This window comes from Ensifer sp. ENS11 (assembly GCF_014851895.1).
Taxonomy (GTDB): Bacteria; Pseudomonadota; Alphaproteobacteria; order Rhizobiales; family Rhizobiaceae; genus Ensifer; species Ensifer canadensis.
The window spans coordinates 449517-505893 of sequence record NZ_JACVAN010000001.1; the positions used below are offsets into that span (position 1 = coordinate 449517).

The following is a 56377-nucleotide window of genomic DNA, read 5'->3' on the forward strand; positions in this document are numbered from 1 at the left end:
AAAGCCTTCGACCCGCACGCGCGTCTCCTTTGACGTCGGCATGCGCCAGCTCGGCGGCGAAACCCTGTTTCTCTCGGGCACCGAAATGCAGCTCGGCCGCGCCGAGACCATCGGCGACACTGCCAAGGTGCTGTCACGCTACGTCGATGCGATCATGATCCGCACCACCGATCATCGCCGTCTTCTCGAGCTTGCCGAGCACGCCACGGTGCCCGTCATCAACGGCCTGACCGACGACACCCATCCCTGCCAGATCATGGCCGATATCATGACCTTCGAGGAGCATCGCGGCCCGGTGAAGGGCAAGACCATCGCCTGGACCGGCGACGGAAACAACGTGCTTCACTCGCTGATCGAGGGCTCGGCCCGTTTCGGCTACCGCATGAACATGGCGGTGCCGCTCGGTTCCGAGCCGCACGACAAGATCCTCAACTGGGCGCGCAACAATGGCGGCGAGATCCTGCTTTGCCATGAGGCCGAGCAGGCCGTTGCCGGCGCGCATTGCGTCGTTACCGACACCTGGATTTCCATGAACCAGGAGCATCGCGCTCGCGGCCACAACGTCTTCCAGCCCTTCCAGGTCAACGACGCGCTGATGAGGCACGCCTCGCCGGACGCACTGTTCATGCACTGCCTGCCGGCGCATCGCGGCGAGGAAGTGACCGACGAGGTCATCGACGGGCCGCAGTCGGTGGTATTCGACGAGGCGGAAAACAGGCTGCACGCACAGAAGTCGATCATCGCCTGGTGCATGGGGCTCGTCTGATCGGCGCGTCTGCCTATTGAAATTTCCCGCATGCGACACGATTTAGGCCGAATGCGGGACGTTCCGGGGTGGAAACAACGGACGTTACCTGACGACAGGCAGCGCATGATCGGCCGGCAAAACGGCACATGCCTGCTAGACAAATCCGTTTATGGCGGGATCGAATAGGATAACGGGCAGGCTGCACCGGAGGATGTTTATGTTCTCTGCGCGGCCCTCTCCCAAGCATGTCGCGGAAAAGTGCGCAGCGGTTTTGCGATAACGATATGCACAAGAACAAAAACTTGAAGCGCAGTCAGCGAATCCTGGCGATCGCGACGCGCTTTAGTGACGTAAGGAGCAGCAGATGACTGAGATGGCACCAGGACTTGGCGAATTCGACTTTGCCGGTGACGATCATGTCGTGCCCTTCCAGGTGGAGGGCCTCGATGTGCGTGGCCGCGCCGTTCAGCTCGGCCCGATGCTCGATGCGATCCTCGAGCGCCACAACTATCCGCTTCCGGTCGCGCGGCTGGTTGCCGAGACCGTGGTGCTGACCGTGCTGCTCGGAACGTCGCTGAAGTTCGACGGCAAGCTTATCGTCCAGACGAAGAGCGACGGCCCGGTCGATCTTGTCGTCGCCGATTTTGCCACGCCCGATCGGGTGCGCGCCTATGCCCGTTTCAACGAGGAAGCGCTGGAGGAAGCTCTGAAGGACGGACGCACCCAGTCGCATGAGCTGCTGGGCAAGGGCGTTCTCGCCTTCACCATCGATCAGGGTGCCCATACCCAGCGCTATCAGGGCATCGTTGCGCTCGATGGCGCCACGCTCGAGGAGATTGCCGGCGTCTACTTCCGCCAGTCGGAGCAGATCCCGACCAAGGTGCGCCTCGGCGTTGCCGAACTGCTCGACCGCGACGAGAACGGCAAGCCGCGCCATCGCTGGCGCGCCGGCGGCATGGTCGCGCAGTTCCTGCCGGATGCGCCGGAGCGCATGCGCCAACCGGATCTTTCGGGGGGTGACGGCGACGACAACGAGGATCTCTTCGACGAGGACGATCTCTGGGCGGAAGCCAAGGTCATGGTCGAGACGATCGATGCCGACGAACTGACCGACCCGATGGTCGGCACGGAACGTCTGCTCTATCGGCTGTTCCACGAGCGCGGCGTTCGCGTCTACGAGCCGCAGGCGGTCTATGATCGCTGCAGCTGTTCGCGCGAAAAGATCCGCTCGGTGCTCACCGGACTGCACGCCGACGATATCGAGAGCACCATCGAGGACGGCTTGATCAAGGTGACGTGCGAGTTCTGCTCGACCACCTATCGCTTCGAGGCAAGCGAGGTCCGCCAGCAGTAGGATGCCTCAATTCAGGGTTCGAACGAGCCCTGGTGAATCAAGCGAGAAGGCGGGGATTGCCACGTTGAAGTGTTCTCCGCCTTCCGATTCCATGCTGTAGTGGCCGAACATGACGCCGGACGGCGTATCGAGCGGGCATCCGGAGGAATATTCGTAGGTATCGCCGGGGTTCAGCAACGGTTGCTCTCCGATGACACCGGGCCCGCTGACTTCGTCCACCTGGCCGTTCTCGTCGGTAATATGCCAGTAGCGTGTCATCAGCCGAACCGACTCGGCCGAATGGTTGGCGATGACGATGCGGTAGCCCCAGACATAGCGGCTGTCATCCGGATCAGATTGCTCTTCCAGATAATAAGGCTCCACCGTAACTTCTATGTCGCGAGTGAGCGCGCGATACATGAGCAACACCTTGTTTCAAGTCTTTCAGGGTATTCTACAGCAAGATGGTTTCGTCAAGAATAACGGCAGGATTGCATGCGTCGGCGGCAAGTCTGCGGAAAGGCGAGGCCGATGCTTGATGGCGCGGTGAGAAAACATCTGGATCCGATACTGGATCGGCTCGGTGCAGCACTTGCCCGCGGGGGTGTCGGTGCCAATGCGGTCACGATCACCGGCCTCGCGCTCGGCCTCGTTGCCGCTGTCCTCATTGCCGGACAATACTACCTTGCCGCCGCCATTGTTATCGTCGTTAGCCGGCTTTGCGATGGACTTGATGGTGCGGTGGCACGCGCCACGCGCAAAACCGATTTCGGTGGTTTCCTCGACATCGTGCTCGACTTCGCCTTCTACGGTGCCATCCCGCTCGGCTTCATCGGCGCCGATCCGCAGGCCAACGGTCTTGTCGGCGGTCTGCTGCTCTTCTCGTTCTACGTCAACGGATCGAGTTTTCTCGCCTATGCCATTATGGCCGAAAAGCGAGCGATGACGACGGATGTGCGGGGGGCAAAATCGCTCTACTTCACCACCGGGCTTGCCGAGGCGACGGAGACGATCGCCGCCTTCCTGGCCTTCTGCCTGTTCCCGACGTGGTTTCCGCTGCTGGCGGCGCTGTTTGCGGTCGTCTGCCTCTACACCGCGCTATCGCGCATTGTGCTCGCGCGAACGCGTTTTCGCGACGTCGAGTAGCGGCCGCCGCCGATCTCGGGGCGGCCGTCTTGTTCGTGGGTATCAGGCCTTGACGGTCTTCAGCGCGCGGGCGAAGTCCTCGACGATGTCGTCGCTGTCCTCGATACCGGCGGAGAAACGAACGGTGCCGGCGGAAATGCCGAGCTCGTCGCGAGCTTCGTCCGTCAGGTTCTTGTGCGTCGTCGTCGCCGGATGGGTGATCAGGCTTTTGGAATCGCCAAGATTGTTGGAGATGCGGGCGATCTGCAGTGCGTTCTGCAGTGCGAAGGCCGCATCCTTGCCGCCCTTGAGTTCGAAGGCGACAAGGGTCGAACCGCCGGTCATCTGCTTGGCGATGATGTCGGCCTGCGGATGGTCCGCGCGGCCGGGGTAGATCACCTTGGCGATCTGCGGCTGCTCGGCGAGGAAGTCGGCGACGCGACGGGCGTTTTCGGTCTGCTGCTTGACGCGCAGCGGCAGCGTCTCGATGCCCTTCAGCAACGTCCAGGCGTTGAACGGCGACATCGCCGGGCCGGTGTGGCGGAAGTAGTCATGCAGATGCTCGTTGATCCAGTCCTTGTCGGACAGAACCACGCCACCGAGGCACCGGCCCTGGCCGTCGATATGCTTGGTGGCGGAATAGACGACGATATGCGCGCCGAGTTCCAGCGGCTTCTGGAACAGCGGCGTGGCGAAGACGTTGTCGACCACGACCTTGGCGCCGATCTGGTTGGCGAGCCGAGAAACGCCTGAAATGTCGATCACTTCCAGCGTCGGGTTGGTCGGGCTTTCCAGGAAGAAGACCTTGGTGTTCTTCTGGATCGCCTTTTCCCAGTTCGCGAGATCGCGTCCGTCGACCAGCGTGCATTCGATGCCGTATTTCGGGGCCAGCGTCTCGACCACCCAGCGGCAGGAGCCGAAGAGGGCGCGGGCGGCAACGATGTGGTCGCCGGCCTTCAGCTGGCATAAAATGGCGGCAGTGACGGCAGCCATGCCTGATGCCGTGGCGCGCGCGTCTTCGGCGCCTTCCAGCATGCACATGCGCTTTTCAAACATGTCGTTGGTAGGGCTGCCGTAACGGGCATAGATGAAGCCTTCGGTCTCGCCCTTGAAGCGTGCTTCCGCCGCCTCGGATGTCTCGTAGACGAAGCCCTGGGTGAGGAAGATCGCCTCGGACGTCTCGCCGTGCTGGGAGCGGGTCGTTCCGCCGTGGACGAGTTGGGTTGCCGGGCGCCAGTTTTTGCTCATGTGACGATCACCTTCAAAAACAAAAAAACCGGCCGCGTGAAGGGCCGGTTTGAAACCCGGCCTTTTTAGCTACTTGTTTAACGTGGCTGCAAGCCGACCGGCCAAATCACCACGGGATAAAGCTCCAATACTGCTTGGGTGCGCTTGCGTCAATTCCTGGAGTTTGGTTTTGTCTCGCAACTGAAAAGAGGATCGAAATGGGCCGCGAGACTGGGATTTTGGCCGACCGCGCGATCGCCGCGCTGTTTGCGACCGGACGCTTGAAAAGCGAAAAGGCGCTGGATACCGATCAGATCCAGCCGGCAAGCCTCGACCTGCGCCTCGGCGCCAAGGCATTTCGCGTGCGCGCGAGCTTCATGCCGGGGCCGGCGCATCTCGTTGCCGACAAGCTCGACCGGCTGAAACTGCATGTCGTCGATCTCTCCGACGGCGCCGTGCTGGAAACCGGCTGCGTTTATATCGTGCCGCTGATGGAAAGCCTCGATCTGCCGGAGACCATGTCGGCTTCGGCAAATCCGAAGAGCTCGACCGGTCGCCTCGACATCTTCACCCGCGTCATCACCGATCGCGCCCAGGAGTTCGACAAGATCCCGGCTGGATATCGCGGACCGCTTTACCTCGAAATCAGCCCGCGCACCTTCCCGATCGTCGTGCGGCGCGGTTCGCGCCTGTCGCAGATCCGCTTCCGCACCGGCCAGTCGCTGCTCTCCGAGCAGGAACTGCTGGCGCTGCATGAAAGCGATATGCTGGTTGCGAGCGACAAGCCCAATGTCAGCGGCGGCGGGATCGCGCTCTCGATCGATCTCAAGGGTACGGGCCCGGACGGACTGATCGGCTACCGCGGCAAGCATCACACCGCGGTCGTCGATGTCGACAAGAAGGCGCAGCATGCCGTGTTCGACTTCTGGGAGCCGCTCTATAGCCGTGGCCGCGACGAGCTGATCCTCGATCCCGACGAATTCTACATCCTCGTTTCGCGCGAAGCTGTGCATGTTCCGCCGCTCTACGCTGCCGAGATGACGCCGTTCGATCCATTGGTCGGTGAATTCCGCGTGCATTATGCCGGCTTCTTCGATCCGGGCTTCGGCCATGCCTCTGCCGGCGGCAGCGGCAGCCGAGCGGTGCTCGAAGTCCGCAGCCACGAGGTTCCCTTCATCCTCGAGCATGGCCAGATCGTCGGCCGGCTGGTCTATGAACATATGCTGGAACGCCCGGAGGGACTTTACGGCCTCGGTCTTGGCTCCAACTATCAGGCTCAGGGTCTCAAGCTCTCCAAGCATTTCCACGCGGAGTAACAGAAAAAGTGCCGTTGCGCGGCAACGCGGCGCAACGGTCCTTGACAGATGCATGCGGTTGAGGAAGTTTCCGAAGCGCTGCGGGTGTAGTTCAGTGGTAGAACGCCAGCTTCCCAAGCTTGATGTCGTCGGTTCGATCCCGATCACCCGCTCCACTTTTTTCTTCAATGTCAGCCCATCGCGCTTTGAGCCGGCACTCCTGCGTGCGACGGCCCGAACCGTCGGACGCCGAAGCCAGTAGCCAGCCCGGTTCCATCCGGCTAATCTTGTCATCACCCATGAATCATCTGCGGCCGCGCTGGCCGTGCGGTACCACCAAGAGACGCGCTGGCCATTGCCCATGAAAATCCACCGACTGCTGGCTCTGTGCGTGTATCTGATGGCCGGTTCGCTTGCCGCCCAGCCCAGGGATCTGCCCAATCTGTTCGATGCGCGCGAGCGCATTGCCAAGCCGGATCTGACCGGCCTTGCGCGCCTACGGTTCCTGACCACGGTGGATTTCCCGCCGTTCAACTTCATCGACCAATCGGGCAAGCTTTCGGGCTTCCATGTCGACCTGGTGCGCGAGATCTGCCGCGAACTCGATATCGAAGCCAAATGCCAGATCCAGGCGGTCACCTATGCCGAGCTGCTCCCGGCGCTGGAAGAGGGACAGGGCGAGGCGGTCGCCGCCGGCATCTCCGTCAGTCCGGAACTGCGTCAGCGCTTCGGCTTCTCCAGGCCGTTCATACGGCTTCCTGCGCGCTTCGCCGTCAACACCAAGGCAGCCGGCGCCGTCTCCGATCCGTCGGGCCTGAAGGGCAAGGCGGTGGGCGTCGTTTCCGGCACCACGCATGAGGTGATGTTCAGGGCCTTTTTCCCCAAGCTTGAAGCCAGGATCTTTCCCGATCGCGATGCCATGCTCGCCGCTCTGCAGAAGGGCGAGGTCGCAGCCGTCTTTTCCGACGGCATGCAGCTTTCCTTCTGGGTGTCCGGCAGCGCTGCCGCCGGATGCTGCGCGCTTGTCGACGGCGCCTATTTCTCGCAACGCTTTCTTGGCGAGGGCCTGACGATCATGAACCGCAAGGCCGAGCCGGCGCTGACGCAGGCGATCGATCACGCCTTGCTGGCGCTTTCGCGCAGTGGGCGGCTCGACGAGATCTACCTGCGCTATTTCCCGAACGGAATTTACTAGGAGCGTTTCAGCGGCTCCTCTGAGACAGAAACGCTCTGCAGTTTATGTCGCCAAACCGCCGCACACTTTGCGCGGACATGCTCCAAATCAACTGCGACGGAAGGGCAGGAGTAACGACCACAAAAGCTTGGTCGGCTCGCTGCGGCCATAGGCGGTCAACCCCGTTTCGATCGCATCGTCGCCCCGTCGCGGCCGATCCGTATAGGTCGAGAACAGCCGGTCCCAGATCGCCAGGTTGAAGCCGTAGTTCGAATCCGTTTCCGAGCGCTCGGTCGAGTGGTGGATGCGGTGCATGTCGGGCGTGACGATCAGCGGCCGCAGCGCCCGGTCGAGGCGGGGTGGCAGCCGCAGATTGGCATGGTTGAACATGGCAGCGGCATTCAGCACGATCTCGAACATCAGCACGGCGACGGCAGGTGCGCCGAGCGCGACGACGACGGCAATCTTCCAGATCATCGAGACGACGATCTCCAGCGGATGAAAGCGCAGCGCCGTGGTCAGGTCGACGCCCGGGTCGGCGTGATGAACCCGGTGCATTCGCCATAGGGCGGGGACCTTGTGAAAGGCGACATGTTCCAGCCAGACGGCGAAGTCGAGCAAGACGAAGGCGATTGCGCCGGCCACGAGCGGAGGAACGCCCAATGCCGGCAGCAGGCCGTATCCCCGCGCTTCAGCCCAGAGTGCCGCGCCCGTGGCAGCGGCCGGGAAGATCAGCCGCAGCGAAAGCGAGGACAGAACCAGGATAGAGAGGTTGGTAAACCAGCGGCGCGCCTTCAGCGCCTTTTGCAGTTCCGGCCGCTCCAGCCTCGGGTGCAGAAGCTCGAGCGCCGCCATGGCGGCAAAGACCGAGAGAAAGGCCAAAAGGCGCCACATGGGTTCGGTCACGCCGAAAAGCTGCATCCCTCAGGCCTCGCTGCCGTTTTTCGGTGAAGCGATATCACGCTTCGGCAGGAGAGCGCCAAGACACGTTGACGTGAACCGGCCGGATCGGCCCGCCGTTACCTGCGGAAGCGGGCGAGCGCGCCGCGTTCGATTGCAGCGCAGGTAAGCTTGTCGAGGCCGAGGCGATCACGCAGCAACTGCAAAAGGCGGATCTCCTCGTTGCGGATGCGCTGGTCGGCGGCCGCAATCTCGACGGCGAGCGCATAAGCCGTCTCGTAAAGCCTCTCCGGCAGCGCCTCGCGAACGATCTCAAGCACGATGTCGAGGCCTTCAGGGGCGGCAAGCTGGGCTGAGCATTCGTGGCCGACGAGCACAAGCTGGTCCTCGTCGAAGCCTTCGAAGGCGGGAAGAAACTGCACGAGCCTGCCGATGCGCGCGAACTCGTCGTCGCTCATCTCCCGGTCGACCGCCGACATCATCACCATGACATAGACAAGGGCTTCGTGCTGGCTGAGGTTGGGTGGCATGGAGGCTTTCCGCAAAGTGTCTGCTGCAGCGACGTCTGCGCGTCTAATAAGACGCGCGGCGCTGTAGGAAGAACTGGTGTGTTCCGCCGTTCCTTACAAGTCCGGTGCCGCTTCGTCCATCGTTGCAGCGGCGCTCGGATCGTCGAACGGCATCGGCGTTTGGCGAAAATCGCGCGGGTCATCGCCGTAGAAGCCAAGCCTTGACTTGCGTGCCGCTTCGGCCTGCTCTTCAAGCACCGAGCCCGGCAACGGTGTCGCCCAGCCATTGGCAACCAGCCAGGCGGCAGGATCCTGGCCGCCGACGGTGCACCGGGCGGTGACGGTCTCGCCCGTTCCGTCTCCGGGGATGTCGCAGTTGACCGCACGGGCACGCAGGAAGTTGCGGAAGGCGGTCCGGGCGACCATGCCGCAGGGCCAGCTTTTGCCGGCGCTTTCGCAGGTCCGTTCCGCCGCTTCCGGCTCGATGCCGTCGAGTTGCAGTGTTATCTTGCCGAAGCGGATGAGCCCGGCGGCGAGCGCCATCGGCTGTTGGAGGACCGTCGGCGCCTTCGGCTTGTCCCTGTCGGTATCCGACAGCGGCGTTCGCGGTTCTATGCGTTCGAGTGGCTTCGTCGTGACTTCGTCGGGCAGACCAAACTGTTGCGGTTCGATGGCGCGGGCAGTGGTCTCGGTCGAGTGGGAGCTGCTTTCGCTCTGGCCACCATCAGGCACCGTGTCGTTCTGTTCAGGGGCCGTCATGTCGAACGGCACGTCTTCGGCGCCGACCTCAGGCTGCGTTTCCCCCATGTCGGGCGTTTCGAGCACGAAGTCCGGCGTGGCGCCACTTTCCCGGTCGCGGATCGTCGTGGCGCCGGCATAGAGGATGCCGGTATAGAGCGCTATGGCGGCAATCCCGCCTGCCAGGGTGACCAGTTGCTGCCGCATCAGGAAAGATGTCCTATTGGCTGGCCCAGATGATCCGGGCAATCCATTCGACTTCGCTCATCTCGAAACTCCGGTTGGGATGTTCCGGATTGAGCGATAGCAGTTCGATATTGCGTGGAGTATGCCGCACCAGGATTTTCGCCATAACCTCGCCTTCGCGGGTCTTGACCACGACACGGTCGCCGCGCCGGACCTGCGCGCCCGGGTCGACGATCAGAACGTCGCCGTCGCGATAGAGCGGCAGCATGCTTTCGCCCTGGATCTCGAGCGCATAGATGCCGGCGCGTCGCTCGGCCGCCGCCGGGAAATCGACGACGTCCCAGCCCTGGCCGGCCGGAAACCCGCCATCGTCGAAGAAGCCGCCAGCGCCAGCCTGGGCAAAACCGATCAGCGGTATGGCGGGTTTATACGGCTCGGTTCGGGCGGCGTCAGGGCGCATCAGCGCCATGAACTGGTCGATGGTCGCACCGGTCGCATCCAGCACCTTGGCGATCGATTCCGTCGACGGCCAGCGCTCGCGGCCATCGGCGGACTGGCGCTTGGATTTGTTGAAGGACGTCGGGTCGAGCCCGGCGCGGCGCGCAAGCCCGGACGGCGAGAGCTGGTGGCGCTCGGCCAACGCATCGATGGCGTGCCAGATGGTGTCGTGTGACAGCATGAATGTCTGTTCCGCGGCAGGGCGGCGACGGCCGCACGTCCTTATTCGACAGTAGATTAACCAAGCCGGCCAGGGTGGTAAAGAACAGGGAGGAAAATAATCCTTGGTCGTTCCGATTGAAATAGAGTGGCCCGCTTCTATAGTCCTTGTCGTTGCTTGAGTTTAGCCGGCGAGGGGGCTCATTTGTTGGCGGTGCTGAAATCCGAACGTCTGCTGTTCGCCGCCTTGGTTGCCGCGATTGCCGGTTTTGTGCTGGAGCACCCCTTGCTCGAAATGGGGCAGGTAGCTTCGCTCGTTGGGGCGGCCGCATTGGTGGGTGCGATCGTGCTGGCGTCGATGCGGGTCGCCCATCACGCCGAAGTCCTCGCGGCCAAGGTCGGCGACCCCTATGGCACGATGATCCTGACGCTGTCCGCCGTGCTGGTGGAAGTGATCATTCTGGCGATCATGATGACCGGCGAGAGTTCGCCGACGCTGGTGCGCGACACGATCTATTCCGCCGTGATGCTCGATATCAACGGCATTCTCGGTCTTGCCGCGCTGCTTGGCGGGCTGAAACACGGAGAGCAACCCTACAACGACAATTCCGCGCGCACCTACAGCGTCATGATCCTGACGGCGATGGGCATTTCGATGGTCGTGCCCGAATTCGTGCCGGCCGCGAGGTGGCACTTCTATTCCGCCTTCACCATCGGCGCGATGATCATGCTCTACACGCTGTTCCTGCGCATGCAGGTGGGGGTGCACAGCTACTTCTTCAGCTACAGCTACCCCCGGGCGAGGAGCGACGGGATTGATGATGCCGGTGAACCCGACGAGCCGGTGCTGCCGTCGATCGTGATCCTGCTCATTGGCGTGGTGCTGATCGGCGCGCTTGCCGAAATCATGTCGGGGCTGCTGACCTCAGGCCTCAAGGGGAGCGGCGCGCCGCCGGCCGTCGCCGCCATCGTCGTCGCCGCAATCTCGGCGTCGCCCGAGATCATGACGGCGATGCGTGCAGCACTTGCCAATCGCATGCAGGCGGTCGTCAACATCGCGCTCGGAGCATCGCTGTCGACCGTGATCCTGACCGTGCCGGTGATGGAGGCGATTGCGCTTTACACCGGCCAGCCTTTCATCATGGCGATGTCGCCGGTGCAGACGGTGATGGTGGCGATCACGCTGATCGTTGCAGCGATCAATCTCAACGACGGTCAAACCAATGCCATCGAGGGCATGACGCATTTCGTGCTGTTTTCCACCTTCGTCATGCTTTCGGCTATCGGTTTGTAGTCCTCAAGCGACCGCGTTTTCCCTGGTCTTGCGGGCGACGACATCCTCAAAGGCTGCCTGCAATGTCGCGCGCACGCGCGGCGGACCATCGAGGGCCAGTCCGAGATGCTCGTAGCGAAGCTCGTCCATGAAGCGGTTCCAGAGCTCAGGCCCGCCGGTTTCCATCAGTTCGGCCCGGATGCTGAGCTCTTCGCTGACGGGCAGGTAGCGCCGCCCCCAGGCGCCGAGATGCGCCATGATCGGCACCAGCGCGATGGTCATTTCTGTGAGGCTGTAGATGGCCTTCTGCTTGTGCGTCGGGTCATCCGTCTTGGTCAGCATTCCCTGCTCGACAAGCATCTTCAGCCGATCAGCAAGAATGTTCGACGAGATGCCCTCCTGCGATCGCAGCAGTTCGCGGAAGTGCCTTTTGCCCCCGAAGATCATGTCGCGGACGATCAGCAGGCTCCATTTGTCGCCAAAGACCTCGAGCGAGAGATTGATCGGGCAGCCGGAGCGATGATCGTCTTTCATTGGGGTCCTTTCAAAACTGCTTGCATTATTGCATCAGTGGAATTATCTTGCAACTGCTTTCAAAATGAAATCAGTTATCTGGCTGCGCGCGGAAGCGCTGGTGCGTCTGCGCAAATGGATCGAAGAGGAGAAGATCATGAGTGCCAATTCCGTGGAACATGCGAGCTTCACCATCGAACGGGTTTTCAAGGCGACGCCCGAACAGGTCTTTCGCGCCTTCGCCGATCCGGCGGCGCACGACCGTTGGTTCGTCAAGGCGGACGGGTGGCCGGTCGCCGAATATAGCCACGACTTCCGCGTCGGCGGGCGCGAGAGCGGCCGCTTCAGCAAGGACGGCAAGACCTTCTATCACAACGACACTGTTTACCTCGATATCGTCGAGAACCGGCGCATCATCTCGGCCTATACGATGGCTGAGAACGAGCGGCGGATTTCCGCTTCGGTGGCAACCGTCGATATCCAGCCGCACGGCGCCGGCACGCGTATCGTCTTCACCGAGCAGGCGGCCTTTCTTGATGGGCTCGACCAGGTCGCCTATCGGCGTGAGGGCTGGGAAGAGTTGATCGCCGCGCTTGGCACCGAACTCGGCGAGACGGCGGAAGCCGCCTGATCTGCCATCGCTGCGGATCTGCGGCATTAAAGCATCGTTGCCAGCGCGCTGCCGGCGATGCCGAAGGAGAACACCGCGAGACAGACGGCGGCAATGCGGCGCGGCAGATTGGACATGTGCGCGCCGCGCGACAGCCGGATGAGCATGGCGCCGGCGCCGATCCAGAACGAGCCGGCGACAACGACGAGCAGCGAAAACCCTGTGATCCACGGTATCGTCGCCACCAGTCCGGTCTGCGGCAAAAGCACCAGGGCTACGATCAGGGCCTTGGGATTGAGAAGCGTCGTAACGAACACCCGTTGGGTGGTGATCTCGGGCGAAGCCCGGTTGTCGTCACCGGTGGTCCACAGTGCATAGGCGAGGAAAAGGACCCAGAAGGCAGCCACGATCCGGAGCGCGAGCCCGATCTGCGGATGCGCCGCGAGAAATGGCGCAAGCAGCGCCACGGCTGGAATGATCACCGCGAGATAACCGCCGAGTTCGCCTAGGAGCAGCTGCGCCGAGCGCCGAAAACCGACCGCGGCGCCGGAGAGCCAGAGCAAGGTGTTCGTCGGGCCCGGCGTCGCCAAGAGGACGAGGGCGGAAAGGGTGAAGGCGAGCGGTTGCATCATCGAGGATCCGGTTTCGCGGCGATATTGCGGTCATGTACAGCATCGCGCATCAATCTGGATACGCTCCTGTTGCCGCCGCACTGAGACTTTCTGCATAACTCCCGGGACCGACCCCGACCTGGTTGCTTCATGCGTAGCGAAGAGGCCGGTCCGGGGCCTTGATCTCCATCAAGCGAAAGTACGAACACACTCCAAGATTTCGCCACAGCGCAGGCTGCCGCCACCTCTTCCGCCTTGAGCGGCGGCGCGCTATCAGACGGGCGCTGCCGCCTTTTCTCCCGGCTGCCATCGGGGCTTTCCATGAACAAGACAGTGCTTTCCGGCATCGTGATGACGACGTTTTCCTATTTGCTGTTCTCGCTGCAGGATGCGTCGGTCAAATGGCTGGTGGTCGGCTATTCGGTCTGGCAGATCCTGTTTACCCGCAGCATCACCATTCTCCTCCTGTGTCTGGTGATCGGCCGGGGCAGGCTCGTGCGCCGCGCGATCTCGTCGCCCGTCGTCAAGCCGCTGTTCGTGCGCAACCTGTTGCTGCTGGCCGCCTGGCTTTCCTATTTCAATGCGGCCCGCGATCTCGCCCTTGCCGAAATGACCACGCTTTATTACGCCGCGCCGATCGTGGTGACGCTGCTGGCCGTCCCGATCCTCAAGGAAGACGTGCCACCAATCCGCTGGTTCGCGGTGCTGCTCGGCTTCATCGGCGTGCTGATCGCCTGCGATCCGCTTGGAACGGGCATGAGGCTCTCGCTGCCGGTTTTCCTGGCGCTGATGGCCGCCGTGTTCTGGGCGATCGGTACGGTGATGCTGCGCAAGACCGCGCTCCAGGAGACGACACTGACGCAGATGACGATCTCCAACGTCTTCTTCATCGCAATGACCGGGCTTGCCGTCGGCTTCTACTGGACGCCGCCGGCGCTGTTCGATCTCGCGCTGATGGCGGGCACGGGGGTGATCGCCGGCATCGCGCAATATGCGCTGTTCGAGGGCATGCGCCGGGCGCCGATCTCGGTGATCGCACCGTTCGAATATACCTCACTCGTCTGGGCCTTCGGCCTCGGCTTCCTGATCTGGGGCGATATTCCGGCGAGCAACGTCTTTGCCGGCGCCGGCCTTATCTTCGTCGCCGGACTGACGATCATTGTCGGCGAGCGCTTGGCCCATCGGCGGGTGGTTGCCGAGGTTTAGCCCGCCTCAAGCAGCGGTAGCTCGATTGTCCAGCTGGCATGATGCCATCGGCCCGGTCTGCTCCAGCATTGCTACACCGAATTCGGCCACCTCGCCAAAGTCCTGACGTCGCTTTACTGGGCCGATCCGGCCAATCGCGCCGATGCGCCGGTGCTTTGGTAGCGCCCGACGGCAGCAGTGACTGCGCAGAAGATTGCCGGCGCGCGGCAACGTTCTCTCCTCCGCGCTCCTCGGGCTTGACGCAAGGACCGATCGGTTAGCGCCGCGAACGGGTCTGGATCCTCGGGTCAAGCCCGAGGATGACGGGTGGAGGGCCGGCTGAAGACAAATGCTACCGAAGTGATGCTCAAAGTGCGTTCAGTGCCCCATGTCGCGGTGCCGGAACGCTTCATTTTCCCCGACGGGAAGACGTTTCTCTGCGCCAGCGTTCGCGACGCGGACAGGCACCAAGGGAAGCCTGCCAGAGTAGAAGACGCACCTATTCTCGGATCAAAAGGAAATCGGCTCGTCCTCCGACAGTCATCCTCGGGCTTGACCCGAGGATCCATGCGCCCGAGCAATAACGCAAGGGTGTATTGCGAGGATCATTGGTCCTCTCTTATCCCGGTTGTTTTCCCGCATCACCAATGCATCTCGCCACTCCGATCTGGACTTGACCAGAACGAGCAGCGGCCATCACTATTCGCGCGCATGGCGGGCTATGTCTACATCGTGACCAATCAGAAGAAAGGGACGCTCTACATCGGCGTAACATCCGATCTTGCGCGCCGGATCTATGAGCATCGCGAAGGCTTGATGCCCGGGTTCACTTCAAAATACGGGTGCGCCCGGTTGGTTTGGTACGAAGAGCACCTTCAGATCGGCTCTGCAATCCAGCGTGAGAAATCTCTGAAGCGCTGGTATCGCCAATGGAAACTCGACCTGATCGAGCGCATGAATCCGGACTGGCGCGATCTCTATGAGGAATTGTGGTGACAAATTGGCGAGGGTCGCTTCTGCGGCACCTTATGTCGCGATGTAGCCAACTCATCTGAGATTTCCAACAAACGAAAACAGGCTCCGTGAGGAGCCTGTCTGCATGTTCGGTGGGATCTTTTACGCCGCCTGCCTCTTCTCGCCGTAGGGGTCGAAGCGGCCGTAGAAGGTTTCGCCGCGTTCGGCCATTTCCTTCAGCAGTGCCGTCGGCTTGAAGTGGCTGCCATAGTCCTTGGCAAGCTTCTCGCACATCTTGACGAAGGCCTTGGCGCCCATGCCGTCGATGTAGGAGAGAGTGCCGCCGGTGTAGGGCGCAAAGCCGAAGCCGAGGATCGAGCCGACGTCGGCTTCGCGCGGATCGGTGACGATGCCTTCTTCCATGGTGCGGGCCGCTTCGAGCGCGATCGTTGCCAGGAAGCGCTGCTTCAGCACCTCGACGTCGATCTTGTCGGCATTCTCTTGCGGATAGAGCGTCTTCAGCTCCGGCCACAGGTACTTCTTCGCGGGCTTTGCCGGATATTCGTAGAAGCCCTTGCCGTTCTTGCGGCCGCGACGGTCGAGGTCGTCGACCATCTTGTTGATCAGCGCCATGTGCTTGGGATCGACGGCCTTTTCGCCGAGATCGGCGACGGTGGCTTTCAGGATCTTCTGGCTGAGGTCGATTGCCACTTCGTCATTGAGCGACAGCGGGCCAACCGGCATGCCGGCCATCTTGGCGGCATTTTCGATCATCGCCGGCGGCACGCCCTCGATCAGCATGTCATAGGCTTCGTGGATGTAGCGGAAGACGCAGCGGTTGACGTAGAAGCCGCGCGTGTCGTTGACGACGATCGGCGTCTTCCTGATCGCGGCGACATAGTCGAGCGCGACGGCGAGCGCCTTGTCGCCGGTCTCCTTGCCGAGGATCACTTCCGTCAGCATCATCTTCTCGACCGGCGAGAAGAAGTGGATGCCGATGAACTGGCCGGCACGCTTCGAGTTCTTCGCAAGGCCGGTGATCGGCAGCGTCGAGGTGTTGGAGGCAAAGATCGTGTCTTCGCCGATCACCGCTTCCACCTTCTCGATCACGTCCTTCTTGACCTGGCGGTCTTCGAACACGGCTTCGACGACGAGCCCGACATCCTTCAGGTCGTTGTAGTCTGCGGAGGGCGTGATGCGCGCAAGCAGCGCTTCGCCTTCTTCCTTGGTCAGGCGGCCCTTGCCGACCGAATCCTTGACCAGGCCCTCCGAATGGGCCTTGCCCTTGGTCGCCGCTTCCATGTCGCGGTCGATCAGCGTGACGGCGATGCCGGCGGCGGCCGTCACATAGGCGATCGAGGCGCCCATGAAGCCGGCGCCGACGACGCCGACATGCTTGAACTCGGACTTCGGCACGCCGGCCGGGCGGCGGGCACCCTTGCCGAGTTCCTGCATCGAGACGAACAGCGAGCGGATCATCGAGAAGGCTTCGGTCGTCTGAAGGATCTCGGTGAAGTAGCGCTGTTCGATCTTCAGAGCCGTGTCGAAGGGGACCTGCAGGCCCTCATAGACGCATTTGAGGATCGCGATCGCGCCTGGGTAGTTGCCTTGCGTCTCGCGGCGCAGGATACCGGAGGCAGCCGGCCAGAGCTGGGCCGAGGCCGGGGTCCAGATGCCGCCGCCGGGTACCTTGTAGCCCTTTTCGTCCCAGGGCTGGACCGGCTTCAGGCCGTTCTTGATCATCGCCTTGGCAGCCTCGACCAGCTTGTCGGCGTCGACGACTTCATGCACCAGGCCAAGCGCCTTGGCGCGCGCCGCGGTCAGCGACGAGCCGGTGGTCATCATCTGCAGCGCGTCCTGCGCGTTGGTCAGGCGCGGCACGCGCTGGGTGCCGCCGGCGCCGGGGAAGATACCGACCTTGACTTCAGGCAGGGCGATCTTGACCGACTTGGAGTTCGAGGCGACGCGGCCGTGGCAGGCGAGCGAAAGCTCGAAGGCGCCGCCCATGCAGGTGCCGTTGATCGCCGACACCCACGGCTTGCCGGAGGTTTCGAGCTTGCGGAACAAGCCGGTCATGCGGCCGACGAGGTCGAAAAGCTTCTGGGCGGCGTTATCAGGGTCCTTCTTCTTTTCTTCCTGCTGGAAGGTGAACATCGACTTGATCATCGAGAGGTCAGCGCCGCCGGAGAACGACGACTTGCCCGACGTGAAGACGACGCCCTTGACGGCGGCATCGGCCGTCGTCTCGTCGACGATGGCGTTCAGCTCTTCCATCACCTCCTGGGTGAAGACGTTCATCGACTTCTCAGGCATGTCCCAGGTGACCAGGGCAATGCCGTCGGCATCGGTCTCGATCTTGAAATTGGTATACTTCGTCATGGTTCTCCCCCTCAGTAGAGAATGGGTTCGATGCGCAGCGAGATATTCGATCCGCCGCTGTAACGTTGTTTGGTGGTGTTGGTGGCGATCAGCCTGCCGTCGCGCTCGACGCTGATGGTGAAGCCGGCATCGGCGGCCTTGTCGAGTTCGGGCTTCGGCACCTGCAGCACGAAGGGCACACGGTTTGCCTTGCCGTCGCTCGAAACGGACGTTTCGGCGATCAGCTTGGCGGCCACATCCATCACGCCCTGCTCCTCGAGCCGGATGGTGACGGTGCCTGCCGGAACCGGGCCGTTGGCGACATTGGAGATCGCACCGGTCAGCGTGAAGCTGTCGCCGCCTTCGTCTTCGGAGACGCAAGCTGAGACTGCAAGCAGCCCCAGCCCCATCAGCCCGAGAAGCGTGCGGCGCGTGGCTACCATCGTCAGACCCTTTCGATGATCGTTGCGGTGCCCATGCCGGCGCCGATGCACAACGTCACCAGCGCGGTGTTGAGATCGCGCCGTTCCAGCTCGTCGAGCACCGTGCCGAGGATCATCGCACCGGTAGCGCCGAGCGGATGGCCCATGGCGATCGCGCCGCCGTTGACGTTGATCTTGTCGTGCGGAATGTCGAAGGCCTGCATGTAGCGCAGCACGACCGCGGCAAACGCCTCGTTGAGCTCGAAGAGGTCGATGTCGGAGAGCTTCATGTCGGCGCGCTTAAGCAACTTCTCGGTCACGTCGACCGGGCCGGTCAGCATCAGCGCCGGGTCGGAGCCGATATTGGCGAAGGCGCGGATGCGGGCGCGGGGTTTGAGGCCCATGCTTTCGCCGCCGGCCTTGGAGCCGAGCAGCACGGCCGCGGCGCCATCGACGATGCCCGACGAGTTGCCGGCATGGTGCACGTAGTTGATCTTCTCGATTTCCGGATGCGCCTGGATGCCGACGGCTTCAAAGCCGCCCATCTCGCCCGGCATCTGGAACGACGGGTTGAGCGAGGCGAGCGCCTGCATGTCGGTGCCGGGACGCATATGCTCGTCGCGGTCGAGAATGGTCAGCCCGTTCTGGTCCTTCACCGGCACGACCGACTTCTTGAAGTAACCCTTTTCCCAGGAATGCGCTGCGCGCTTCTGGCTTTCGACGGCGTAGGCATCGACGTCGTCGCGGCTGAAGCCGTACTTGGTGGCGATCAGGTCGGCCGAGACGCCCTGCGGCATGAAATAGGCCGGCAGGTTGACGGACGGGTCCATGAACCAGGAGCCGCCGGACATGCCGAGGCCGACGCGCGACATGCTCTCGACGCCGCCTGCAATGACGATGTCGTCGGCGCCCTGGGCGATCTTCGCCGCGCCGAAGTTGACGGCATCGAGACCCGACGCGCAGAAGCGCGAGATCTGCATGCCGGGCGCGCGGGTGGAATAGCCTGCTTCGAAGGCGGCTGCCTTCGGGATAACCGCGCCGGCATCCATCACCGGATCGACGCAGCCCATGATGATGTCGTCGACGGTTGACGTATCGAGCCCGTTGCGATCGCGCACGGCCTCCAGCATCTTGGCCGCAAGGCGAACGGACGGCACTTCGTGCAGCGAGCCGTCCTTCTTGCCACGGCCGCGCGGCGTGCGCACGTGGTCGTAAACGAAGACTTTCGTCATGTCTCATCTCCCTTTCGGCAGCACCTGATGGTGCCGCCCGTCAAACACTTACAGCGCGGCGCGTCAGACGCGCTAAGGACGCTGTAACACTTTAAACTTGCTGCATAATTTTACGCCTAGATCGGATCCGATTTAAGGAATCATGCAGTAGAAATCGGAACGCGGCGAAATCAGAACGCCGCCGCGTCGAGCGCCATCAGCGTGTCGGCGCCAGTCTCGATGCGGGCCTTGCGCAGCGCCGTTTCCGGCAGAATTCTCTCCATGAAGAACGTCGCGGTAATCAGCTTGTTCTTCAGATAGTCCGCGCGTGCCGTTTCGCCAGAGGCCAGTTTTTCCTCGGCGGTCTTGGCGATCTTCGCCCACATGTAGCCGAGCACGACCAGACCGAAGAGGTGCATGTAGTCGGTCGAGCCGGCGCCGGCATTGTCGGGCTTGGCCATGGCGTTCTGCATGAACCACATGGTGGACGCCTGCAGGTCGTTGAGGCCTTTCTTCAGCGCCTTGGTGTAGGTGGAAAGCTTCTCGTTACCGCGGTTTTCCTCGCAGAAATCGCCGATTTCCTTGAACAGCGCCATGACGGCACGGCCGCCGTTGAGGCCGAGCTTGCGGCCGACGAGGTCGAGCGCCTGGATGCCGTTGGCACCTTCGTAGATCATCGCGATGCGGGCATCGCGGACATACTGGCTCATGCCGTGTTCTTCGATGTAGCCGTGACCGCCGAACATCTGCTGCGCCATGACCGCGTGGTCGAAGCCCTTGTCGGTCAGGACGCCCTTGAGGATCGGCGTCATCAGGCCGAGGATGTCGTCGGCCGTCTGGCGGTCGGCGTCATTGTCGGAGCGGTGGGCGATATCGGATTTGAGAGCAGTCCAAAGGGTAAAGGCGCGTCCGGCCTCGTTGAAGGCGCGGATCGTCATCAGCGTGCGGCGCACATCCGGATGCACGATGATCGGGTCGGCCTTTTTGTCCGGCGCCTTCGGGCCGGAAAGCGAGCGGCCCTGGATGCGGTCGCGGGCATAGTTGGCGGCGTTCTGGTAGGCGATTTCGGCGACCGACAGGCCCTGCAGGCCGACACCGAGACGGGCTTCGTTCATCATCACGAACATGGCGTTGAGGCCTTTGTTCTCCGTGCCGATGAGGTAGCCTTCCGCCTCGTCATAGTTCATGACGCAGGTCGAGTTGCCGTGAATCCCCATCTTGTGCTCGATGGCGCCGCAGGAGACGCCATTGCGCTCGCCCGGCTCGCCGTCGGCGGAGAGCTTGAACTTCGGCACGATGAACAGGGAAATGCCCTTCACGCCATCCGGCGCGCCCTCGATGCGGGCAAGCACCAAATGGATGATGTTCTGCGACATGTCGTGTTCGCCGGCGGAGATGAAGATCTTCTGGCCGGAAATCTTGTAGGCGCCGTTGCCATCGGGCACGGCCTTGCTGCGCAGGAGGCCGAGGTCGGTGCCGCAATGCGGCTCCGTCAGGTTCATCGTGCCGGTCCAGGTGCCGTCCACCATCTTCGGCAGATAGGCCCGCTTCTGCTCATCCGAGCCATGGACGAGGATCGCAGCGATCGCGCCCTGGGTCAGGCCGGGATACATCGTCAGCGCCATGTTGGCCGAGGACATATATTCGCCGACGGCGGTGTGCAGCGTGTAGGGCAGGCCCTGGCCGCCGAATTCCTCTGGCACCGAAAGCCCGAGCCAGCCGCCTTCGCGGTAGAGATCAAAAGCCTGCTTGAAGCCCTTGGGCACGCTGACCGAGCCGTCGTCGTGCCGCTTGCAGCCTTCCTGGTCGCCGGAAAGATTGACCGGAAACAGCACTTCTTCCGCAAGCTTGGCGGCTTCGCCGACGATTGCTTCGATCATGTCGGGCGTCGCATCGGCAAAGCCGGGAAGGTTGTTGTATCGCTCGATGCCGAGCACGTCGTTCAGAATGAAGAGAGTATCGTCGACCGGTGCCTTGTAGGTGGGCATTCTTTCCTCGCCTTTTTCGCTTTCGGATCGCCGCCTCCAAGCGGCCGACGTCCGGTTGCAACATGCCGAATGCGCCGCCATCTGAGGGCGGTCTCGCATCGTTGGCAGGATGCTACAAAATTTTGACGTTTGCGTAAACGTCAAAAATACCGCCCGATCGAAGTTTCGCTTGCGGATAAAAGGCGCGGTGAAATCGCCGCCGCACAACACTCTCCATCAGCTAGCACTGTCAAATCGTTAAAAAATCCGCGCCGGTTAACGGCTTGTTTACCACGTTTAATGAAAGGTGCGTGTTGAGATGGTCAAAGCTGCAACCGGTCCGGTCCTCGCATTGTTGTAGCTTTGCCCACGTCGCAAGTGCCGCAGGGGTGAAGGAAGCCGTTTCCTTCCGTGGCGACTTTCGAGATGGCCGACGGACAGGGGCGAAGAGCACAATGAATGGATCGCGATCAAATCCTCAGCGCGCTGGTAGCCAGAGCTATGGCGAGCGGCCCTCTCTGGACGCCCTGAACCGCACGATTGAAGGGCTTGAAGCCCGGATCGAAGGCCTGATGAACGGAGCGGGACGCGAGCCGCCGGCCCGTCCAGTCGAGCGCGAGCGTGTCGCCCCCCGCGATATCCCATCCCCGCGTGATGCCGTCTCCGAAATCATGCAGCGCCAGCGGGCGCTTAGCACGTCGCGCGAGCGGCCACCCTTGAGAGACCGTTTGCCGCAACGCGAGCCGGATCGCCTGGCCCAGCGCGAGCCCGAGCGTTACGTCGACGATATACGGCCCCAGCCGGTACGTGCGCCCGTCGCCCGGCCGGCGGCGGCCGTCAACGATATCGCCGAGGCACTCGTCGGATTGCGCCAGGACCTCAAGCGCGACATCACCGAAGGCGTCACCCGCGAGATGAACTCCCTGCGCGCCGAAATTCGCGGCATCAAGGTGCAGGCCCAGGACCACAGCTTCGCCGAGGACGTGCGCGGCGACATGCAGCGCCTTGCCGACAGCATCCAGCAGCTCGGCCGCCAGGCGTCGCCTGCCCAGGCGGATGCGCTGCGCAGCGACTTTGACGATCTGCGGGCGATGATCGACGGCTTGGCGCGCGAAGACAGCGTTCGCCGCATGGAAAGCCGCTGGAACGGCGTCGAGGATCGGTTGATCGCCTTTGACCAGAACCGCGACGACGAGCTGGTGGCGCTGGCCTACCGTCTCGACGAGATCAAGTCGCAGATCGGGGCGCTGGGCAACAGCTCTGCGGTCGACGTGCTTGAAGACAAGATGATTGCGGTCGCCCAGGCGATCGAGATGCTCGGCCGCCAGATACAGCCGGACGACCGGCGCCTCGTGTCGCAGTTCGCTGACCTCGACGCGCGGCTTGACGAAATCAGCCGGGCGATTGCCGCCAACAGCCGCAGTGCCAGCGGCCTCGAGGGCGGGTTCGCCAATCGCCTGGAGACCAGGCTCGGCGACCTCTCGCGGCAGATCGACGGATTGTCCCGCCCTGTTGATTCCGGTCTCGGTGCCCGCCTCGAAGCCTTGGCCGCACGGGTTGAGGATCTCGCCGGCGAGAAGGCTGCGGCCGGACTGGAAGAACGCCTCGACCAGCTTTCCATGCTGATGGAGCGCAGCCACCGAAATGTCCAACCGGACCTGACGAACTACCTCAACGACATCTCCCGCAAGATCGAAGCGCTCGATCAAGGCAGCGTCAACGATGCTCTGGCCGAGCGGCTCGACTATCTCGCCCGCCGCATCGACGACCTCGACACGCTCAGCGCACACCCCGTCGCCGATCCGCGTTTCGACCGTCTTGAAGATCGCCTCGCTGGCATAGCGCAGCGGCTGGAAGAAACCTATGCGGCGCCGTTCGACGACCGCGCCGCGCTGCACAACCTCGAAGCGCAGATCGCCAACCTGTCGACCCTGGTCAGCCAGCCCCGCAGTGAGGCGGGTGCCGCCATGCCGGTGGAATTCGAGAGCCGCATGAATGCGCTCGAAGACTATTTCGCCACCAGCGACGAGTACATCGTCGAGGCCGCGCGGCAGGCGGCCGAGGCGGTGATGGAGGCATATTCCAGGAAGGGCATGCCTCAGTCGGCCGGTGGCGGCGATCTCGCGGCGATCTCGGCGCTGGCGGAAGACCTGCGCACGCTCGAAGATCTGAGCCGCTCCAGCGACGAGCGCACGGCGCGCACCTTTGAAGCCCTGCATGAAACCCTCGTTCACATCGCCGACAAGCTCGAGCGTATCGAGGGCCGCGAGCCCGCCATGGCCGCGGCGCATTACGAGGCGCCGGTGGCGCGCGAAATTGCTGCGATGCCCAAGGCAGCTCAACCGGAATTCAACGACCCGTTCAGCGGCGCCGATCTCGATGACCGCTATCAGGATCTGCAGCGCAACGTCCGCGCGCTCCAGGCGGAAGACGACGGCGTCATTGCCGCCGCCACCGCATCTGCGCATGCGACTGCGTTCGCCGGTGACGAAGGTCAGGTTTCGACCATCGAGCCCGATGGCGCGCGCGAACAGCCGGCTACCGCCCGCACGGGCCTGCTTGCTGGCCTGACCCGGCGCTTTTCCGGGAAGCGTGCCGAGCCCGCACAGGAGCTGGCACGACAACTGGTCGAGCCCGCCCCCTCCATCGACCCATCCGAAATGCTGGCACCCGAAGAGGCCAATCAGCTGCTCGAGCCGGGCTCTGGTGTTCCCGACGTCAAGAAGATTCTCGAGCGTGTTCGCGCCGGCCAGATGAACCGCGGCGGCAAACAGGCGGCAGACGGCGACAAGGCGGACTTTATCGCCGCCGCCCGCCGGGCAGCGCAGTTGGCGGTCGAGGAAGCCGATACGCTCAACAGGACCAAGGACGGTGGCGTTGCCAGCGGCGTTGGTGGTGCCTTTGCCCGCCATCGCCGCCCGATCTTGATGGCTGTCGGCGCCGTGCTGCTTGCGATCATGTCCTATCCGCTCGTCGGCGCCATGCTGAAGGGCAGCGATGCGCCCGTTGCCGAACCGGTGGCGATCATCGAACAGCAGTTGGCGCCCGTCGCTGAACAGCCGGCGATCGCCAACGCAACCAAGGTCGCGGGCGACCAGGCACCGGCGGCAGCCGCCGTAGCGACCGAAACACCGGTCGAAGCGCTGCAGCCCATTCCCGAAGCGCCGCTCGATTCCGTCGAGCAGCCGTCAAGCGCCGTTGAGACGCCAGCCGCCGCGACGCCACCGGCCGACACATCCGCATCGACGAAGGCGGTAAACGAAACGCAGGCGCCGTTGCTCCAGCCCGTGCCGGAAGCCAAGGGGCCGGTCGCCGCTTCGACGTTCCAGGCCGCCCCAGTCGATGCCGCGCAGGCCGGAACCTTTGCGCCGGTCGCAAAGGCTGCCGAAGTCGTCCTGCCCGATGGTTTCGGCCCGGTTGCGCTGGTGACGGCCGCCAAGGGTGGCGATCCCCTGGCTTTCTACGAGATCGGTGCGCGCTACACAGAAGGCCGCGGCGTCAATGAAGATCTGGCGGAAGCCGCCAAATGGTATCAGCGCGCCGCCGACGCCGGCGTCGTGCCGGCCGAATACCGGCTCGCCAGCATGTATGAGAAAGGCTCGGGTCTGACGCGCGACGCTGCCAAGGCCAAGGTTCTCTACCTGAAGGCCGCCGAGCAGGGCAATGCCAGCGCCATGCACAATCTCGCGGTCATGCTGGCCAGCGGCCGCGATGGCTCGCCGGATTTCGCCGAGGCGACGAAATGGTTTGCCAAGGCAGCCGAGCTCGGCATCCGCGACAGCCAGTTCAATCTGGCTGTCCTCTATGCCCGCGGCAACGGCGTGCCGCAGGATCTTGAAGCATCCTACAAGTGGTTTTCCGCCGCCGCCCGCGAGGGCGACATGGATGCTGCGGCCAAGCGCGACGACGTGGCCAAGGCGATGAAGCCCGAGCAACTTTCGAGCGCCAAGGCCAAGGCCGACGCATGGAAGCCGCAGGCGGTCGACGCCAAGGCGAACACGGTCGACGTGCCGGATGCCTGGGTAGGACCGGCCAACAAGACCGCCTCGATCGACATGAGCAAGGCCATTCGCAACATCCAGGCGATCCTCAACAATAACGGCTTCGACGCCGGCAAGCCGGACGGCCAGATGGGCAAGAAGACGGTTGCCGCGATCAAGGCCTTCCAGACATCCGTCGGCCAGGAGCCGACCGGTGAAATCACCGACCAGCTGGTGAAGGAATTGCTCAAGCGCAATTCCTGATCCGGCAGGGTCTGCCGCCGCAATAAAGCCGCAGAACCGGGTGACACGGTTCGCGGAGCCGAAGCTGTACGCCATGTGGCTGAAAAGGTTGACAGCTCCGGCCCAGGAGCGCATGACGGAAGCCTATGCCACCTCGCCCTCGGGAGGGGTGTCGGCTTTCAGAGATAATCCCCCCTCCGTGGTGAATTACTTGCCACTGTGACGTTTTTTGCCCGCACCGCGGGCCGTTGGCATATTGAGGTCCGGCGTGACGATTTATCTGCCCATCGCAGAGTTGTCGGTGAACATACTCATCATCCTCGGCATGGGTGCGGCCGTCGGCTTTCTATCGGGCATGTTCGGCGTCGGTGGCGGGTTCCTGATCACGCCTCTCCTGATCTTCTACAACATTCCCCCCGTGGTTGCCGTTGCGACCGGCGCCAACCAGGTCGTGGCCTCCTCGATCTCGGGTGCCATCACCCACTTCCGGCGCGGCACGATCGACATCAAGCTCGGCACGGTGCTTCTGTGCGGCGGCCTTGCCGGGGCAACGGTCGGCGTCTGGCTGTTCTCGCTCTTGCGCCGCGTCGGTCAGCTCGATCTGGTCATCTCGCTGCTCTATGTCGTGCTTTTGGGCTCGGTCGGCAGCCTGATGCTGTGGGAGAGCGTGCGCGCCATGCGCAAGGCGGCCAAGAACCAGGCGACGCCGCTGCGCCGTCCCGGGCAGCACAACTGGGTTCACCGGCTGCCGCTGAAGATGCGATTCAAGAAATCGAAGATCTATCTGAGCGTCATTCCCGTCGCTGCCCTCGGCTTCTGCATCGGTGTCCTGACGTCGGTCATGGGTGTCGGCGGTGGCTTCATCATGGTCCCGGCGATGATCTACCTCCTGCGCATCCCGACCAATGTGGTTGTCGGCACCTCGCTGTTCCAGATCATCTTCGTCTCCGCCTACACGGTCATCGTCCAGGCCTCGACCAACTATACCGTCGACATCGTGCTCGCCTTCGTGCTGATGATTGCCGGCGTCGTCGGTGCGCAATACGGCGTCCGGGTCGGCCAGAAGCTGCGCGGCGAGCAGCTGCGCGCGCTGTTGGCGCTGCTGGTGCTTGCCGTCGGCATTCGTCTGGCAATCGAACTCGTCATTCCGCCGAAGGACATCTATTCGGTCGTGTCAGCGGGGTTCGGCTTCTGATGCGCCGCCTCATCAATATCGCCCTCGCAGCCCTGACGCTCTCCTTCGCCGCTCCGGCCAGTGCCCAGCTGCAGGACGAGAACGCCAACGACTTCACCGAGAAGCTGGAGATCGGCATCTCGACCGACGAGATCGCCATCACCTCGGATTTCCGCGGCGCGGATCTGACGATCTTCGGCGCGGTCGACGGTTTCAATCCCAATCTCCTGGCGCAGGGCAAATACAACATCATCGTTTCGCTCGAGGGGCCGAAGGATAATGCGACGGTGCGCAAGAAGGAACGCGTCTTCGGAATCTGGGTAAACACCAGCTCCATGACCTTCGAGCTGGTGCCGGAATCCTATTCGCTGTCGAGCACGCGTGACATCGAGACGATCGCCCCACCGGGTGAAATGGGCAACATGGGCATCGGGGTCGACCACATGCGGCTTGTGCCCCTCGGCTTCGTCGGCGACGGCAGCAATCTCGGCGAGTTCCGCAATGCCTTCCGCCGCATCCGCGAGACGAGCGGCGTCTATGAGCGCGATCCCGGTGGTGTGCAGTTCATCAGCTCCAGCCTGTTCAAGGCGTCGGTGCGCCTGCCTGCCAACGTGCCGAACGGGGTGCATGTTGTGCGCGCCTATCTCTTCCGCGACGGCACCTTCGTCGCCGCCAAGGCGCTGCCGCTGCGCGTGGTCAAGACGGGTTTGGAGCAGGTGATCACCGAGACGGCGCATGGGCAGCCGCTGTTCTACGGCGTTTTTGCCGTGCTGCTCGCTGTCATCACCGGCTGGGGCGCGAGCCTGCTCTTCCGCAAGGAATAGTCCTCGGCGGCAATCGGCCGACGTTCCCTTTTGGGCGCCGGACGGGTAAAGAAGGCCTACTGAATAGTTCCTTAAATCGGAATCGATTTAAGGAGAAAACGATGCAGCAGTTTAAAGCGTTGCAGCGGCCTTAGCGCGTCATTCTTGTCGCGCGGCGCTGCAAGGCAGAAACAGAGGAAACTCCATGAAAGCGATTTTCGTCCAGTTGCAGTGCGCTCCCGGCAAGACCTACGAGGTTGCCGACGAGATCTACCGCAAGGAGATCGTTTCGGAAATGTATTCGACGAGCGGCGACTACGACCTCCTGCTCAAGATCTACATCGAAGAAGGCCAGGACATCGGCAAGTTCATCAACGACAACATTGCCACGGTTGCGGGCATCTCCCGCTCGCTGACGACGCTGACCTTCAACGCGTTCTGAGCTAGCGGGCGGCCCCGCTTTACCCGGCAGGCCTCACGCTCGACGGTGAGGCACGCCTCTCGCGCTGTACGAAAACAATCCGCGATCATTGCACAGCCCGTCGGCGGAGCACCCACGGCTGTTCGATTTTTCCGAAGGTCAAAACTGCTTGCAATTTGATATCAGTTTGATATCGTCAAACTGCTTCAATTATGCAACCAGTTTTGAAAGAGCGGAAAAATGGAAAACTCATCGTCTGGAATCTGGTGACGCTCGACGGTTACTTCGAAGGCGCGAAGAAATGGGATCTCGATTTCCACAACAGTGCCTGGGGTCCTGAACTAGACGAACTCAGCCGTGAGTTTGGACAAAAGACCGAGGCGCTGGTCTTCGGTCGCGTGACCTACGAAGGCATGGCCGCCTATTGGTCGACGACCGAGGAGGAGGGCGAGGTCAAGACCTATATGAACGCTCTGCCAAAGATCGTCGCATCGCGAACGATGGATAGGGCAGAATGGAACAACAGCCGTGTCGTCAGCGATATCGCCGGCGAACTGCGGCGGATGAAGCAGGAAGCCGCGAAAGACCTCTATATTTTCGGCAGTGCCGAACTGGTCGATTCATTGCTGCCGGAAAATCTGATCGACGAGATCATGCTGTGCGTCGTTCCGCTCCGGCTTGGCAAAGGCACGCCGTTCTTCAAGAGTGCCGAAAACGCGATGTCGATGGCGCTTCTGGAAGCGCGACCGCTTTCTACCGGCAGCGTGATCCTGCGTTACGCGCCGCAACCTGTTGCGGCCTGAAACACCGAACGTCGCCGGCGTGAAGTCCGGTGCGCCTCAGGCGATCAGGTTTGTGAAGCGGACCGAGTAGATCCGATCGCGACCAAGCATGTGGGCGACCAGCTTGGCGCGATCGAAGAGGCCGGTCATTGCCCGGTGGCGCAGATCGAGGCCGCCGGTGGTGACGCCGAAGGCCGGCATCAGCAGCCGTTTCCCATCGGTAGCAAAGCAGGCGCGGCGCACCGATTTCTCGCGCCGGACGACCGTCGCTGCCGGGTGCAGGTGGCCGGCAACTTCCCCCGATGCCTCGCCCCTCGATGGTTCATGACGAAAGGTGAGGCCGGCGTGTCGGAATTCGTCCAGCGATATGCCGGGCAGACCCGAGGCGCCATCGGGGTCGTGATTGCCATTGATCCAGACCCATTCCCGTCCCATCGCCATCGCGGCGATCATGTGGCGGAAGGTATCGGGCATCGCCGCGGATCCGACCCGGTCATGGAAATTGTCGCCGAGGCTGATGACCAATCTGGGGTCATGGCGGGTTATCGCCGCTTCGAGCACGCGCAAGGTGGCAAGGGTGTCGTAGGGCGGCAGCATCATGCCGCGCCGGGCAAAGGCCGATCCCTTCTCGAGATGCAGATCGGAAACGACAAGCGTTCTCGTCTCCGGCAGATAGAGGCTGCCGAGCGGATCGCAGACCGCTTCGACGCCGTGGACGATGGCGCGCGCGGAAGCCGCCGTGCCGTCTGTCGGAGCCGATAGTGCGTGAGCGAGCCTGTGCATGCGTCTCTTCACCGTCCTTGTCGTGTTCGCATGAACACGGGGCTATTCTATAGCGGCTCGCCGCCCATCGCTTCGTTGATCAGGTCGTCTGCGGCTTCGGAAAGCAGGAAATCCTGCGCCTCGCCCTGGATCGCCTCCTTGCCGATCTCCAGCATGACGGGAACGGCAAGCGGCGAGATCCGGTCGAGCCGGCGATGGGTGATGTGGCCCTTGATTCGCTTCAGCATATCCCCAAGACGGCCGATGTCCAAAAGCCCGGTTGCCGCATCGTTGCGCGTGGCCTCCAGCAGCAGGTGGTCCGGCTCGTGCGCGCGCAATACGTCGTAAATGAGGTCGGCCGATACGGTCACCTGGCGGCCGGTCTTTTCCTTGCCAGGGTGTCGCTGGTCGATCAGCCCGGCAATGACCGCGCAGTTGCGAAAGGTCCGCTTCAGCAGAAAGGATTCGTTCAGCCAGGCCTCAAGGTCGTCGCCAAGCATGTCCTCGTCGAAGAGATCGGCGAGCGCCTTGCGGCGCAGTTGGAATGTCGCGCCGAGATCGTCCAGCGCCCAGACCGCCAGCGAGTAGTCGGTGGCGACGAAACCGAGCGGTTTCAGGCCGGCACGGTCGAGCCGGCGGGTGAGCAGCATGCCAAGCGTCTGGTGTGCAAGCCGCCCCTCGAAGGCGTAGATCACCATGTAGTGCCGGCTGCCGCGTGGAAAGGTCTCGATCAAAAGTTCGTCCTCGCGCGGCAGCATCGATACGTCCTTCTGCAGCGACAGCCAGTCACGGACCTGTTCGGGCAGTGCCGCCCGCCGGGCCGGGTCGGCCAGCATCTTGCGCACCTGTTCGGCGAGGTAGGTCGACAGCGGAAACTTGCCGCCGGCATAGCTTGGTACCTTCGGGTCGAAGGAAAGCGCCTGGCTGACGAGGCATTCGCTTTCGCGGATGCCTTCGAAACGCAGCACCTTGCCGGAAAACAGGAAGGTGTCGCCCTGCGACAGCATTTCGAGGAAATATTCCTCGACCTTGCCGAGCGACATGCCGCCGCGGCCGAGCGAACCGCGCTGGTTGCGCTTGACCATGCGCACGTTCAGCATCGGCGATTCGACGATGGTGCCGACATTGAGGCGGTATTGCTGCGCGACCAGCGGATTGGAAACACGAAAGAGCCCCTCCTTGGTCTTGCGGATGCGGGCATAGCGCTCGTAGGTCTTCAGCGCATAACCGCCGGTCGCGACGAAATCGACGACGCGCTCGAAGGTTTCCCAGGTGAGCGACGCATAGGGCGACGCGCTGGTGATTTCCTCGTAGAGCGACAGGGGACCGAACGGTGCGGCACAAGCCATGCCGAGCACATGCTGGGCAAGCACGTCGAGCGCGCCCTTGCCGACCGGCGGCGTATCCTGCGCACCGATGTAATTGGCGTCGAGCGCCGCCTGGCACTCCATCACCTCGAAGCGGTTGGCCGGCACCAGGATCGCCTTCGAAGGCTCGTCCATGCGGTGGTTGGCGCGGCCGATGCGCTGAGCGAGCCGGCTTGCCCCCTTGGGCGCGCCGACATGCACGACGAGGTCGACATCGCCCCAGTCGATACCGAGGTCGAGCGTCGAGGTGGCGACGACGGCGCGCAGCCGGTTCTCCGACATAGCCGCCTCGACCTTGCGCCGCTGTGCGACATCGAGCGAGCCATGGTGAAGTGCGATCGGCAGGTTGTCGTCATTGATGGTCCAGAGTTCCTGGAACAGCAGCTCCGCCTGGCTGCGGGTGTTGACGAAGAGCAGGGTGGTGCCGTGCTCCTTGATCGCGGCGTAGACGTCGGCGATGGCGTAGCGTGCCGAATGTCCAGCCCAGGGGACGTGTTCGTCGGTGCGCAGGATGGAGATATCAGGCTTGGCCCCACCCTTAACGGTCACGAGGCCGGCATGGTCGCTTCGATCGGGTGACTGCGGCGCCAGCCAGCGCTGCAGGTCCATCGGGTCGGCGACCGTCGCCGACAGCCCGATCGTCTGCAGCCTGGGCGCCAGTCTGCGCAGCCGGGCAAGGCCGAGCGACAGCAGGTGCCCGCGCTTCGAGGTGACCAGCGAATGCAATTCGTCGAAGACGACGTAGCGCAAATCCCGGAAAAAGCGCTCTGCCTCGCCGTTGGCAAGCAGCAGCGCCAATTGCTCCGGCGTCGTCAGCAGGATGTCGGGCGGGTTGAGCTTCTGGCGCTGGCGCTTTCCCTGCGGCGTGTCGCCGGTGCGGTTTTCAACGCGAAGCGGCAGGCCCATTTCGTCGACCGGCTTCATCAGATTGCGCTCGATGTCGACGGCAAGGGCTTTCAACGGCGAGAGGTAGAGCGTGTGAATGCCGGTAAAGGCGGAGCCCGGAGGGATTTTTCCGCGCCGGGTGAGATCGACGAGAGAGGGGAGAAAGCCGGCGAGCGTCTTGCCGGCCCCGGTCGGCGCGATCAGCAGCGTGCATTCGCCGGCCTCCGCCCGCGCCAGAAGTTCCAGCTGGTGGGCGCGCGGCTGCCAGCCCTTCTCGCCGAACCAGCGAAGGAAGGGGGCGGGCAAGGCCAACGCGTCGCCTTGCGGGCGCGGGGAATCGATCCTGTTCACGGAGAACAAAGGTAGATCAAATCCGGCAAAAGAGAAGCCCGCGGCCTCGGCGATCCCAGGGCGATTGACTCTTCGGTAAATCGTGGATAAAGAATATCCACGATATGGAGGCGGCGAATGAAACTCGGGGACGGTGTCGAGCAGGCGATCCACAGCATGACGATGCTGAGCTGTCTTCAGCCCGGCAGCACGCTGTCGGCGGCAGCGCTCGCCGAATTTCACGGGGTTTCAACCAGCTATCTCCTGAAGCATCTCCAGGCCATGTCCGGGGCAGGGCTGCTCGAAGCGGTTCCCGGCCCGAAGGGTGGCTACCGGCTCGCCCGCCTGCCGGAAAAGATCAGCCTGCTCGATATCGTGCTTGCGGTCGAAGGGCCGGAGCCGGCGTTTCGTTGCAACGAAATCCGGTTGCGCGGCCCCCATCCCTATGCCTGCAAGCCGAAGGCGGCGTGCACGATCAACGTCGCGATGCTGAAAGCCGAGCAGGCCTACCGCGCCGAGCTTCGGCGCGTGACCATTGGTGACATCATCGCCGATCTCAACGCCATAGATGACGGCAGCATCTCGGCGCGGACCAACACATTCCTGGCGGTCAACGAACGCAAGTCGACCGCCGGCGCCTGAAACAACGATCCCAACCACCTGAAGGAGAAGACATGCATCCGCGTTTGAACTTCGTCAAAGCCGCTCCCGACGCTTACAAGGCTGCGGCAGCCTTCGACAGCTACATCATCAAGGAATCCGAACTGGAGCCGCGCCTGATCCACCTGATCAAGTTGCGTGCCTCGCAGATCAACGGCTGCGCCTATTGCATCGATATGCATGTGAAGGAGGCGCGTCATACCGGCATGAGCGAGCAATGGATCCACCTGATCTGCGCCTGGCGCGAATCGCCGATCTATGATGCCCGCGAACGCGCGGTGCTCGCCTGGACCGAAGCGCTCACCAACCTTGCCCAGACCGGTGCGCCCGACGCGGACTTCGAGCCGCTGAGAGAGCATTTTGACGAAGCCGAGATCACCAAGATCACCATGGCCATCGGCGTCATCAATGTCTGGAATCGCGTCGCCGTCGGCCTGCGTTCGCAGCATCCGGTCGATGCGCCGGCAAAGGCCGCCTGATACCTTCGAGGCGGGCCGAAAGCACAGCCCCGAAGTCTATTCGGGGCTATCGGCAAGTGATGTTCTACAGGGCGATGTAACGATCGGCGCGGTGGTTGATGGCCACGAACAGGTTCAGGACCACAGCGCCGAGCACCGACCAGGCAACCACTGCGGGGGACGTCACGCCGAAGGCGGCGACCAGCACGACCATGTCGATGGCAAGCTGCACCAGCCCGGCGCGAACGCCGAAACGCTCCTGCAGGTAGATGCCGAGAATGCCGACGCCACCGAGGCTCGCGCGGTGGCGATAGAGCGCCAGCAGGCCATAGCCGAGAAGCAGGCCGCCGATCAGCGCCGCCCAGGCCGGGTGGATATCGCCGATGTGGAACAGGCGCGACTGGATGTCAGTCAGGAACGAGGTCACGCCGATGGCGATGAAGGTCTTGACCGTGAAGGCCGGCCCAAGCCTCTTCAGCGAGAGATAGAAGAACGGCAGGTTGAGCAGGAAGAACGCGAGGCCGAAGTTCACGCCGGTCGCGTAATGCAGCAGGAAGGCGACGCCGGCGGTGCTGCCGGTGAGCAACCCGGCGCTTGCCAGGAAATACAGGCCGAGCGCGGCGATCAGGCTGCCGGAGAAGATGCCCTGCAGGTCCTCGATCGGCGTGTGCCGGGTCGGGCTGGTGTTCCAAAGACCGAAAACGCTGCTGCTCAGAGCCATGGCAAAAACCTCGATTGCGATGCGCCAAGCAATGCTGCAACGCACAAAAACAATCAAGAAAAATATGTCAGCAATGCTGACGTAATTTTGCGAACCAGCCCTGCGTTTTATGCAGGCTTGCGGGCCAAAAACAGGATGCCCGAGATCGGCTGGCCAGCATCCATGCGGATGATCGTGCGCTCGACAGCCACCATTTCCAAGCCGTGGGATTGGAGAAGCTCGCGGATATAAGCCTCGCTATGGGCGTAGCGCAGCGACGGGCGCAGGACGAAACCATCGTCCGTGCCGGCATCCTCCACCGAGAAGGCAAACAGGCCTCCATCGGAAAGCAGCTTGCCGACGATCTCGGCGACGCCATCGAGGCTGCCGAGATACATCAGCACGTCCGCGGCACTGACGAGATCGGCGCGGGCTGCCGCGAAATTCCCGAAGACATCAGATTGTTCCGGAGGCAGCGATAGGTCGGCCCGCGCCAGCCGGTCATAGACGGCTTTCGTCTCTGCCTTCGACAGCATGTTGGCGGAAATGTCGAAGCCTTCGAGAAATGCCGCCCGCTCGCGGATGCGCTCGCCGAAGAGCCCGGTGCCGCAACCGAGGTCGACGACATGCTCGAAATGCCCGCCGGCCGTTGACGTCTCGATCAGCGCAGCGAGCTTTTCCGGCACGCTGTAATCGAGCTTCTCGACGAGCGCCTGGTCGAACCGGTCGGCGTAGTCATCGAAAAGCCGCTCGACATAAAGGCTCGGCGGTTGTTCCGGCATCTCGGTCGCGCCGAGCAGCGCCAGCTTCAGCCCCGCGCCAAAAATGTCTTTCGGATTGAGGCGCAAGGTTTTGCGCAGCGCGTCGATCGCCGCCTCTTTCCGGCCCGATTTTTCCTCATAGTCCGCCAGCCGGAACCAGCCGGCAGCCCATTCCGGGACACGCTCGAGCGCCTGGGCCATGAGATCGGCCGCGCTCTCGGGCTCGCCGGCCTCGGCAAGCATTTTTGCGTAGTCGGCGCGGCGATCGGCGATCAGGTCGCCGGAGGAGAGCTGGTTGAGCGTCATCAATGTGAGATGTTGGTTGCGATCAGCGCTTCTGACGCCGGACCGGGCAAAACACAAGCGGAATCTGAAAACCGGGCATAATACCAACCTGCGCTGATATTGACCTATTGCGTGGGACCGTCTGCGGTCATCCGGCGAGGAGCATACCGCAAGAGCGATGCCTTGGCATCGGTCGAGGATTGCGACGCTGCCGCTGGCCGACAGACGGCCCACCCGAAGGGCCGGGCGCTTTTGGCCTCCGGATAGCGTCGATAATCCTCACCGGACCACTTGGTCCGGTTCCGGTTTTCTCCTTGCCGGAAACCAAAATCGCTCCGGCGCAATAGGTCAATATCAGCGCAGGTTGGTATAAGCCCGCCTTTTCCGGTGACTTGCGAGGGTGCGAATGGCAGCTTATGTGAAGGGAAACAGGAGTATTTCGCCGATGTCGGACGGAGTGAACAAATTCTTGGGGGATTCGCCGCTGCGCGTCCTCGTCAAGCTCGTCGTGGTGTCGATCCTGGTCGGGTTCGTCATGACCGTTTTCGGCTGGTATCCCGCCGACATCTATTTCGGCATCCGCAACTTCCTGCTCGACCTCTGGCACACGGGCTTCTCCGCCCTTGGCCGGATCGGCGACTATCTGCTGCTGGGCGCTGCGATCGTCATTCCCGCCTTCGTCATCCTGCGTGTCATGAGCTACCGGCGTTGAGCATGAAGGATCAGCTTTTCCTCATCGAGCGCCGCGGCTTTCTGCGCGCCGGTGCCGTGCTTTCGCTTGGCGCTCTCGCCGGCTGCACCACATCCAACGTGCTGTCGCCGGCAACTGGCACCGGCAGCGACCAGACCGCGGCGAGCCTCGGCTATGTCAACGTCCTGCGCAAGAACAAGGGCCTGTCGCCGCTGGTGGCGGACAAGGCGGCTTCCGCTGCGGCCATGAGCCAGGCGGCGAGAATGGCCAAGGTCGGCAAGATGCAGCACCTGATCGGCTGGAACGACAGTTTCTACGACAGGATGAAGAGCCAGGGCGTGGTCCTTCCGGCTGCCGAGAACATCGCTGTCGGCCAGGACGACGCCGAACGCGCCTATGACGCCTGGTACAAATCGCCGAAGCATCTGGAAAACATGCTTGGCAACTATCGTGGTCTCGGCGTGGCCGTGGCGCAAAACGCCGCTTCGGGCAACCGGCCCTATTGGGCCATGGTGCTGGCGGGCTGATCGCTCGTTTCTCTGTCACCGCGTTCGAGGCCGCCCCTCATCCCCCGGACCTTCTCCCCGCGGGCGGGGAGAAGGGACGACGCTCTACCGTTTTGCCTTCCATCGGGACGTTGCGTTTTCCCGCGGGCTTGCCGGCAGCTCCAATCTTGCCTGCAAACCTACGAGGCATTCGACATCTGTCGCCCGTGTGCGTCCTCTCTCCCCGCAAGCGGAGAGAGAGTTAGGGTGAGGGGCCATCGTGGCGCTGAGGTATCGACTGCTGTCACCAACCGCAGTCTCTTGCGCCCGCCTATGATCTTTCCCTAAAACGGTCGTCACGCACTCATTCCCCTGGACCGTTCGATGACCGCCATTTCTCCCGCCGCGCAGACCGAAACCGCCGGCCCCTTTGAGGTCACCCACCGGCTGATCCTGGCGATTGCGCTGCCGATGACGCTGGGCTTTCTGACCACGCCGTTGCTCGGCCTCGTCGATACCGCGGTGGTCGGCCGCATGGGCCAGGCGACGCTGCTGGCCGGACTTGCTGTCGGGGCGATAATCTTCGACCTGATCTTCACCACCTTCAATTTCCTGCGCGCCGCCACGACGGGCCTTGTCGCGCAGGCCTATGGTCGGGGTGACCGGCGCGAACAGCAGGCCGTGTTCTGGCGCTCGCTGGTGATCGCGCTTGCGGCCGGTGTTACGGTTGTCGCCCTGTCGCCGCTTTTGCTCGCCGGTGGTCTCTGGCTGATGGACCCACCGGCAGAAGTGGAAGCTGTTACGCGCACCTATTTCCTCTGTCGCATCCTCTCGTCCCCGGCGGCACTTGCCAATTATGCTATCCTCGGCTTTGTGCTCGGGCGCGGCCAGGGCACGACCGGGCTGTTGCTGCAGGCTTTGATCAACGGGGTCAACATTGTGCTGTCGATCCTACTCGGATTGATCCTGGGCTGGGGTGTCGCCGGTGTCGCGATCGCAACCGTGACCGGCGAGGTCATCGGCGCTCTGGTCGGCTTTGCCATCGTCTATGGCCGCTTCGACAGGACGGACGCGCCGAGCTGGGCGATGATCTTCGACCGCGAACGGCTCCGGCCGCTGTTCGGGCTCAACCGCGACATCATGATCCGGTCCTTCGTTCTCGTCGCGGCCTTCGCGCTGATAACGCGGATCGGCACAGCTTTCGGCCCGGTGACGCTGGCGGCGAACGCGGTGCTGATGACCATTTTTCTCGTTGCCGGCTATTATCTCGACGGGCTTGCCAATGCGGCCGAGCAACTGATCGGCCGTTCGATCGGTGCCCATTACCGTCCGGCTTTCGATCGGGCACTGAAGCTGACGATGGCATGGTCGCTCGGTCTCGCCGCCTTGACGACGATGGCGCTCCTGCTTTTCGGCCGCGGGATGGTCGATCTCTTGACCACGGCGCAAGACGTTCGCATGGTCGCTTACGAATATCTGCCCTGGGCGGCCCTGACGGCGATGACCGGCGCGCTCGCCTTCCTGATGGATGGGGTCTTCATCGGCGCTACCTGGTCGCGCGACATGCGCAACATGATGCTGGCAGCCCTGGTCGGATACATAGCCGCCCTGGGGATCCTTGTCCCCGCCTTCGGCAATCACGGCCTATGGGCGGGGCTCAACCTGTTCCTGCTGATGCGTGGCCTGTTCCTGCTCGCCAGAATTCCGGCAAAGGCCGGTCAGACCTTTCGTTCGGTCCAGTAGTCGAGGCGGCTGTCACGAAGGTCGCGGATCGATGTCAGGCCCTGGCGATCGCAGAGCTCGGAAAGCCCGCGCACGATCCGGCCGGGCAGCGCCGGACCTTCATAGACCATGCAGGAATAGAGCTGGACCAGGTCGGCGCCGGCGCGGATCTTCTCTGCAGCCGTTTCGGCCGAACTGACGCCGCCGACACCGATGATCGGCAGGGCCGGGCCGACGCGCTTGCGCATCCGGGCAAGAACGGCCGTCGATTTCTCGAACAGCGGCTTGCCGGAAAGGCCGCCGGCTTCCTTCGCCTGGGCCTGGTCTTTGAGGCCATCGCGCGAAAGCGTCGTGTTCGAGACGATCAGCCCGTCGAGATCTTGGGCGAGCACTTCGGCCGCGATGTCATCCAGGCCTTCCTCGGTCAGATCGGGAGCGATCTTGAGGAAGACCGGCACGCGCCTGTTGCTGCGCGAGGCTTCCTCGTCGCGCGCAGCAAGCACGGCCGAAAGCAGCGTCGCCAAACTTTCGCGCGCCTGCAGGTCGCGAAGACCGGGCGTGTTCGGCGAGGAGATGTTGGCGGTGAAATATCTGGCGACGGAGTAGAAGGTGTGGATGCCGCTGACATAGTCGCCGATGCGATCGGCACTGTCCTTGTTGGCGCCGATATTGACGCCGATCAGCGCGTCGCGCGAGCAGGCCTTGAGGCGGGCCAGGGCTGCGCCGTGGCCCTCATTGTTGAAGCCGAGGCGATTGATCACCGCTTCGTCTTCCACCAGGCGGAAGATGCGCGGCTTGTCGTTGCCCGATTGCGGACGCGGCGTCACCGTTCCGATTTCGGTAAAGCCGAAGCCGATCTTCAAAAGCGCTTCCGGCACCTCGGCATTCTTGTCGTATCCAGCTGCCATGCCGAGCGGATTGGGGAAGGCAATACCGGCAACGGTCTGGGCAAGCCGCTTGTCCTGTCTGGACGGACAGCTCGGCACGAGGCCGGTCTTCAGTGCCTTGATCGACAGTCCGTGGGCTGCCTCCGGATCGAAGAGGAAAAGGCCGCGGCGGGCAAGATTGGCAAAGGGATTGGTCATGCCTCGAGTTCCGGGAAGACGTGAAGGCCATCGGCGCCGAGCGGCAGCGGCTTTTCCCACAGGACGGCCGAAAGGAACAGCGGTGCGTAGAGATGCGGGAAAAGGGCACCGCCGCGTGACGGCTCATAGACCAGCTCTTCGCCGAGCGCATCGCCATCGATCGCCACCAGCAGCAGGCCTTCCTGCCCTTCGAAGTGGCGGGCGGCGGTTTCGATCGCCTGCTCGCCGGTCGAAAAGTGGATGAAGCCGTCCGCGAGGTCGATGGGCGCGCCATCAAAACGGCCGGTGCGTTTGGCTTCCTGCCATAGTGCGGCCGGAACGATCTTGTATATGATTGAGCTCATGATGCCCGCTTGTCCGTCGTGATATCCTGTCGTGGCCTTGCCGCAAATATCGGCGATTGTCCATTGCTGAAGATCTTTCACCGGCGGATTTCCGCCCGTATGTCCGCAACGGAGAGGAAATCATGAGAAGAGCAATTGCAGTCATGCTTATAGGCGGCAGCCTCGGCCTTGCCGCAGGCGCACGCGCCCAGGAACCGGCGCCCGGTCGCTACGCCATGCAGAAGTCGGACACCGGCATTGCCCGGCTCGACACCCAGACCGGCGAGGTCTCGCTCTGCCAGGAGAAAGACGGTCAGCTCGTTTGCCGCATGGCTGCCGATGAGCGCACGGCTTTCGAATTGGAGATCGATCTCCTTACCAAGCGGGTGGAAGCGTTGGAAAAGGCCGCTAAATCCGGTGGGGCCGTCGCAAAACCGGACCTTCCGACCGACGAAGAGATTGACCGGACAATGGGCATCATGGAAAGAATGATGCGCAAGTTCATGGATATCGTGAAGGATCTTGAAGGCAGCAGCGACGGAACGTCGCCGCAGAAGACCTGACGGGTCGGACGGACTGTGCGGCTACAACCGGCGTGGGGACGCGGGCTGCAGCCGAAGCTCTTGGGAGGGAGCGACATGACGCCGGACATGACCATCATCATCGCAGACGACCACCCGCTCTTTCGCGGCGCCATGCGGCAGGCATTGAGCGGCATGGCCGGCGCGCCTGCCATCGTCGAAGCCGGCGACTTCGCTGCCGCGCGCAAGGCCGCCGCCGATTGTCCCGACGCAGACCTGATGCTGCTCGACCTCACCATGCCCGGCGTCAGCGGCCTGTCGGGCCTGATCGCCCTTCGCGCCGAATTTCCAAGCCTGCCGGTCATGGTGGTTTCCGCACATGACGACCCGGCGACGATCCACCGGGCGCTCGATCTCGGCGCCTCCGGCTTCCTGTCGAAATCGGCGGGGATCGAGGAAATCCGCGATGGCATCGAGAAAGTCATGGCCGGCGAAGTCTTCGTGCCGGCCGGCTACGAGCAGGGGCAGGAATACGAGCCGGAGGTCGCCGATCTCCTGCAGCGGCTGCAAACCTTGACGCCGCAGCAATCGCGCGTTCTGAGCATGCTCGGCGAGGGCCTGCTCAACAAACAGATCGCCTATGAGCTCGGGGTTTCCGAGGCGACCATCAAGGCGCATGTCTCGGCGATCCTGTTGAAGCTCAACGTCGACAGCCGCACGCAGGCCGTCATCCAGCTTTCGAAGATCGGTACTGTGGCGGCGGCCTAGAGCATCCCGCGCAAAAGTGGGCACCCGGTTTTGCGATCGCGACATGCGACGGAACCAGCGCTTTGAGTTCGAAAAGCGTTCCTAAAAGAACGCAGCGCGCTTTATGCGCGACACCGCATTAGCGACTATTCCGCAGCCGTCTTTGCCGCCGTCGAGAGCTGGGTCAGCCATGCCCGCATGGCGGCTGGCCGCACCGGCTTGTTCTGCAGGCCGACGCCGTCGCGCTCCGCCGCGCCGCGCACTTCCGGCGACCGGTCGGCGGTGACGAGCAAAGCCGGTATGTTGTCGCCGAACAGCGCCCGGATGCGCGCGATCGCCTCGATGCCGGTGCCGTCGTCGAGATGGTAGTCGGCGATGATGGCGTGCGGACGCTCCTGCGTGGACGTCGACATCTCGGTGCAGGCGTTAAGCGATTCCGCCGTCGTGACGACGCAGCCCCAGCCCGATAGCAGCACCCGCATGCCTTCGATGATGCGCGGCTCGTTGTCGATGCAGAGCACGCGCAGGCCGTTGAGCGCCTCGCTGGCCTTGGTCGTCGGCACGGGCGGGACGGCGACCCGTTCTCCCGCCGTTGGATCGAGCGGCACCGTGACCTTGAAACCGGTGCCCTTGCCGGGCTTGGACTGCAGGCTGACGGGATGGTTAAGCACCCGCGAAATCCGGTCGACGATCGAAAGCCCGAGGCCGAGCCCGGATGCGGTGCGGGCGCCCTCGTCGAGGCGCGCAAACTCCTTGAAGACGGTGCGGAACTTCGATGACGGGATGCCGATGCCGGAATCCAGCACTTCGATCGTCGCCATCTTGCCGCGCCGGCGCACGCCGACGAGCACCTTGCCTCGGAGCGTGTATTTGACGGCGTTCGAGACCAGGTTCTGCACGACGCGCCGGAGCAGGTTCGGATCCGTGCGCACCACCAGCGACGTCGGCATCACCACCAGCTCGAGGTCTTTCGCCCGTGCCATCGGCGCGAAATCCGTCTCGACCCGGCGCAAGAGGTCGTTGAGCGGGACCGACTGCAGGCGCGCCTTCATCGCGCCGGTGTCCAAGCGGGATATGTCAAGAACGGCACCAAGAATGGCTTCTACCGATTCCAGCGAGGAATCGATGTTTTCCACCAGCGTGCTGTTGTCCGATTCCCCGAGGCGTTCGACCAGCGAGGAGGAGTAGAGCCGGGCGGCGTTGAGCGGCTGCAGGATGTCGTGGCCGGCGGCGGCAAAGAAGCGCGTCTTGCCGATATTGGCCTCTTCGGCGGCGGCGCGAGCCTCGGCGAGTTCGTGGTTCACCCGGGTCAGTTCGCCGGTGCGCTCGGCCACCCGAAGCTCGAGCGTCTCGTTTGCCTGCTTCAGCGCCATGTCGGCGGCGACCCGCTGGGTGATGTCGGTGTAGGTCGTGACGATACCCTTGTCGGGCATTGCGTTGGTGCGCACTTCAATGATCTGCTGGCCGTTTCCAAGCTCCATCAGGAATGGCTTGTCGAGCGTCAGGAAGTTGGCGATCAGCCGCTTCTCGTCCTCCTTGCGGATATCGCCCCGCTTGGTGAGGATCGCGACGATGTCGGCAAGCGGGAAACCCACCTGGCCGGCGGCTTCCGGCAGGTCGAGCAGCTGGCGGAAACGCCGGTTCCAGATGATCAAGTTGTTGGCGTTGTCGAAGACGGCGATGCCCTGGTCCATCTGCGAAAGCGCGGTCTGCAGCATGTCCTGATTGTACTGCAGCGCTTCGCTTGCCTGGTCCAGCAGCCAGGCCGTATCCGACGAGGTGTCGTCGACCCGTTGCAACACCAGCGAAAACACGAGGCGGGCCGAGGACGAGCCGATGGCGCTGCCGAGCAGCTGCTCGGAAAAATGCACCAGCGCCATGTCGGCGGGCGCATTGTCGTCGAGCCAGCGGCCGGACTGGCGCTCATAGGTATGGAACGAACGCTGCATGCGCTCGTCGCCCATATAGCGGGCGATCGTCGCCTTGAGGTCGCGGACGGTGATCTTGGTCTTTCGGCCGCGAAACGCCCTCTCGCTGCGCGAGCGCCGGGTGATGAAGACCCCCGCCTGAAAACGTTCGAGCGGCTTGGGTGCCCGGGTCAGCGAGGCGAGCACGTACATGGTCAGATTGACGAGCAGGCTGAGCGCGGTGGCGTTGACCAGAGGATCGGCGTCAGTGCCGGAAAAGACCTCGGTGAAGGGTAGCAGGAAACTGAGGACCGTCGTTGCGACATGCGAATTATCCGGTCCGCCGAGGCTCGGCAGGAACAGGAGATAGGCCCAGACGAAGAAGCCCGAGACCATGCCGCAGATGGCGCCGCGGGCATTGGCCTGACGCCAGACCAGGCCGCCGAGCAGAGAAGGTGCCATCTGCGAAATGGCAACGAAGGAGAGAAGCCCGAGCGAGGCGAGGCCGGCGCTGATATCGGCCGAACGGTAATAGGCATAGCCGAGCAAAAGCACGACGAAGATCGCCGTGCGGCGAATATTGAGCAGTGTGCCCGCGAGATTTTCCTGCAGCCCGCCGCGCTGGCCGAGATTGCGGCGCAGGAAGACTGGCATGACGATGTCGTTGGAAATCATGATCGACAGCGCCACGGAGGCAACGATGACCATGGCCGTCGCTGCCGAAAAACCGCCGATGAAGGTAATCAGCGTCAATAGCGGCAGGCCGTTGGCGAGCGGCAGCGTCAGCAGGTAGAGGTCGGCGTCGCCGGATCCCGAGAAGGTCAGGATGCCGGCAATGGCGATCGGCAGAACGAAAAGGTTGATGGCGACGAGGTAGAGCGGAAAGAGAATGCCGGCGGTGCGCAACTCGCCTTCGGTGCGGTTCTCGACGACAGTGACATGAAACTGCCGCGGCAGCATGATGATCGCAAAGGCCGAGGTGACGATCAGCAGGATCCAGCGCGCGATCGGCGTTTCGTAGGAGAGCGCCTTTTCGACCGCCGGGCTTTGCTGGGCGAGGGTCCACAGATGCGTCGGCCCGTCGAAAATCACGAATACGATGTAGAGGCCGGCGGTGATCAGCGCCACCAGCTTGACCACCGATTCCATCGCGATCGCGAGGATCAGGCCGTCCTGGTGTTCGGTTGCATCCGTATGGCGGGTGCCGAAGACGATGGCGAAGCAGGCGAGGAACAGGGTGACGAGGAGCGGCAGGTCGATGAAGCTTTGCCCGGCGCCGATGCCATAGTCGCTGGTGTTGATCATCGCCGCGACCGAGCTCGAGATCGCCTTCAGCTGCAGCGCAATATAGGGCACGGCGCCCACCAGCGAAATCAGCGCAACGATCGCCGCCACCGCCGGGTTCTTGCCATGGCGGGCGGCGATGAAGTCGGCGACCGATGTCAGCTTCTCGGTCTTGGCAAGCCGGATGATCTTGCGGATCAGCGGCATGCCAAGCGTGAACATCAGGATCGGGCCGATATAGATGCCGGTGAACTCGAGGCCACGCTCGGCCGCAAGGCCGATGCCGCCGAAATAGGTCCAGGACGTGCAATAGATCGCAAGGCTCAGCGCATAGACCAGCGGCCTGCCGTTGACCGCAGTGCTTTTTTTCCTGGCCCGCCGGTCGCCGTAGCTTGCGACTGCGAAAAGCAGCAGCAGATAGGCGAAGGCCGAGGCGAAGATGACCGAACCCGAGAGCATGCCTCATTCCTCCGGGGGCAAGCATAGGCCAACTGCAAGAGGTTGAGAATTGCCTCGGCATCAGTCTTAAGTTCAAGGCGGCGTTGAAGAAAGCGCGCGGCCCGCCGGTGTCGTCAGCGGGCGATCGCAATCGGGCAACTCGCTTGCATACGATTTGATCAAAGGCAAAGAATGGTTTCCCCCCTGCCCGCTTTGGTTTAGTTTCCGTAAACGGTTGCAGCGCGGGACAGCGCCAGCGGTCGCTTTCAACGGGGATAATACGGAGAGACGTATGCTGAATGAGTTCAAAGAGTTTGTTGCCCGCGGGAACGTGATGGATCTCGCGGTGGGTGTGATCATCGGCGCCGCTTTCAGCAAGATCGTCACGTCGATCGTCGAAGACCTGGTGATGCCCGTTGTCGGTGCGCTCACCGGTGGCGGTTTCGACTTCTCCAACTACTTCCTGCCGCTCTCGGCCAACGTGACGGCGACGTCTCTTGCCGCTGCCCGTGAACAGGGCGCCGTCTTCGCCTATGGCAACTTCATCACTGTCCTCATCAACTTTCTGATCCTCGCTTGGATCATCTTCCTGATGATCAAAGCGGTAAACCGCGTGCGTGCATCGGTCGAAAAGCAGAAGGAATCCGAGCCGGCCGCTCCGCCGCCGGAAGATGTCCGGCTGCTTTCGGAAATCCGCGATCTCTTGAAGCAGCGCGCCTGAGTTTCCTCTTCCCGCGGGCTCCGGCGTCGTCGACCGAAGCCCGCGAAACATCACAGAAATCAATAAACCGGTCAGATAAAGTCGCGTGATCGCCGCTGCGAAAGCGGCTAGAAGCGACGGGCGATCCGGAGCGGGATCAGGAAAAGTGTGGGCGGTTTTCCGCCCGCATCCCGCTCTAACTCATGAAAATCGATCACGTTTTTGATTTGGGTCGAGCCAACCCGACCAAATCAAAAACGTGATCCAGGAGCCCGTCGATGACCATCATCACCACCCTCAGTCCCCGTGCACTCTCGGCGCCGGAAAGCGGCATCGTCGAGGTCGTGAACTATGCCCGTGGGCGCGACGGTCTGATCCCGCTCTGGGTCGGCGAAGGCGATCTTTCGACCCCGACCTTCATTTCCGAGGCCGCCAGCGAAGCGTTGCTCGCCGGAGAAACCTTCTACACCTGGCAGCGCGGCATCCCGCCACTGCGCGAAGCGCTGTCGCGCTATTACCAGCGCCGGTTCCAGAAGACCCTGTCACCGGAGCATTTCTATGTCACCGGCTCCGGCATGCAGGCAATCAAGCTTTCGATCGAGGCGATCACCTCGCCGGGCGACGAGATGGTGCTTTTGACCCCGGCTTGGCCGAATTTTGCCGCGGCTGCCGAGCTGTCGGGCGTCAAGCCCGTCTCCGTTGAGCTCCGCTTCGAAAACGGCACGTGGCAGCTCGATCACGAGCGGCTCGAAGCGGCAATCGGTCCGAAGACCAAGGCTCTCTTCATCAACACGCCGTCCAACCCGACCGGCTGGACCGCCAGCCATGACGATCTTCGCGCCATTCTGGCGCTGGCGCGCAAGCACGGCCTCTGGATCGTCGCCGACGAGATCTATGCGCTTTATCACTACGCAGGCGGCCGGGCGCCTTCTTTCCTTGATGTGATGGACGACGACGAGCGCATCATCTTCGTCAACTCCTTCTCCAAGAACTGGTCGATGACCGGTTGGCGCGTCGGCTGGATCGTCGCCCCGCCGGCAATCGGCCAGGTGCTTGAAAACCTGGTGCAATATGCAACCTCAGGCGTGGCGCAGTTCATGCAGCGCGGCGCCGTCGTGGCGTTGGAAGAGGGCGATGCTTTCGTCGACGCCAACATTGCCAAGGCCGCACAGAGCCGTGACCTCTTGTGCGACGCGCTGATCGCCACCAATCGGGTCGAAACGCTGAAGCCGGACGGTGCGATCTATACGTTCCTCAAGATCGACGGCGTCACGGATTCGCGCGCTGCGGCGATCGACATCGTCGACAAGACAGGCGTTGGCCTTGCGCCGGGAACCGCATTCGGCGATGGCGGCTCCTTGTTCATGCGCGCCTGCTTCCTGCGTGATCCGGCGCAGGTCGCGGAAGCGGCACACCGCCTGCAAAATTACATTCTCGGTCGGTAACGGTCGCCATCGCTTAGGTCGGCGTGCGCTCCTGCATAATTCCTTAAATCAGGATAGATTTAAGGCAAAAATTATGCAGCAAGTTTAGAATGTTACAGCGTCCTTAGCGCGTCAGATTTGACGCGCGGCGCTGTAAGTGCCCCGCCGACCTTTCGGCGTGACTATTTCTTAACTCTACACCAAGGAATTGTGGTCCCGCGGCCGCGCAGACGTGCGGCCCTTACCTATTCCGAAAGCATCTGTGGGTTTTGCTGTCTCCTATGTTCCAGGGAACGGGAAGCAGTAAATGGCTGTGTTGGTAACGGGCGGTGCCGGCTATATCGGCAGCCACATGACGTGGGCGTTGCTCGACGCCCACGAGGATGTGGTCGTGCTCGATCGACTGTCGACCGGTTTCCGCTGGGCCGTGCCATCAGAGGCGCGTTTCTACCGTGGCGATGTCGGCGACAAGGTATTGCTGGCACGCATCTTCGACGAGAACAGCATCGATGCGGTCGTGCATTTCGCCGGTTCGGCGATCGTTCCTGAATCGGTTGCCAACCCGCTTGCCTATTACGAAAACAACACCGGCAACACGCGTACGCTGATAGAGGCCGGCGTGAAAGCGGGGATCGGCGGTTTCGTTTTCTCGTCGACGGCGGCCGTCTATGGCAGCCAGGACGGCGCGGAACCCGTGCGCGAGACGACAGCCCTCCACCCCGAAAGCCCCTATGGGCTATCGAAGCTGATGGCCGAATTGATCCTGCGGGATGCCGCTGCAGCCCACGATTTCAGCTATGTGGCGCTGCGCTATTTCAACGTCGCCGGCGCCGATCCCCTGGGTAGGACAGGTCAGTCGACGACCGGCGCAACCCATCTGATCAAGGTCGCCTGTGAAGCCGCGCTCGGCAAGCGGCCGAAGGTCGATATCTACGGCACGGATTATTCCACGCCCGACGGCACCGGCATCCGCGATTACATCCACGTGGCCGACCTCGTCGAAGCCCACATGCGTGCGCTTGCCTATCTCAGGGCCGGTGGCGAGCCGTTGATCAGCAATTGCGGCTACGGCGAGGGTTTTTCGGTGTTGCAGGTCATCGACACCATCAGGCGCATCTCTGGCCGTGACATTGCGGTTAAGCATGGGCCGCGGCGACCGGGCGATATCGCTCGCATCGTTGCCGATCCCGCGCTCGCACGGCTGAAGCTTGGATGGGTGCCGGCCCATGCAAGTCTTGACCAGATCGTAGAGAGCGCCTTCGCCTGGGAAGAGCATCTTTCACGCAAGAACAGCTACGACCTGCCACGCCCGCAGATGCGATTGGTCTGAGGCCCTCGATCAGGGCGTTTGATCGTCGCTCGTTTCGCCCAGTATCTTTTGTTCATGCGCGATCGCGTGGTTGATCAGCCGTGCCCAGATCTCCTCGTAGAAATCCGGGTCCAGGTTCTGGCTCTCGGCATTCTTGCGGGCATTCTCGCGCACTTCCATGACCCGCGCCGGGATATCGGCCTTCAGCTTCAGCGGCCGCTTGATCTCTGCGGCGCGGTCGATATAGCCCCAGCGCTCGGCGAAAAGCGCCATCAGCGCCTGATCGAGCCGATCGATCTCGGCGCGCACATCGGCCATATCAGTGCATTCGGCTGGGGTCTTTTGCATCTGTCTCGTCCGGTTGCGGCAGGGATGCCTTGCGCCCGCAGGGGCACGCGGCGCTCTTGCGGCGCACTGCTAACAAACGGCGGGGGATCTGAGAAGAGGCAACAGGGTCGCACGGTCCCAGTGTCAGCGGAACGGTGATCACGAGGTGACACCGGGACCGTAATCACCAGGTGCCACCGGGTTGGTGGTCACCTCAGCAGGCGATCGCTTGGCGAGGGAGGAGGGTGCGGTCCTGTCTCCGTCCGCGGCGATCGCCTGCTGACGTGTTGGGAAAAGCTAACCCGCCAAGCTTGAGCGAGGCTTTATGCCCTGTCACCGAACCATCATGATCAGGTGCCGATCATCAGCTTGATTATCAGGCCGACGACGGTGACGGTCACCACGCCCGCACACCAGAGGCCGACAAACCACAGAAGCTTGCGACCGGTTCCCGTTTCGCTTTTCAATGGTAGCCCTCCTCCGGGTCGATCTTGCCGCGGAAGACCCAATAGGCGTAGCCGGTATAGGCAAGGATGATCGGCACCAGCACCAGCGCGCCGGCAAGCAGGAACGACAGGCTGGCGTCAGGTGCCGCCGCATCCCAGATCGTCAGCGATGGCGGCACGATATAGGGAAAGAAGCTGATGCCGATGCCGGCATAGCCGAGCACGAACAGCCCCAGCGCGGCAAGGAACGGCCGGGTGTCATGACGGGTCCTGATGCCGGTTATCAGAAGATAGAGGCAACCGAGCACCAGCAGTGGCACGATGATGCTGAAGATTGCCGTCGGCCAGCCGAACCAGCGCTGCAGATAGAGCGGTTCGAGGAAGGGCGTCCACAGGCTGACGATGCCCATGGCGGCGATTGTGCCGAACGAGCATTTGAGGGCAAGGCTGCGAGCCCGCTCCGCCAGATCCCCATGGGTCTTCATGACAAGCCAGGTGGCGCCGAGCAGTGCATAGCCGACGACGACGGCGATGCCGGTCATGATCGAGAATGGCGTCAACCAGTCCCACCAGCCGCCGGTATAGGCCCGGTTCTCAACCGGAATGCCCTGAACCAGCGCCCCCAGCGTGATGCCTTGGGCAAATGCGGCGAGCATCGAGCCGCCGGCAAAGGCCCAGTTCCAGAGATACTCGGCCCGCTTGGTGCGCCAGCGATATTCGAAGGCAACGCCACGGAAGATAAGGCCGATGACCATGGCGATGATGGGCGCGTAAAGTGCCGGCAGGATGGTGGCGTAGGCGAGCGGGAACACCGCCATCAGGCCGCCACCGCCCAGCACGAGCCAGGTCTCGTTGCCGTCCCAGACGGGTGCGACCGAGTTCATCATCACGTCGCGATCATGCTTTTGCGGAAAGAACGGGAAAAGGATGCCGACACCGAGGTCGAACCCGTCGAGGATGACATAGGCGAGCACCGCAAAGGCGATGATGCCGGCCCAAATCAGCGGCAGATCAATGTCCATGATGACCTCCATGGGGGTTGGCGAGGGCGGCACCGGCCGTGCGGATCGGCCCCTCGTCGAGATCCGGCGTCGGATCACGCGGCAGCCGCGCCATCAGCCGCAGGATGTAGAAAGTGCCTGCGCCGAAAACGAAGAAGTAGACGATGATGAAGGCCAGCAGCGAAGCGCCGACGGCAGGGGCCGCAATCGGTGCGACCGAGTCTGCCGTCAGCAGATGGCCGTAGACCGTATAGGGCTGGCGGCCGACCTCCGTGGTGATCCAACCGGCAAGCACGGCGACGAAGCCGGCCGGGCCCATGAGGACTGCTGCACGGTGTAGCCAGGCATTGCTGTCAAGCGTGCCGCGATACCGACACCACAGGCTCCACAGCCCGATACCGAGCATGGCGAAGCCGAGGCCGACCATGACGCGGAACGACCAGAAGATGATACCAACAGGCGGATGCAGTTCGTCGGGAATGGTGTCGAGGCCGGCAAGCGGCGCATTGAGATCGTGCTTGAGGATGAGGCTCGACAGCTTCGGCACGTCGATGGCGTAGTCGACGCGCTTTTCGGCGGAATTGGGAATGCCGAAGAGGATGAGCGGCGCGCCGTCCGGGTGGCTCTGGTAGTGGCCTTCCATCGCCATCACCTTGGCCGGTTGATGTTCCAGCGTGTTGAGGCCGTGCATGTCGCCGGCAAAGATCTGGATCGGCGCAACGATCGCCGCCATCCACATCGCCATCGAGAACATCTTTCGCGCCCGGCGCGGCGCCGTCTTGCGGATGAGGTGCCAGGCGCCGCAGGCGCCGACGACGAAGGCGGTCGTCAGATAGGCGGCAAGCACCATGTGCACCAGGCGATAGGGAAAGGACGGGTTGAAGACGATAGCCCACCAATCGACCGGCACAAACTGGCCGACCGCATTGATCTCGAAGCCCCTCGGCGTCTGCATCCACGAATTTGCCGAAAGGATCCAGGTGGCCGAGATCAGCGTGCCGATCGCGACCATGGCAGTCGCCAGAAAATGCAGTTTCGGGCCGACGCGGTTGAGGCCGAAGAGCATGACGCCCAGGAACCCCGCCTCGAGGAAGAAGGCGGTCAACACCTCGTAGCCCATCAGCGGCCCGATGATCGGCCCTGCCTTGTCGGAAAAGACGCTCCAGTTGGTGCCGAACTGGTAGGACATGACGATGCCGGAGACGACGCCCATGCCGAAGGCGACGGCAAAGATCGTCTTCCAGAAATTGAAGAGCTCGAGATAGACCTCGTCCTTCTTCCACAGCCACAACGCTTCGAGCACCGCAAGGTAGCTCGCAAGCCCGATCGAAAAGGCGGGGAAGATGATGTGGAACGAGACGGTGAAGGCGAACTGGATGCGGGCAAGTATCGTCGCATCGAAATTTTCAAACACGGCACAATCCTTTCAGACGTGCAGCGCCGCGTGTCCATTTGGACGCGCAAGGCTCACTGCAGCTCTCTGGTCTGCTGCGCACTTTCGGCCTCGGATCGTTTCCGACCTAAGGCGTTACGCGGTGCCTTTCGGGCCGGGCCAATCCTGTGGTTGCACCCGAATTTCAGCATGTGATTGAATCTGAGCCAAAATTGCCAAAGGTCAATGATGGGCCGGCCGCCACGTTGTCACACTGCGGCAATGTCGCGCTTGCGGCAAAAGGGAGCGGGCGCGCCGGTCATCGATGGCACGAGCACATGGGGGCGCTTGGTGTTGTGTCGCCGTTTTCAGCGCGTCGGCAGATAGGCTTCCGCAAGCTCCGTCCAGAAGGCGGCGCCTACGGGCAGAAGATCGTCGTTGAAGTTGTAGGCGGGATGATGGAGCGGCTTCTCCTCGCCGCTCACTTTCGAGCCGAGGAAGAAGTAAGTCCCCGGCCGCTCCTGCAGCATGTAGGCGAAGTCCTCGCTGCCCATGAACGGGCGGGCGAGATCGATCACCTTGTCGGCACCGGCAAAGCGGACGGCAAGATCGCGGACAAAATCCGTCTCTGCCTTGTGGTTGATGGTCGCGTCGTAGCTGCGCAGATAGTCGACCGTTGCGCGCATGCCGAAGCTTGCGGCTTGCGCCTCTGCGATCATGCGGATACGGCGCTCCAGCTCGTCGCGCACGGCGGGGTCGAAGGACCGGATGCCGACGACGATCTCGGCGCGCTCCGGGATGATGTTGCTGGCGGAGCCGGCATGGAAGGCGCCGACGGTGACGACGGACGGATCCATCGGGTGAATGTTGCGCGAGACGATCGACTGCAGCGCCATGATGATCGAAGCGCCGCAGACGATCGGGTCGGCGGTGTCCTGCGGTTCGGCACCATGGCCGCCGCGTCCGTGCACGGTGATCCGCGCTTCGTCGACCGCCGCCATGATCGGCCCTTCGCGCAAAGCGAACTGCCCGAAGGGCAGGCCCGGTTCGTTGTGAAGCGCAAAGACCGCGTCGCAGGGGAATTTTTCAAACAGCCCTTCGTCCATCATGATCTTGGCGCCGCCGAAATTCTCCTCGGCCGGCTGGAAGATCAGGTGAATGGTGCCATCGAAATTGCGGCGTTCGGCAAGGGCGCGTGCCGCGCCGAGCAGCATCGTCGTGTGGCCGTCGTGGCCGCAGGCATGCATCAGCCCCGGTGTCTTGCTGGCGTAGCCGAGGCCGGTTTCCTCAAGGATCGGAAGCGCATCGATATCGGCGCGAATGCCGATCGAACGTAACCCGCTGCCATTGCGCAACGTCCCGACGACGCCGGTCTTGGCAAGCCCCGTCGTCACCTCGTAGCCGAGTTCGGCGAGGTGCCGGGCGATGAAGGCGGAGGTGCGCGTCTCCTCCAGGCCGAGTTCGGGGTGGGCATGCAGATCGTGCCGGATGGCGACGAGGTCCGGCATGGCGTTGTCGATGGAGGAGGAAAGCTTCATGTCATGCACCACGGGTTGGTATGCGATTCTCGAACGTGCGGAAGGCCACCACCAGAATGCCGGTGAGGCACATGTAGATGAGCGCGAGCAGCAGCAGCGGCTCGTAGGTCAGGAACGTTTCCTGGCGGACCTTCGAAATCACCGCGTAGACGTCAACGACGGTGATCGTCGCCACCAGCGGCGTTGATTTCAGCTGCAGCACTGCCTCGCCATTGAGCGTCGGCAGGGCACGGTGGATGGCGCGCGGCAGCCAGATGCGGCGGAACATCGTCCAACGGCTCATGCCATAGGCCTTGGCAGCTTCCAGTTCGCCGGCGGGAACGCCTGCAAAAGCGCCGCGCATCACTTCGCCCTCGTAGGCTGCGAAGGATATCGTCAGCGCCGCGACGCCATAGGGCCATGCTTCGCGCAGATACGGCCAGAGAAAGGATTGGCGGATGGCAGGAAACTGCGGGAACAGCGAGCCGAGCCCGTAATAGAGAAGCCAAAGCTGGAGGAGCAGCGGCGTGCCGCGAATGACGGTGCAGAACACCTTTGCCGGCAACTTGAAGAACCACGGGCCGGTCACCTGCGCCAGGCCGATCGGTACGGCGAGCAGGAAGCCGAGGATCGATGTGCTGAACAGCATCACCAGGCTGATGAGAATGCCCCAGCCGAGACGCGGCAGGTAGCGCGGCAACCAGTCCCAGCGCATGAAGACGGCGACGGTGACGACGAACGCGGCAAAGACCAGCATCATCACGATGCGATGCGGCTGGAAGAAACTGCGCGCGTTCGGCAGGTCCTCGGGCGTGAAGGCGATGGCGTGGGTGGTTTGATCCGTCATCGCTGCTCCGCGAAACCGCGCCTCGCATGTCGTTCCAGCATGCCGATGAAGATGTTGGAGATGAGCGTCAGCGCCAGATAGAGCGCGCCGGCCGCAAGGAAGAACAACAGATAGGCCTTGGTCGTGCCCGCCGCCTGGCGCGTGACGAGCGTCAGTTCGCTGAAGCCGACGACGGCCAGAAGCGCCGTGTCCTTGGTGGCGATCAGCCACAGATTGGAAAGGCCCGGGATGGCGTAGGGCAGCATGGCCGGCAAGGTGACACGCCGCAGCACCTTCAGGGGCGACATGCCATAGGCGCGGGCGGCTTCGATCTGCCCGGCCGGAACCGCCTTGATCGCGCCGCGAAGCACCTCGGTCGAATAGGCGCCCTGAACCACGCCGATGACGAAGATGCCGGCCATCAGGCCGCTGATGTCGACCGGGCCGATGCCGAACAGCGCCAGCAACTGGTTCAACAGATCGGTGCCGGCGTAGTAGAGCAGAAGGATGAGCACCAGCTCGGGCACGGCCCTGACGACCGTGGTGTAGCATTCGAGCAGGTCACGCAGGATCGGACCGCCATAGAGTTTGCCGAAGGCGCCGCCGACGCCGAGCGCCATGCCGAGCGCAAAACCGCCGACGGCGATCTGGATCGAGTTGAAGAAACCCTGCAGCAGCACGCCGCCCCAACCGGGTGCGGACAGTGCGAGCAGGCTCCAGTTGACGATAGAATCCGATGCCATGCGTCTTCGACCTCCGAAGGCACCGGCCGGCAGCCCGAGGGCTGCCGGCCGGTTGCGCCTTATTTGCCGTAGATGTCGAAGTCGAAGTACGTCTTCGAGAACGTGTCGTAGGTGCCGTTGTCGCGGATCGCCTTGATCGCGGTGTTGAGCTTGTCCTTGAGTTCGGTCTCGCCCTTGCGCAGGCCGACGCCGACGCCCGGGCCGATCACGGCCACGTCCTCGGCCACATCACCCTTGTAGTCGCAGCACTCCTTGCCCTGGTCCGTCGCAAGGAAGGCCTTGAGCGCGATCGCGTCCGCCTGGACCGCGTCCACGCGTCCGGCGGCCAGATCGTTGTTGGCCTCGTCCTGCGTCTGGTATTCCTTGACCTCGATGCCGGCCGAGGCGAAATGCTTGGCGGCATAGGCCTGGTGCACGGTCGAGACCTGGACACCGATCGTCTTGCCAGCAAGGCCTTCAGGCGTCGGCTTGAAGTCGACGCCCTTGGTGCCGATGACGCCGGTCGGTGTGTTGTAGTACTTGTCGGAGAAGTCGATCGTCTTCAGCCGCTCGTCGGTGATCGACATCGAACTCATGATCATGTCGATCTTCTTCGAGGTCAGCGCCGGGATGATGCCGTCCCAGGCGACGGGGGTCAGCACGCATTCGAGCTTCGCCTCGGCACAGACGGCCTTCATGAACTCGACTTCCCAGCCTTCCCAGTTGCCGTTCGCATCCGGCGCAGTGAAGGGCGGGTAAGGCTCGGCGGCGACGCCGACCTTCAATGCTTCCGCCGAAGCGGCGATGCCGCCACTGACGGCGATGGCGGCCGCAACCGCCAGGACTTTCAATGTCTTCTTCATGCTGTTCCCCTTTTTTGGTTGTTGAGCATTGTTGAATTCAGTGAATGGAGCTGATGAACTTCTTGAGCCTTTCGGATCTGGGCGCGCCGAAGATGGCCTCAGGCGAGCCCTGTTCCTCGATGACGCCGTTGTGCAGAAAGATGATGTGATTGGCGACGTCGCGCGCGAACTTCATCTCGTGGGTGACGAGGATCATCGTGCGCTTCTCGCGAGCGAGATCGCCGATCACCGAGAGCACTTCGCCGACCAGTTCAGGATCGAGCGCCGAGGTCGGTTCGTCGAAGAGCATGACCAGCGGCTGGATGGCGAGCGCGCGGGCGATGGCGGCACGCTGCTGCTGACCGCCCGACAGGAAAGCCGGATAGGCATCGCGTTTTTCATAGAGCCCGACGCGCTTGAGCAGCGATTCGGCGGTGGCGATCACCTCGGCCTTCGGTTTGCCGAGCACATGGATCGGCGCCTCGATGACGTTTTCGAGGATTGTCATGTGTTGCCAGAGATTGAAGCTCTGGAAGACCATGCCGAGCTGGCTGCGGATGCGCTGGACCTGTTTTCGGTCTTCCGGGACAAGTCCGCCGCGGCCGTCCGGTTTCATCCGGATCTTTTCGCCGTGTACGCTGACAGTGCCGGCGGACGGCAGTTCCAGCATGTTGATACAGCGCAGGAAGGTGGACTTGCCGGAGCCGCTGCCGCCGATGATGGCGATGACGTCGCCCTGTTTCGCTGTGAGCGAAACTCCCTTCAGCACTTCCAATGGCCCGAAACGCTTGTGCAGGTCAGTGACCGCGATTGCCTGGGCCGCATCCGTCATCGACGCGCCGATCCAATGGCTCTGCGAGCTTTCCGTGAAGGCATGAAACAGTTCCCCTGTCGTCTTTCCGTGCAGCATCTTTGGCTTGTCACGGTCTTTGTTGGCAGGCATGGTTGCACTTGTGCCGCTATTGTTCAAGCGTATAATAACACGTATCGTCGTTTTTTTATCGCCCGCCGCGTGCCCGATTTTCCCTGAAGGAGCTCCCATGCATCCGTTCCGCTCGAAGGATTTGACGAACCCGTTCGCCGACCCCCGTGCGCGGATGATGGCACGGATGACGGCATGAATCGTCGCGCGTTTCACCGGGCCCCTGAAGGAGAACGCCGCCAGGAGCTGATCGAAGCGACGCTCGATTGCATCGCCGAATTCGGCCTGAAGGGTGCGACAGTGCGCCAGATCGCTATCCGCGCCGGGGTGACGGCTGGGCTGGTCCGGCACTATTTCGAATCGAAGGACCAGATGGTCGCCGAGGCCTACCGTGCGGTGATCGCGTCGCTGACCGACAAGGCCGCCCATGTCGAAGGCGACCCGGAAACGCGGCTGAGGGACTTCATCGCCATCAACCTGACCGAGCCGGTCGCCGACAGCCGCAGCATCTCGCTCTGGGCGGCTTTCATCAGCCAGGTCCGCGTCGACCCGATCCTCGCCGAAATCCACCGGGACGGCTACCTGACCTTTCGCAACACGCTGCAGGACCTGCTTGCCGATTTCTTGGCGGTGAAGAACAAACCGGCCGACGCGGAAACCTGCCGCGCCTACGCGATCGCGATCAACGGCCTCGTCGACGGCCTGTGGATCGAAGGGTGCCTGGCGGGAGATCTGTTTCGGGAAGGCGAACTGGTCGCCATCGCCATGGCCTCGGTCGAGGCGCTGCTCGGCACCTCGATTGGCAGTGACAAACAATGAAAACGGGAGAAAACACCATGCGCTATGCATCGATCACCGAACGCCTCGCCGACCTCGGTTCGGGAAAATGGTCGCTGCACATCCGTGCGCGGCAACTGAAGGCGAGTGGTGCCGATATCATCGAGCTGACGATCGGCGAGCCGGACGTGCCGCCGGACCGCGCTCTGCTCGATGAATGCCAGCGTGCCATGAATGCCGGTCGCTATCGTTATTCCAACGGCCGCGGCGAGCATGCGGTCGTGGCGGCGCTCGTCGAGAAGTACCGCCGTCGCCGCGCCGATGTCACCACCGAAAACGTCATGTGCTTCCCGGGCACGCAGACGGCGCTCTTCGGCGTCAT

Annotated in this window: 53 protein-coding genes, 1 tRNA gene and 1 riboswitch (2 of these 55 only partly in view); of the genes, 27 read left to right on the top strand and 27 right to left on the bottom strand. The window is 62.8% G+C overall.

What is annotated here, in order from left to right; translation table 11 throughout:
- Nucleotides 1–766, top strand: the 3' portion of a protein-coding gene (gene argF / locus IB264_RS02225) for an ornithine carbamoyltransferase (protein WP_025425803.1). It extends 152 nt beyond the left edge of the window; only the last 766 of its 918 coding nucleotides appear in the window; its start codon lies off the left edge, out of view; its stop codon occupies nt 764–766.
- Between the two features lie 346 nt (nt 767–1112).
- The gene (locus IB264_RS02230; protein WP_025425804.1) at nt 1113–2102 is read left to right on the top strand and encodes an Hsp33 family molecular chaperone; all 990 of its coding nucleotides are present in this window, start codon (nt 1113–1115) and stop codon (nt 2100–2102) included.
- Nucleotides 2103–2108: 6 nt separating this feature from the next.
- Here the strand turns inward: IB264_RS02230 and apaG are convergent, their stop codons facing one another.
- Entirely contained in the window at nt 2109–2501 is a 393-nt protein-coding gene (apaG, locus tag IB264_RS02235) for a Co2+/Mg2+ efflux protein ApaG (RefSeq protein ID WP_025425805.1), read from the bottom strand.
- Nucleotides 2502–2612: 111 nt separating this feature from the next.
- On the opposite strand from apaG, the gene IB264_RS02240 reads away from it, so the two are divergent.
- A complete protein-coding gene (locus IB264_RS02240) occupies nt 2613–3227 on the top strand; it encodes a CDP-alcohol phosphatidyltransferase family protein (RefSeq protein WP_025425806.1) in 615 nt (204 codons plus the stop codon).
- Between the two features lie 42 nt (nt 3228–3269).
- On the opposite strand, the gene IB264_RS02245 is transcribed toward IB264_RS02240, so the two are convergent.
- The gene (locus tag IB264_RS02245) at nt 3270–4454 is read right to left on the bottom strand and encodes an O-succinylhomoserine sulfhydrylase (protein ID WP_025425807.1); all 1185 of its coding nucleotides are present in this window, start codon (nt 4452–4454) and stop codon (nt 3270–3272) included.
- Between the two features lie 44 nt (nt 4455–4498).
- A riboswitch (SAM riboswitch) is annotated at nt 4499–4577 on the bottom strand.
- Nucleotides 4578–4651: 74 nt separating this feature from the next.
- Here IB264_RS02245 and IB264_RS02250 point away from each other — a divergent pair.
- The 3 genes from IB264_RS02250 (at nt 4652) to IB264_RS02260 (ending at nt 6923) form a co-directional block, all read left to right on the top strand.
- Nucleotides 4652–5749 carry a 2'-deoxycytidine 5'-triphosphate deaminase gene (locus IB264_RS02250; protein ID WP_025425808.1) on the top strand — a complete coding sequence of 366 codons (1098 nt, stop codon included), beginning with the start codon at nt 4652–4654 and terminating at the stop codon, nt 5747–5749.
- A gap of 80 nt (nt 5750–5829) precedes the next feature.
- Nucleotides 5830–5904, top strand: a tRNA-Gly gene (locus IB264_RS02255).
- 185 nt (nt 5905–6089) lie between these two features.
- Nucleotides 6090–6923 carry a transporter substrate-binding domain-containing protein gene (locus tag IB264_RS02260; RefSeq protein ID WP_038575856.1) on the top strand — a complete coding sequence of 278 codons (834 nt, stop codon included), beginning with the start codon at nt 6090–6092 and terminating at the stop codon, nt 6921–6923.
- An 87-nt stretch (nt 6924–7010) separates the two neighbouring features.
- On the opposite strand, the gene IB264_RS02265 is transcribed toward IB264_RS02260, so the two are convergent.
- From IB264_RS02265 to IB264_RS02280, 4 genes are all read right to left on the bottom strand, one after another.
- A complete protein-coding gene (locus IB264_RS02265; RefSeq protein WP_025425810.1) occupies nt 7011–7823 on the bottom strand; it encodes a sterol desaturase family protein in 813 nt (270 codons plus the stop codon).
- A 98-nt stretch (nt 7824–7921) separates the two neighbouring features.
- On the bottom strand, nt 7922–8332 hold the full coding sequence (locus tag IB264_RS02270; RefSeq protein ID WP_025425811.1) for a tellurite resistance TerB family protein: 411 nt from the start codon (nt 8330–8332) through the stop codon (nt 7922–7924).
- 93 nt (nt 8333–8425) lie between these two features.
- The gene (locus tag IB264_RS02275; RefSeq protein ID WP_025425812.1) at nt 8426–9256 is read right to left on the bottom strand and encodes a thermonuclease family protein; all 831 of its coding nucleotides are present in this window, start codon (nt 9254–9256) and stop codon (nt 8426–8428) included.
- A gap of 13 nt (nt 9257–9269) precedes the next feature.
- Nucleotides 9270–9914 carry a helix-turn-helix transcriptional regulator gene (locus IB264_RS02280; RefSeq protein ID WP_025425813.1) on the bottom strand — a complete coding sequence of 215 codons (645 nt, stop codon included), beginning with the start codon at nt 9912–9914 and terminating at the stop codon, nt 9270–9272.
- A gap of 183 nt (nt 9915–10097) precedes the next feature.
- Here IB264_RS02280 and IB264_RS02285 point away from each other — a divergent pair, with 183 nt between their 5' ends.
- Nucleotides 10098–11186, top strand: a complete 1089-nt coding sequence (locus IB264_RS02285; protein WP_025425814.1) for a calcium:proton antiporter — start codon at nt 10098–10100, stop codon at nt 11184–11186.
- Nucleotides 11187–11189: 3 nt separating this feature from the next.
- Here the strand turns inward: IB264_RS02285 and IB264_RS02290 are convergent, their stop codons facing one another.
- Nucleotides 11190–11699 carry a helix-turn-helix domain-containing protein gene (locus IB264_RS02290; RefSeq protein ID WP_025425815.1) on the bottom strand — a complete coding sequence of 170 codons (510 nt, stop codon included), beginning with the start codon at nt 11697–11699 and terminating at the stop codon, nt 11190–11192.
- 136 nt (nt 11700–11835) lie between these two features.
- Between IB264_RS02290 and IB264_RS02295 the strand changes: the two genes are divergently transcribed.
- Nucleotides 11836–12309, top strand: a complete 474-nt coding sequence (locus IB264_RS02295) for an SRPBCC family protein (protein ID WP_025425816.1) — start codon at nt 11836–11838, stop codon at nt 12307–12309.
- A gap of 26 nt (nt 12310–12335) precedes the next feature.
- Here the strand turns inward: IB264_RS02295 and IB264_RS02300 are convergent, their stop codons facing one another.
- On the bottom strand, nt 12336–12920 hold the full coding sequence (locus IB264_RS02300) for a LysE family translocator (protein WP_225906201.1): 585 nt from the start codon (nt 12918–12920) through the stop codon (nt 12336–12338).
- A gap of 300 nt (nt 12921–13220) precedes the next feature.
- On the opposite strand from IB264_RS02300, the gene IB264_RS02305 reads away from it, so the two are divergent.
- The gene (locus IB264_RS02305) at nt 13221–14105 is read left to right on the top strand and encodes a DMT family transporter (protein WP_025425818.1); all 885 of its coding nucleotides are present in this window, start codon (nt 13221–13223) and stop codon (nt 14103–14105) included.
- A 690-nt stretch (nt 14106–14795) separates the two neighbouring features.
- The gene (locus tag IB264_RS02310; RefSeq protein ID WP_025425819.1) at nt 14796–15080 is read left to right on the top strand and encodes a GIY-YIG nuclease family protein; all 285 of its coding nucleotides are present in this window, start codon (nt 14796–14798) and stop codon (nt 15078–15080) included.
- A gap of 120 nt (nt 15081–15200) precedes the next feature.
- On the opposite strand, the gene IB264_RS02315 is transcribed toward IB264_RS02310, so the two are convergent.
- The 4 genes from IB264_RS02315 to IB264_RS02330 form a co-directional block, all read right to left on the bottom strand.
- A complete protein-coding gene (locus IB264_RS02315; protein WP_192433115.1) occupies nt 15201–17417 on the bottom strand; it encodes an FAD-dependent oxidoreductase in 2217 nt (738 codons plus the stop codon).
- Nucleotides 17418–17428: 11 nt separating this feature from the next.
- Nucleotides 17429–17839 carry a YbaY family lipoprotein gene (locus IB264_RS02320; protein ID WP_025425821.1) on the bottom strand — a complete coding sequence of 137 codons (411 nt, stop codon included), beginning with the start codon at nt 17837–17839 and terminating at the stop codon, nt 17429–17431.
- 2 nt (nt 17840–17841) lie between these two features.
- Nucleotides 17842–19050: an acetyl-CoA C-acetyltransferase gene (locus IB264_RS02325; RefSeq protein ID WP_025425822.1), complete on the bottom strand. Its 1209-nt coding sequence runs from the start codon at nt 19048–19050 to the stop codon at nt 17842–17844.
- A 170-nt stretch (nt 19051–19220) separates the two neighbouring features.
- On the bottom strand, nt 19221–21017 hold the full coding sequence (locus IB264_RS02330; RefSeq protein ID WP_192433117.1) for an acyl-CoA dehydrogenase C-terminal domain-containing protein: 1797 nt from the start codon (nt 21015–21017) through the stop codon (nt 19221–19223).
- Nucleotides 21018–21451: 434 nt separating this feature from the next.
- Here IB264_RS02330 and IB264_RS02335 point away from each other — a divergent pair, with 434 nt between their 5' ends.
- The 5 genes from IB264_RS02335 (at nt 21452) to IB264_RS02355 (ending at nt 28420) form a co-directional block, all read left to right on the top strand.
- Nucleotides 21452–25240 (top strand): SEL1-like repeat protein, encoded by a 3789-nt coding sequence (locus tag IB264_RS02335; protein WP_192433185.1) that lies wholly within the window; start codon nt 21452–21454, stop codon nt 25238–25240.
- Nucleotides 25241–25487: 247 nt separating this feature from the next.
- Nucleotides 25488–26414, top strand: a complete 927-nt coding sequence (locus IB264_RS02340; protein ID WP_025425825.1) for a sulfite exporter TauE/SafE family protein — start codon at nt 25488–25490, stop codon at nt 26412–26414.
- Nucleotides 26414–27217, top strand: coding sequence for a TIGR02186 family protein (locus IB264_RS02345; protein WP_025425826.1), 804 nt, complete (start codon nt 26414–26416; stop codon nt 27215–27217). Before IB264_RS02340 ends, IB264_RS02345 begins: the two co-directional genes overlap by 1 nt.
- 184 nt (nt 27218–27401) lie before the next feature.
- A complete protein-coding gene (locus IB264_RS02350; protein ID WP_025425827.1) occupies nt 27402–27638 on the top strand; it encodes an Lrp/AsnC ligand binding domain-containing protein in 237 nt (78 codons plus the stop codon).
- Between the two features lie 203 nt (nt 27639–27841).
- On the top strand, nt 27842–28420 hold the full coding sequence (locus tag IB264_RS02355; RefSeq protein ID WP_025425828.1) for a dihydrofolate reductase family protein: 579 nt from the start codon (nt 27842–27844) through the stop codon (nt 28418–28420).
- A 36-nt stretch (nt 28421–28456) separates the two neighbouring features.
- Here the strand turns inward: IB264_RS02355 and pdeM are convergent, their stop codons facing one another.
- On the bottom strand, nt 28457–29182 hold the full coding sequence (gene pdeM / locus IB264_RS02360) for a ligase-associated DNA damage response endonuclease PdeM (protein ID WP_025425829.1): 726 nt from the start codon (nt 29180–29182) through the stop codon (nt 28457–28459).
- Nucleotides 29183–29229: 47 nt separating this feature from the next.
- Complete coding sequence (locus IB264_RS02365) at nt 29230–31773, bottom strand: ligase-associated DNA damage response DEXH box helicase (protein ID WP_025425830.1); 2544 nt, start codon at nt 31771–31773, stop codon at nt 29230–29232.
- Between the two features lie 108 nt (nt 31774–31881).
- Here IB264_RS02365 and IB264_RS02370 point away from each other — a divergent pair, with 108 nt between their 5' ends.
- Nucleotides 31882–32385: an Rrf2 family transcriptional regulator gene (locus tag IB264_RS02370; protein ID WP_025425831.1), complete on the top strand. Its 504-nt coding sequence runs from the start codon at nt 31882–31884 to the stop codon at nt 32383–32385.
- Between the two features lie 32 nt (nt 32386–32417).
- The gene (locus tag IB264_RS02375) at nt 32418–32882 is read left to right on the top strand and encodes a carboxymuconolactone decarboxylase family protein (protein ID WP_025425832.1); all 465 of its coding nucleotides are present in this window, start codon (nt 32418–32420) and stop codon (nt 32880–32882) included.
- Between the two features lie 64 nt (nt 32883–32946).
- On the opposite strand, the gene IB264_RS02380 is transcribed toward IB264_RS02375, so the two are convergent.
- Both IB264_RS02380 and IB264_RS02385 read right to left on the bottom strand, forming a co-directional pair.
- Nucleotides 32947–33582: a YitT family protein gene (locus tag IB264_RS02380; RefSeq protein WP_025425833.1), complete on the bottom strand. Its 636-nt coding sequence runs from the start codon at nt 33580–33582 to the stop codon at nt 32947–32949.
- A 107-nt stretch (nt 33583–33689) separates the two neighbouring features.
- Nucleotides 33690–34628: a class I SAM-dependent methyltransferase gene (locus IB264_RS02385; RefSeq protein WP_025425834.1), complete on the bottom strand. Its 939-nt coding sequence runs from the start codon at nt 34626–34628 to the stop codon at nt 33690–33692.
- 424 nt (nt 34629–35052) lie between these two features.
- Between IB264_RS02385 and IB264_RS02390 the strand changes: the two genes are divergently transcribed.
- The 3 genes from IB264_RS02390 (at nt 35053) to IB264_RS02400 (ending at nt 37526) form a co-directional block, all read left to right on the top strand.
- Nucleotides 35053–35319 (top strand): DUF6460 domain-containing protein, encoded by a 267-nt coding sequence (locus IB264_RS02390; protein WP_025425835.1) that lies wholly within the window; start codon nt 35053–35055, stop codon nt 35317–35319.
- A gap of 2 nt (nt 35320–35321) precedes the next feature.
- Nucleotides 35322–35825 carry a CAP domain-containing protein gene (locus IB264_RS02395; protein WP_025425836.1) on the top strand — a complete coding sequence of 168 codons (504 nt, stop codon included), beginning with the start codon at nt 35322–35324 and terminating at the stop codon, nt 35823–35825.
- Nucleotides 35826–36167: 342 nt separating this feature from the next.
- Complete coding sequence (locus tag IB264_RS02400) at nt 36168–37526, top strand: MATE family efflux transporter (protein WP_025425837.1); 1359 nt, start codon at nt 36168–36170, stop codon at nt 37524–37526.
- Here IB264_RS02400 and IB264_RS02405 read toward each other — a convergent pair.
- Nucleotides 37502–38590: a quinone-dependent dihydroorotate dehydrogenase gene (locus IB264_RS02405; RefSeq protein ID WP_025425838.1), complete on the bottom strand. Its 1089-nt coding sequence runs from the start codon at nt 38588–38590 to the stop codon at nt 37502–37504. The genes IB264_RS02400 and IB264_RS02405 overlap by 25 nt on opposite strands.
- A complete protein-coding gene (locus IB264_RS02410; RefSeq protein WP_025425839.1) occupies nt 38587–38934 on the bottom strand; it encodes a DUF952 domain-containing protein in 348 nt (115 codons plus the stop codon). Before IB264_RS02410 ends, IB264_RS02405 begins: the two co-directional genes overlap by 4 nt.
- Nucleotides 38935–39056: 122 nt before the next feature.
- On the opposite strand from IB264_RS02410, the gene IB264_RS02415 reads away from it, so the two are divergent.
- The gene (locus tag IB264_RS02415; RefSeq protein WP_025425840.1) at nt 39057–39476 is read left to right on the top strand and encodes a hypothetical protein; all 420 of its coding nucleotides are present in this window, start codon (nt 39057–39059) and stop codon (nt 39474–39476) included.
- A gap of 75 nt (nt 39477–39551) precedes the next feature.
- Nucleotides 39552–40202 carry a response regulator transcription factor gene (locus IB264_RS02420; RefSeq protein WP_025425841.1) on the top strand — a complete coding sequence of 217 codons (651 nt, stop codon included), beginning with the start codon at nt 39552–39554 and terminating at the stop codon, nt 40200–40202.
- 125 nt (nt 40203–40327) lie between these two features.
- Here IB264_RS02420 and IB264_RS02425 read toward each other — a convergent pair whose 3' ends face one another.
- Nucleotides 40328–43831 carry a PAS domain-containing hybrid sensor histidine kinase/response regulator gene (locus IB264_RS02425; RefSeq protein WP_025425842.1) on the bottom strand — a complete coding sequence of 1168 codons (3504 nt, stop codon included), beginning with the start codon at nt 43829–43831 and terminating at the stop codon, nt 40328–40330.
- 271 nt (nt 43832–44102) lie between these two features.
- Here IB264_RS02425 and mscL point away from each other — a divergent pair, with 271 nt between their 5' ends.
- The 3 genes from mscL (at nt 44103) to galE (ending at nt 47264) form a co-directional block, all read left to right on the top strand.
- Entirely contained in the window at nt 44103–44531 is a 429-nt protein-coding gene (gene mscL / locus IB264_RS02430; protein ID WP_025425843.1) for a large conductance mechanosensitive channel protein MscL, read from the top strand.
- Between the two features lie 257 nt (nt 44532–44788).
- Nucleotides 44789–45955, top strand: coding sequence for a pyridoxal phosphate-dependent aminotransferase (locus tag IB264_RS02435; RefSeq protein WP_025425844.1), 1167 nt, complete (start codon nt 44789–44791; stop codon nt 45953–45955).
- Between the two features lie 286 nt (nt 45956–46241).
- Nucleotides 46242–47264: a UDP-glucose 4-epimerase GalE gene (galE, locus tag IB264_RS02440; RefSeq protein ID WP_025425845.1), complete on the top strand. Its 1023-nt coding sequence runs from the start codon at nt 46242–46244 to the stop codon at nt 47262–47264.
- Between the two features lie 9 nt (nt 47265–47273).
- Here galE and IB264_RS02445 read toward each other — a convergent pair whose 3' ends face one another.
- The 8 genes from IB264_RS02445 to IB264_RS02480 all read right to left on the bottom strand — a co-directional run bounded on the left by IB264_RS02445 (nt 47274) and on the right by IB264_RS02480 (nt 55128).
- A complete protein-coding gene (locus IB264_RS02445) occupies nt 47274–47591 on the bottom strand; it encodes a chorismate mutase family protein (protein WP_025425846.1) in 318 nt (105 codons plus the stop codon).
- Nucleotides 47592–48033: 442 nt separating this feature from the next.
- Nucleotides 48034–49038: a cytochrome d ubiquinol oxidase subunit II gene (cydB, locus tag IB264_RS02450; protein WP_025425848.1), complete on the bottom strand. Its 1005-nt coding sequence runs from the start codon at nt 49036–49038 to the stop codon at nt 48034–48036.
- Nucleotides 49028–50431, bottom strand: coding sequence for a cytochrome ubiquinol oxidase subunit I (locus tag IB264_RS02455; RefSeq protein ID WP_025425849.1), 1404 nt, complete (start codon nt 50429–50431; stop codon nt 49028–49030). Before IB264_RS02455 ends, cydB begins: the two co-directional genes overlap by 11 nt.
- A gap of 326 nt (nt 50432–50757) precedes the next feature.
- Entirely contained in the window at nt 50758–51927 is a 1170-nt protein-coding gene (locus IB264_RS02460; RefSeq protein WP_025425850.1) for a M20 aminoacylase family protein, read from the bottom strand.
- Nucleotide 51928: 1 nt separating this feature from the next.
- Nucleotides 51929–52753, bottom strand: a complete 825-nt coding sequence (locus IB264_RS02465; RefSeq protein ID WP_025425851.1) for an ABC transporter permease — start codon at nt 52751–52753, stop codon at nt 51929–51931.
- Nucleotides 52750–53475 (bottom strand): ABC transporter permease, encoded by a 726-nt coding sequence (locus tag IB264_RS02470; RefSeq protein ID WP_025425852.1) that lies wholly within the window; start codon nt 53473–53475, stop codon nt 52750–52752. The genes IB264_RS02465 and IB264_RS02470 overlap by 4 nt, the downstream gene beginning before the upstream one ends.
- Before the next feature lie 59 nt (nt 53476–53534).
- On the bottom strand, nt 53535–54317 hold the full coding sequence (locus IB264_RS02475) for a transporter substrate-binding domain-containing protein (protein ID WP_025425853.1): 783 nt from the start codon (nt 54315–54317) through the stop codon (nt 53535–53537).
- 37 nt (nt 54318–54354) lie between these two features.
- On the bottom strand, nt 54355–55128 hold the full coding sequence (locus tag IB264_RS02480; RefSeq protein ID WP_025425854.1) for an ABC transporter ATP-binding protein: 774 nt from the start codon (nt 55126–55128) through the stop codon (nt 54355–54357).
- Between the two features lie 285 nt (nt 55129–55413).
- On the opposite strand from IB264_RS02480, the gene IB264_RS02485 reads away from it, so the two are divergent.
- Both IB264_RS02485 and IB264_RS02490 read left to right on the top strand, forming a co-directional pair.
- A complete protein-coding gene (locus IB264_RS02485) occupies nt 55414–56037 on the top strand; it encodes a TetR family transcriptional regulator C-terminal domain-containing protein (protein WP_025425855.1) in 624 nt (207 codons plus the stop codon).
- 17 nt (nt 56038–56054) lie between these two features.
- On the top strand, nt 56055–56377 hold the start of the coding sequence (locus tag IB264_RS02490) for a pyridoxal phosphate-dependent aminotransferase (protein WP_025425856.1). The gene runs 868 nt beyond the window's last position; 323 of the gene's 1191 nt are visible here — the first part of the coding sequence; it begins with the start codon at nt 56055–56057; the stop codon falls past the right edge of the window.

Bases quoted from the DNA above. Each gene is read 5' to 3' on its own strand.
- IB264_RS02230 (WP_025425804.1), top strand. From the start codon at position 1,113: ATGACTGAGATGGCACCAGGACTTGGCGAATTCGACTTTGCCGGTGAC.
- apaG (WP_025425805.1), bottom strand. From the start codon at position 2,501: ATGTATCGCGCGCTCACTCGCGACATAGAAGTTACGGTGGAGCCTTAT.
- IB264_RS02240 (WP_025425806.1), top strand. From the start codon at position 2,613: ATGCTTGATGGCGCGGTGAGAAAACATCTGGATCCGATACTGGATCGG.
- IB264_RS02245 (WP_025425807.1), bottom strand. From the start codon at position 4,454: ATGAGCAAAAACTGGCGCCCGGCAACCCAACTCGTCCACGGCGGAACG.
- IB264_RS02250 (WP_025425808.1), top strand. From the start codon at position 4,652: ATGGGCCGCGAGACTGGGATTTTGGCCGACCGCGCGATCGCCGCGCTG.
- IB264_RS02260 (WP_038575856.1), top strand. From the start codon at position 6,090: ATGAAAATCCACCGACTGCTGGCTCTGTGCGTGTATCTGATGGCCGGT.
- IB264_RS02265 (WP_025425810.1), bottom strand. From the start codon at position 7,823: ATGCAGCTTTTCGGCGTGACCGAACCCATGTGGCGCCTTTTGGCCTTT.
- IB264_RS02270 (WP_025425811.1), bottom strand. From the start codon at position 8,332: ATGCCACCCAACCTCAGCCAGCACGAAGCCCTTGTCTATGTCATGGTG.
- IB264_RS02275 (WP_025425812.1), bottom strand. From the start codon at position 9,256: ATGCGGCAGCAACTGGTCACCCTGGCAGGCGGGATTGCCGCCATAGCG.
- IB264_RS02280 (WP_025425813.1), bottom strand. From the start codon at position 9,914: ATGCTGTCACACGACACCATCTGGCACGCCATCGATGCGTTGGCCGAG.
- IB264_RS02290 (WP_025425815.1), bottom strand. From the start codon at position 11,699: ATGAAAGACGATCATCGCTCCGGCTGCCCGATCAATCTCTCGCTCGAG.
- IB264_RS02295 (WP_025425816.1), top strand. From the start codon at position 11,836: ATGAGTGCCAATTCCGTGGAACATGCGAGCTTCACCATCGAACGGGTT.
- IB264_RS02300 (WP_225906201.1), bottom strand. From the start codon at position 12,920: ATGATGCAACCGCTCGCCTTCACCCTTTCCGCCCTCGTCCTCTTGGCG.
- IB264_RS02305 (WP_025425818.1), top strand. From the start codon at position 13,221: ATGAACAAGACAGTGCTTTCCGGCATCGTGATGACGACGTTTTCCTAT.
- IB264_RS02310 (WP_025425819.1), top strand. From the start codon at position 14,796: ATGGCGGGCTATGTCTACATCGTGACCAATCAGAAGAAAGGGACGCTC.
- IB264_RS02315 (WP_192433115.1), bottom strand. From the start codon at position 17,417: ATGACGAAGTATACCAATTTCAAGATCGAGACCGATGCCGACGGCATT.
- IB264_RS02320 (WP_025425821.1), bottom strand. From the start codon at position 17,839: ATGGTAGCCACGCGCCGCACGCTTCTCGGGCTGATGGGGCTGGGGCTG.
- IB264_RS02325 (WP_025425822.1), bottom strand. From the start codon at position 19,050: ATGACGAAAGTCTTCGTTTACGACCACGTGCGCACGCCGCGCGGCCGT.
- IB264_RS02330 (WP_192433117.1), bottom strand. From the start codon at position 21,017: ATGCCCACCTACAAGGCACCGGTCGACGATACTCTCTTCATTCTGAAC.
- IB264_RS02335 (WP_192433185.1), top strand. From the start codon at position 21,452: ATGAATGGATCGCGATCAAATCCTCAGCGCGCTGGTAGCCAGAGCTAT.
- IB264_RS02345 (WP_025425826.1), top strand. From the start codon at position 26,414: ATGCGCCGCCTCATCAATATCGCCCTCGCAGCCCTGACGCTCTCCTTC.
- IB264_RS02350 (WP_025425827.1), top strand. From the start codon at position 27,402: ATGAAAGCGATTTTCGTCCAGTTGCAGTGCGCTCCCGGCAAGACCTAC.
- pdeM (WP_025425829.1), bottom strand. From the start codon at position 29,182: ATGCACAGGCTCGCTCACGCACTATCGGCTCCGACAGACGGCACGGCG.
- IB264_RS02370 (WP_025425831.1), top strand. From the start codon at position 31,882: ATGAAACTCGGGGACGGTGTCGAGCAGGCGATCCACAGCATGACGATG.
- IB264_RS02375 (WP_025425832.1), top strand. From the start codon at position 32,418: ATGCATCCGCGTTTGAACTTCGTCAAAGCCGCTCCCGACGCTTACAAG.
- IB264_RS02380 (WP_025425833.1), bottom strand. From the start codon at position 33,582: ATGGCTCTGAGCAGCAGCGTTTTCGGTCTTTGGAACACCAGCCCGACC.
- IB264_RS02385 (WP_025425834.1), bottom strand. From the start codon at position 34,628: ATGACGCTCAACCAGCTCTCCTCCGGCGACCTGATCGCCGATCGCCGC.
- IB264_RS02390 (WP_025425835.1), top strand. From the start codon at position 35,053: ATGTCGGACGGAGTGAACAAATTCTTGGGGGATTCGCCGCTGCGCGTC.
- IB264_RS02395 (WP_025425836.1), top strand. From the start codon at position 35,322: ATGAAGGATCAGCTTTTCCTCATCGAGCGCCGCGGCTTTCTGCGCGCC.
- IB264_RS02400 (WP_025425837.1), top strand. From the start codon at position 36,168: ATGACCGCCATTTCTCCCGCCGCGCAGACCGAAACCGCCGGCCCCTTT.
- IB264_RS02405 (WP_025425838.1), bottom strand. From the start codon at position 38,590: ATGACCAATCCCTTTGCCAATCTTGCCCGCCGCGGCCTTTTCCTCTTC.
- IB264_RS02410 (WP_025425839.1), bottom strand. From the start codon at position 38,934: ATGAGCTCAATCATATACAAGATCGTTCCGGCCGCACTATGGCAGGAA.
- IB264_RS02415 (WP_025425840.1), top strand. From the start codon at position 39,057: ATGAGAAGAGCAATTGCAGTCATGCTTATAGGCGGCAGCCTCGGCCTT.
- IB264_RS02420 (WP_025425841.1), top strand. From the start codon at position 39,552: ATGACGCCGGACATGACCATCATCATCGCAGACGACCACCCGCTCTTT.
- IB264_RS02425 (WP_025425842.1), bottom strand. From the start codon at position 43,831: ATGCTCTCGGGTTCGGTCATCTTCGCCTCGGCCTTCGCCTATCTGCTG.
- mscL (WP_025425843.1), top strand. From the start codon at position 44,103: ATGCTGAATGAGTTCAAAGAGTTTGTTGCCCGCGGGAACGTGATGGAT.
- IB264_RS02435 (WP_025425844.1), top strand. From the start codon at position 44,789: ATGACCATCATCACCACCCTCAGTCCCCGTGCACTCTCGGCGCCGGAA.
- galE (WP_025425845.1), top strand. From the start codon at position 46,242: ATGGCTGTGTTGGTAACGGGCGGTGCCGGCTATATCGGCAGCCACATG.
- IB264_RS02445 (WP_025425846.1), bottom strand. From the start codon at position 47,591: ATGCAAAAGACCCCAGCCGAATGCACTGATATGGCCGATGTGCGCGCC.
- cydB (WP_025425848.1), bottom strand. From the start codon at position 49,038: ATGGACATTGATCTGCCGCTGATTTGGGCCGGCATCATCGCCTTTGCG.
- IB264_RS02460 (WP_025425850.1), bottom strand. From the start codon at position 51,927: ATGAAGCTTTCCTCCTCCATCGACAACGCCATGCCGGACCTCGTCGCC.
- IB264_RS02465 (WP_025425851.1), bottom strand. From the start codon at position 52,753: ATGACGGATCAAACCACCCACGCCATCGCCTTCACGCCCGAGGACCTG.
- IB264_RS02470 (WP_025425852.1), bottom strand. From the start codon at position 53,475: ATGGCATCGGATTCTATCGTCAACTGGAGCCTGCTCGCACTGTCCGCA.
- IB264_RS02475 (WP_025425853.1), bottom strand. From the start codon at position 54,317: ATGAAGAAGACATTGAAAGTCCTGGCGGTTGCGGCCGCCATCGCCGTC.
- IB264_RS02480 (WP_025425854.1), bottom strand. From the start codon at position 55,128: ATGACGGATGCGGCCCAGGCAATCGCGGTCACTGACCTGCACAAGCGT.
- IB264_RS02485 (WP_025425855.1), top strand. From the start codon at position 55,414: ATGAATCGTCGCGCGTTTCACCGGGCCCCTGAAGGAGAACGCCGCCAG.